The organism is Amycolatopsis speibonae (genome assembly GCF_042647925.1).
Classification (GTDB): domain Bacteria; phylum Actinomycetota; class Actinomycetes; order Mycobacteriales; family Pseudonocardiaceae; genus Amycolatopsis; species Amycolatopsis speibonae.
In genome coordinates this window covers 1-53,832 of record NZ_JBHRWK010000059.1, presented here as the reverse complement: position 1 = coordinate 53,832, position 53,832 = coordinate 1, and the positions used below count along the sequence as shown (strand labels likewise).

General features: G+C 66.8%; 66 protein-coding genes and 1 tRNA gene. 44 read left to right on the top strand and 23 right to left on the bottom strand.

The annotated features are described in order from the left end of the window. Positions 1–769: 769 nt before the first annotated feature. Positions 770–916 (top strand): hypothetical protein, encoded by a 147-nt coding sequence (locus ACFOSH_RS31670; protein ID WP_378243158.1) that lies wholly within the window; start codon positions 770–772, stop codon positions 914–916. Between the two features lie 397 nt (positions 917–1,313). Here ACFOSH_RS31670 and ACFOSH_RS31665 read toward each other — a convergent pair whose 3' ends face one another. Next, positions 1,314–1,538, bottom strand: coding sequence for an endonuclease VII domain-containing protein (locus ACFOSH_RS31665; protein ID WP_378243585.1), 225 nt, complete (start codon positions 1,536–1,538; stop codon positions 1,314–1,316). Positions 1,539–1,972: 434 nt separating this feature from the next. Between ACFOSH_RS31665 and ACFOSH_RS31660 the strand changes: the two genes are divergently transcribed. The 31 genes from ACFOSH_RS31660 (at position 1,973) to ACFOSH_RS31510 (ending at position 25,717) form a co-directional block, all read left to right on the top strand. Further along, positions 1,973–2,449: an AAA family ATPase gene (locus tag ACFOSH_RS31660; protein WP_378243156.1), complete on the top strand. Its 477-nt coding sequence runs from the start codon at positions 1,973–1,975 to the stop codon at positions 2,447–2,449. Positions 2,450–2,740: 291 nt separating this feature from the next. After that, positions 2,741–3,151 (top strand): hypothetical protein, encoded by a 411-nt coding sequence (locus ACFOSH_RS31655; protein ID WP_378243154.1) that lies wholly within the window; start codon positions 2,741–2,743, stop codon positions 3,149–3,151. A gap of 46 nt (positions 3,152–3,197) precedes the next feature. Continuing rightward, positions 3,198–4,634 carry a hypothetical protein gene (locus tag ACFOSH_RS31650; protein WP_378243152.1) on the top strand — a complete coding sequence of 479 codons (1,437 nt, stop codon included), beginning with the start codon at positions 3,198–3,200 and terminating at the stop codon, positions 4,632–4,634. An 18-nt stretch (positions 4,635–4,652) separates the two neighbouring features. Further along, positions 4,653–4,826, top strand: a complete 174-nt coding sequence (locus ACFOSH_RS31645; RefSeq protein WP_378243150.1) for a hypothetical protein — start codon at positions 4,653–4,655, stop codon at positions 4,824–4,826. 47 nt (positions 4,827–4,873) lie between these two features. Beyond that, positions 4,874–6,022, top strand: coding sequence for a phage portal protein (locus ACFOSH_RS31640; RefSeq protein WP_378243148.1), 1,149 nt, complete (start codon positions 4,874–4,876; stop codon positions 6,020–6,022). Between the two features lie 17 nt (positions 6,023–6,039). Beyond that, positions 6,040–6,804 carry an HK97 family phage prohead protease gene (locus tag ACFOSH_RS31635; RefSeq protein WP_378243146.1) on the top strand — a complete coding sequence of 255 codons (765 nt, stop codon included), beginning with the start codon at positions 6,040–6,042 and terminating at the stop codon, positions 6,802–6,804. 160 nt (positions 6,805–6,964) lie between these two features. Continuing rightward, positions 6,965–8,377 (top strand): hypothetical protein, encoded by a 1,413-nt coding sequence (locus ACFOSH_RS31630; RefSeq protein WP_378243144.1) that lies wholly within the window; start codon positions 6,965–6,967, stop codon positions 8,375–8,377. A gap of 12 nt (positions 8,378–8,389) precedes the next feature. Continuing rightward, entirely contained in the window at positions 8,390–8,770 is a 381-nt protein-coding gene (locus tag ACFOSH_RS31625) for a hypothetical protein (protein WP_378243142.1), read from the top strand. Beyond that, positions 8,758–9,282 (top strand): hypothetical protein, encoded by a 525-nt coding sequence (locus ACFOSH_RS31620; protein ID WP_378243141.1) that lies wholly within the window; start codon positions 8,758–8,760, stop codon positions 9,280–9,282. Before ACFOSH_RS31625 ends, ACFOSH_RS31620 begins: the two co-directional genes overlap by 13 nt. Continuing rightward, positions 9,272–9,514 carry a hypothetical protein gene (locus ACFOSH_RS31615; RefSeq protein ID WP_378243139.1) on the top strand — a complete coding sequence of 81 codons (243 nt, stop codon included), beginning with the start codon at positions 9,272–9,274 and terminating at the stop codon, positions 9,512–9,514. Before ACFOSH_RS31620 ends, ACFOSH_RS31615 begins: the two co-directional genes overlap by 11 nt. Then, entirely contained in the window at positions 9,511–9,648 is a 138-nt protein-coding gene (locus tag ACFOSH_RS31610; RefSeq protein ID WP_378243137.1) for a hypothetical protein, read from the top strand. The genes ACFOSH_RS31615 and ACFOSH_RS31610 overlap by 4 nt, the downstream gene beginning before the upstream one ends. Before the next feature lie 22 nt (positions 9,649–9,670). Continuing rightward, entirely contained in the window at positions 9,671–10,555 is an 885-nt protein-coding gene (locus ACFOSH_RS31605) for a LamG domain-containing protein (protein WP_378243135.1), read from the top strand. 18 nt (positions 10,556–10,573) lie between these two features. Continuing rightward, a complete protein-coding gene (locus tag ACFOSH_RS31600) occupies positions 10,574–10,720 on the top strand; it encodes a hypothetical protein (RefSeq protein ID WP_378243133.1) in 147 nt (48 codons plus the stop codon). A 54-nt stretch (positions 10,721–10,774) separates the two neighbouring features. Then, positions 10,775–11,386, top strand: a complete 612-nt coding sequence (locus tag ACFOSH_RS31595) for a hypothetical protein (RefSeq protein ID WP_378243131.1) — start codon at positions 10,775–10,777, stop codon at positions 11,384–11,386. A 15-nt stretch (positions 11,387–11,401) separates the two neighbouring features. After that, on the top strand, positions 11,402–11,869 hold the full coding sequence (locus ACFOSH_RS31590; protein ID WP_378243129.1) for a hypothetical protein: 468 nt from the start codon (positions 11,402–11,404) through the stop codon (positions 11,867–11,869). A gap of 622 nt (positions 11,870–12,491) precedes the next feature. Then, positions 12,492–12,749: a hypothetical protein gene (locus ACFOSH_RS31585; RefSeq protein WP_378243127.1), complete on the top strand. Its 258-nt coding sequence runs from the start codon at positions 12,492–12,494 to the stop codon at positions 12,747–12,749. Position 12,750: 1 nt separating this feature from the next. After that, positions 12,751–13,098 (top strand): hypothetical protein, encoded by a 348-nt coding sequence (locus tag ACFOSH_RS31580; RefSeq protein ID WP_378243125.1) that lies wholly within the window; start codon positions 12,751–12,753, stop codon positions 13,096–13,098. Beyond that, the gene (locus tag ACFOSH_RS31575; protein ID WP_378243123.1) at positions 13,098–13,919 is read left to right on the top strand and encodes a hypothetical protein; all 822 of its coding nucleotides are present in this window, start codon (positions 13,098–13,100) and stop codon (positions 13,917–13,919) included. The genes ACFOSH_RS31580 and ACFOSH_RS31575 overlap by 1 nt, the downstream gene beginning before the upstream one ends. Then, a complete protein-coding gene (locus ACFOSH_RS31570; protein ID WP_378243121.1) occupies positions 13,916–14,377 on the top strand; it encodes a hypothetical protein in 462 nt (153 codons plus the stop codon). The genes ACFOSH_RS31575 and ACFOSH_RS31570 overlap by 4 nt, the downstream gene beginning before the upstream one ends. Before the next feature lie 11 nt (positions 14,378–14,388). Beyond that, the gene (locus ACFOSH_RS31565; protein WP_378243120.1) at positions 14,389–14,637 is read left to right on the top strand and encodes a hypothetical protein; all 249 of its coding nucleotides are present in this window, start codon (positions 14,389–14,391) and stop codon (positions 14,635–14,637) included. A 1-nt stretch (position 14,638) separates the two neighbouring features. Next, on the top strand, positions 14,639–15,667 hold the full coding sequence (locus ACFOSH_RS31560) for a phage tail tube protein (RefSeq protein WP_378243118.1): 1,029 nt from the start codon (positions 14,639–14,641) through the stop codon (positions 15,665–15,667). Continuing rightward, a complete protein-coding gene (locus tag ACFOSH_RS31555; protein WP_378243116.1) occupies positions 15,667–16,218 on the top strand; it encodes a hypothetical protein in 552 nt (183 codons plus the stop codon). The genes ACFOSH_RS31560 and ACFOSH_RS31555 overlap by 1 nt, the downstream gene beginning before the upstream one ends. Continuing rightward, positions 16,151–16,603 carry a hypothetical protein gene (locus ACFOSH_RS31550; protein ID WP_378243114.1) on the top strand — a complete coding sequence of 151 codons (453 nt, stop codon included), beginning with the start codon at positions 16,151–16,153 and terminating at the stop codon, positions 16,601–16,603. The genes ACFOSH_RS31555 and ACFOSH_RS31550 overlap by 68 nt, the downstream gene beginning before the upstream one ends. Positions 16,604–16,709: 106 nt before the next feature. Next, the gene (locus tag ACFOSH_RS31545; RefSeq protein ID WP_378243112.1) at positions 16,710–20,699 is read left to right on the top strand and encodes an aggregation-promoting factor C-terminal-like domain-containing protein; all 3,990 of its coding nucleotides are present in this window, start codon (positions 16,710–16,712) and stop codon (positions 20,697–20,699) included. Continuing rightward, on the top strand, positions 20,696–21,550 hold the full coding sequence (locus ACFOSH_RS31540; RefSeq protein WP_378243110.1) for a phage distal tail protein: 855 nt from the start codon (positions 20,696–20,698) through the stop codon (positions 21,548–21,550). The genes ACFOSH_RS31545 and ACFOSH_RS31540 overlap by 4 nt, the downstream gene beginning before the upstream one ends. Continuing rightward, the gene (locus ACFOSH_RS31535; RefSeq protein WP_378243108.1) at positions 21,547–22,710 is read left to right on the top strand and encodes a siphovirus ReqiPepy6 Gp37-like family protein; all 1,164 of its coding nucleotides are present in this window, start codon (positions 21,547–21,549) and stop codon (positions 22,708–22,710) included. The genes ACFOSH_RS31540 and ACFOSH_RS31535 overlap by 4 nt, the downstream gene beginning before the upstream one ends. A gap of 1 nt (position 22,711) precedes the next feature. After that, complete coding sequence (locus ACFOSH_RS31530; protein WP_378243106.1) at positions 22,712–23,626, top strand: hypothetical protein; 915 nt, start codon at positions 22,712–22,714, stop codon at positions 23,624–23,626. A 41-nt stretch (positions 23,627–23,667) separates the two neighbouring features. Continuing rightward, on the top strand, positions 23,668–24,081 hold the full coding sequence (locus ACFOSH_RS31525) for a hypothetical protein (RefSeq protein ID WP_378243104.1): 414 nt from the start codon (positions 23,668–23,670) through the stop codon (positions 24,079–24,081). Next, positions 24,078–24,422 carry a hypothetical protein gene (locus ACFOSH_RS31520; protein ID WP_378243102.1) on the top strand — a complete coding sequence of 115 codons (345 nt, stop codon included), beginning with the start codon at positions 24,078–24,080 and terminating at the stop codon, positions 24,420–24,422. The genes ACFOSH_RS31525 and ACFOSH_RS31520 overlap by 4 nt, the downstream gene beginning before the upstream one ends. After that, complete coding sequence (locus ACFOSH_RS31515) at positions 24,422–25,363, top strand: glycoside hydrolase family 25 protein (RefSeq protein WP_378243100.1); 942 nt, start codon at positions 24,422–24,424, stop codon at positions 25,361–25,363. Before ACFOSH_RS31520 ends, ACFOSH_RS31515 begins: the two co-directional genes overlap by 1 nt. Positions 25,364–25,375: 12 nt before the next feature. After that, positions 25,376–25,717 carry a hypothetical protein gene (locus ACFOSH_RS31510; RefSeq protein WP_378243098.1) on the top strand — a complete coding sequence of 114 codons (342 nt, stop codon included), beginning with the start codon at positions 25,376–25,378 and terminating at the stop codon, positions 25,715–25,717. Positions 25,718–25,820: 103 nt separating this feature from the next. Here the strand turns inward: ACFOSH_RS31510 and ACFOSH_RS31505 are convergent, their stop codons facing one another. From ACFOSH_RS31505 to orn, 11 genes are all read right to left on the bottom strand, one after another. After that, entirely contained in the window at positions 25,821–26,291 is a 471-nt protein-coding gene (locus ACFOSH_RS31505) for a hypothetical protein (RefSeq protein WP_378243096.1), read from the bottom strand. An 89-nt stretch (positions 26,292–26,380) separates the two neighbouring features. Further along, entirely contained in the window at positions 26,381–26,623 is a 243-nt protein-coding gene (locus ACFOSH_RS31500; RefSeq protein WP_378243094.1) for a hypothetical protein, read from the bottom strand. Between the two features lie 240 nt (positions 26,624–26,863). Further along, entirely contained in the window at positions 26,864–27,070 is a 207-nt protein-coding gene (locus ACFOSH_RS31495; protein ID WP_378243092.1) for a hypothetical protein, read from the bottom strand. After that, positions 27,067–27,306 carry a hypothetical protein gene (locus tag ACFOSH_RS31490; RefSeq protein ID WP_378243090.1) on the bottom strand — a complete coding sequence of 80 codons (240 nt, stop codon included), beginning with the start codon at positions 27,304–27,306 and terminating at the stop codon, positions 27,067–27,069. Before ACFOSH_RS31490 ends, ACFOSH_RS31495 begins: the two co-directional genes overlap by 4 nt. A gap of 73 nt (positions 27,307–27,379) precedes the next feature. Then, a complete protein-coding gene (locus tag ACFOSH_RS31485) occupies positions 27,380–28,372 on the bottom strand; it encodes a helix-turn-helix transcriptional regulator (protein ID WP_378243088.1) in 993 nt (330 codons plus the stop codon). Between the two features lie 98 nt (positions 28,373–28,470). Further along, positions 28,471–29,658 (bottom strand): tyrosine-type recombinase/integrase, encoded by a 1,188-nt coding sequence (locus tag ACFOSH_RS31480; RefSeq protein WP_378243085.1) that lies wholly within the window; start codon positions 29,656–29,658, stop codon positions 28,471–28,473. Continuing rightward, positions 29,658–29,969 (bottom strand): helix-turn-helix domain-containing protein, encoded by a 312-nt coding sequence (locus ACFOSH_RS31475; protein WP_378243083.1) that lies wholly within the window; start codon positions 29,967–29,969, stop codon positions 29,658–29,660. Before ACFOSH_RS31475 ends, ACFOSH_RS31480 begins: the two co-directional genes overlap by 1 nt. Beyond that, complete coding sequence (locus tag ACFOSH_RS31470) at positions 29,966–30,367, bottom strand: hypothetical protein (RefSeq protein ID WP_378243081.1); 402 nt, start codon at positions 30,365–30,367, stop codon at positions 29,966–29,968. The genes ACFOSH_RS31475 and ACFOSH_RS31470 overlap by 4 nt, the downstream gene beginning before the upstream one ends. Beyond that, positions 30,364–31,047 (bottom strand): helix-turn-helix domain-containing protein, encoded by a 684-nt coding sequence (locus ACFOSH_RS31465; RefSeq protein WP_378243079.1) that lies wholly within the window; start codon positions 31,045–31,047, stop codon positions 30,364–30,366. Before ACFOSH_RS31465 ends, ACFOSH_RS31470 begins: the two co-directional genes overlap by 4 nt. Positions 31,048–31,142: 95 nt before the next feature. Next, positions 31,143–31,218: transfer RNA gene (locus ACFOSH_RS31460), tRNA-His, on the bottom strand. 77 nt (positions 31,219–31,295) lie between these two features. Then, on the bottom strand, positions 31,296–31,904 hold the full coding sequence (orn, locus tag ACFOSH_RS31455) for an oligoribonuclease (RefSeq protein WP_378243077.1): 609 nt from the start codon (positions 31,902–31,904) through the stop codon (positions 31,296–31,298). A 112-nt stretch (positions 31,905–32,016) separates the two neighbouring features. On the opposite strand from orn, the gene ACFOSH_RS31450 reads away from it, so the two are divergent. Continuing rightward, positions 32,017–33,543 (top strand): helicase HerA-like domain-containing protein, encoded by a 1,527-nt coding sequence (locus ACFOSH_RS31450; protein ID WP_378243075.1) that lies wholly within the window; start codon positions 32,017–32,019, stop codon positions 33,541–33,543. A gap of 47 nt (positions 33,544–33,590) precedes the next feature. After that, positions 33,591–33,968, top strand: coding sequence for a DUF3224 domain-containing protein (locus ACFOSH_RS31445; protein ID WP_378243073.1), 378 nt, complete (start codon positions 33,591–33,593; stop codon positions 33,966–33,968). A 100-nt stretch (positions 33,969–34,068) separates the two neighbouring features. On the opposite strand, the gene ACFOSH_RS31440 is transcribed toward ACFOSH_RS31445, so the two are convergent. From ACFOSH_RS31440 to ACFOSH_RS31430, 3 genes are all read right to left on the bottom strand, one after another. Further along, positions 34,069–35,034, bottom strand: a complete 966-nt coding sequence (locus ACFOSH_RS31440; protein ID WP_378243071.1) for a S1C family serine protease — start codon at positions 35,032–35,034, stop codon at positions 34,069–34,071. Positions 35,035–35,125: 91 nt separating this feature from the next. Next, positions 35,126–36,454, bottom strand: a complete 1,329-nt coding sequence (locus tag ACFOSH_RS31435) for a M20 family metallopeptidase (protein WP_378243069.1) — start codon at positions 36,452–36,454, stop codon at positions 35,126–35,128. Then, the gene (locus ACFOSH_RS31430; protein WP_378243067.1) at positions 36,451–37,221 is read right to left on the bottom strand and encodes a class I SAM-dependent methyltransferase; all 771 of its coding nucleotides are present in this window, start codon (positions 37,219–37,221) and stop codon (positions 36,451–36,453) included. Before ACFOSH_RS31430 ends, ACFOSH_RS31435 begins: the two co-directional genes overlap by 4 nt. A gap of 141 nt (positions 37,222–37,362) precedes the next feature. On the opposite strand from ACFOSH_RS31430, the gene ACFOSH_RS31425 reads away from it, so the two are divergent. The 3 genes from ACFOSH_RS31425 to ACFOSH_RS31415 are packed head-to-tail and all read left to right on the top strand — an operon-like array spanning position 37,363 to position 40,336. Next, positions 37,363–38,295: a DNA-3-methyladenine glycosylase family protein gene (locus tag ACFOSH_RS31425; RefSeq protein ID WP_378243065.1), complete on the top strand. Its 933-nt coding sequence runs from the start codon at positions 37,363–37,365 to the stop codon at positions 38,293–38,295. Positions 38,296–38,338: 43 nt separating this feature from the next. Continuing rightward, a complete protein-coding gene (locus ACFOSH_RS31420; RefSeq protein WP_378243063.1) occupies positions 38,339–39,052 on the top strand; it encodes a M50 family metallopeptidase in 714 nt (237 codons plus the stop codon). Positions 39,053–39,103: 51 nt separating this feature from the next. Then, a complete protein-coding gene (locus tag ACFOSH_RS31415) occupies positions 39,104–40,336 on the top strand; it encodes an aldehyde dehydrogenase family protein (RefSeq protein ID WP_378243061.1) in 1,233 nt (410 codons plus the stop codon). 282 nt (positions 40,337–40,618) lie between these two features. Here ACFOSH_RS31415 and ACFOSH_RS31410 read toward each other — a convergent pair whose 3' ends face one another. From ACFOSH_RS31410 to ccrA, 4 genes are all read right to left on the bottom strand, one after another. After that, entirely contained in the window at positions 40,619–41,761 is a 1,143-nt protein-coding gene (locus tag ACFOSH_RS31410; RefSeq protein WP_378243059.1) for an adenylate/guanylate cyclase domain-containing protein, read from the bottom strand. Then, entirely contained in the window at positions 41,761–42,210 is a 450-nt protein-coding gene (locus tag ACFOSH_RS31405) for a universal stress protein (RefSeq protein WP_378243057.1), read from the bottom strand. Before ACFOSH_RS31405 ends, ACFOSH_RS31410 begins: the two co-directional genes overlap by 1 nt. A 107-nt stretch (positions 42,211–42,317) precedes the next feature. After that, a complete protein-coding gene (locus tag ACFOSH_RS31400) occupies positions 42,318–43,427 on the bottom strand; it encodes a chromosome segregation protein (RefSeq protein ID WP_378243584.1) in 1,110 nt (369 codons plus the stop codon). A gap of 104 nt (positions 43,428–43,531) precedes the next feature. Next, positions 43,532–44,872 (bottom strand): crotonyl-CoA carboxylase/reductase, encoded by a 1,341-nt coding sequence (gene ccrA / locus ACFOSH_RS31395; RefSeq protein ID WP_378243055.1) that lies wholly within the window; start codon positions 44,870–44,872, stop codon positions 43,532–43,534. 243 nt (positions 44,873–45,115) lie between these two features. On the opposite strand from ccrA, the gene ACFOSH_RS31390 reads away from it, so the two are divergent. Further along, complete coding sequence (locus tag ACFOSH_RS31390; protein ID WP_378243053.1) at positions 45,116–45,484, top strand: SPW repeat protein; 369 nt, start codon at positions 45,116–45,118, stop codon at positions 45,482–45,484. 16 nt (positions 45,485–45,500) lie between these two features. Further along, positions 45,501–46,115, top strand: a complete 615-nt coding sequence (locus tag ACFOSH_RS31385; RefSeq protein WP_378243052.1) for a TetR/AcrR family transcriptional regulator — start codon at positions 45,501–45,503, stop codon at positions 46,113–46,115. A gap of 115 nt (positions 46,116–46,230) precedes the next feature. Here the strand turns inward: ACFOSH_RS31385 and mce are convergent, their stop codons facing one another. Continuing rightward, positions 46,231–46,671 carry a methylmalonyl-CoA epimerase gene (mce, locus tag ACFOSH_RS31380; RefSeq protein ID WP_378243050.1) on the bottom strand — a complete coding sequence of 147 codons (441 nt, stop codon included), beginning with the start codon at positions 46,669–46,671 and terminating at the stop codon, positions 46,231–46,233. Between the two features lie 131 nt (positions 46,672–46,802). On the opposite strand from mce, the gene ACFOSH_RS31375 reads away from it, so the two are divergent. Next, entirely contained in the window at positions 46,803–47,984 is a 1,182-nt protein-coding gene (locus ACFOSH_RS31375; RefSeq protein ID WP_378243048.1) for an acetyl-CoA C-acetyltransferase, read from the top strand. A 5-nt stretch (positions 47,985–47,989) separates the two neighbouring features. After that, on the top strand, positions 47,990–48,958 hold the full coding sequence (meaB, locus tag ACFOSH_RS31370) for a methylmalonyl Co-A mutase-associated GTPase MeaB (protein WP_378243046.1): 969 nt from the start codon (positions 47,990–47,992) through the stop codon (positions 48,956–48,958). 156 nt (positions 48,959–49,114) lie between these two features. Here meaB and ACFOSH_RS31365 read toward each other — a convergent pair whose 3' ends face one another. Together ACFOSH_RS31365 and ACFOSH_RS31360 are read right to left on the bottom strand one after the other, a co-directional pair. Beyond that, positions 49,115–49,468, bottom strand: a complete 354-nt coding sequence (locus ACFOSH_RS31365) for a beta/gamma crystallin domain-containing protein (protein WP_378243044.1) — start codon at positions 49,466–49,468, stop codon at positions 49,115–49,117. A gap of 136 nt (positions 49,469–49,604) precedes the next feature. Beyond that, a complete protein-coding gene (locus ACFOSH_RS31360) occupies positions 49,605–50,192 on the bottom strand; it encodes a hypothetical protein (RefSeq protein ID WP_378243042.1) in 588 nt (195 codons plus the stop codon). A gap of 146 nt (positions 50,193–50,338) precedes the next feature. Here ACFOSH_RS31360 and ACFOSH_RS31355 point away from each other — a divergent pair, with 146 nt between their 5' ends. Then, positions 50,339–51,019 (top strand): peptidylprolyl isomerase, encoded by a 681-nt coding sequence (locus tag ACFOSH_RS31355; protein ID WP_378243582.1) that lies wholly within the window; start codon positions 50,339–50,341, stop codon positions 51,017–51,019. Here ACFOSH_RS31355 and pdxR read toward each other — a convergent pair. Then, positions 51,016–52,395 carry a MocR-like pyridoxine biosynthesis transcription factor PdxR gene (pdxR, locus tag ACFOSH_RS31350; RefSeq protein WP_378243040.1) on the bottom strand — a complete coding sequence of 460 codons (1,380 nt, stop codon included), beginning with the start codon at positions 52,393–52,395 and terminating at the stop codon, positions 51,016–51,018. The two genes, ACFOSH_RS31355 and pdxR, sit on opposite strands and share 4 nt — an antisense overlap. 46 nt (positions 52,396–52,441) lie before the next feature. On the opposite strand from pdxR, the gene ACFOSH_RS31345 reads away from it, so the two are divergent. Together ACFOSH_RS31345 and ACFOSH_RS31340 are read left to right on the top strand one after the other, a co-directional pair. After that, on the top strand, positions 52,442–52,906 hold the full coding sequence (locus ACFOSH_RS31345) for a carboxymuconolactone decarboxylase family protein (RefSeq protein ID WP_378243038.1): 465 nt from the start codon (positions 52,442–52,444) through the stop codon (positions 52,904–52,906). Next, the gene (locus ACFOSH_RS31340; RefSeq protein WP_378243036.1) at positions 52,903–53,646 is read left to right on the top strand and encodes an isocitrate lyase/PEP mutase family protein; all 744 of its coding nucleotides are present in this window, start codon (positions 52,903–52,905) and stop codon (positions 53,644–53,646) included. The genes ACFOSH_RS31345 and ACFOSH_RS31340 overlap by 4 nt, the downstream gene beginning before the upstream one ends. Positions 53,647–53,832 lie beyond the last annotated feature (186 nt).

Below are 53,832 nucleotides of genomic sequence, written 5' to 3'. Positions count from 1 at the left end.
CCTCAACCCCAAGCAGCCCCGCGGCCACATCCAACTCGACCCCAGCGAGGTGTAACCCCGATGCCCGCCTCGAAACCGCTGACGCCAATCCTGGACAAGCCAGCGAGCCGGTGGCCCTGCCACTGCTGCACCTGCCGCTCCGTCCCCGCCGACGGGTTCGACCCCAAGTGCCACATCCACGGCGACGGCCACGGGCGACGCGGCTGCGGCAAGCACGACGTCACACCCCAGCCCTGCCCCCAAAGCAGGTCGGGGTCATCGTCGGTGTTGATCTCGATGACGATGGAGTCCGAACAGGACCGGCAGTTCCAGCAGGCCGTCAACGCCGCTGTCGACCGCGCTCTCGCCGAGCGAGGTGAGTCATGAGCCGGGACCAGATCACCTCGACCAAGCAGCGGCTCGCATTCGGCGGCTTGATAGGGCCGAGGCGAACACCTGACCGGCTTCGCCTCACACGTGAACAGGTCATGGACTCCCGTGGCCGTGTCAGGTGCGTGACCTACTGGGAGTGGCCCGATGACGCCATGCCCTACACGCCGCCCGGCACGCTTGCCGAAGGAGCGTGACATGAGCCGGGACTTCTGATGCCCAACCGGGGACTCGTCATGGTGCGCCGTGTTCGATGGGAGGCCGGTGAGTTGCTCACTTGGCTACGGTACGGAGTCGCACCTCTGTGGATCCGGGACCGTGAACGGTACTGCTACTGCTGCCGGGCCCGCCGCGACCGCCTGTTCATGCACCGACACCCGTCCGTCTCAGCGGAGTGGGTATGCCGGTTCTGCTGGCGCTTCAACAACGGGATCTTCTGATGCCCAACCGGGACGCCTGGCTCCTCGCCGCCGGCGTCACCGCCGTCATCCTCGCCATCGCAGCCCTCGGGGTCGCGACGGTGTTCGTGTTCAGCTGGCTCACCTGAGCCACCAACCCACCGAAGTGCCCCGGGTGCGGCGGAACGGGGAAAGCGTGACCGCGCCAGTCCTCGAAGCCCCTGTCGAAACCGCACCCCGTCCGCTCCCGCCCTGCGTCAGCGGTGACGACTGGGAAGGCCTGCCCCCGTGTCCCATGACGGGGAAAAACGAGTGTCCGAAGGACGAGAGCAAGCAGGCCCAGTGCCCGTCCTGTTGAAGCTGAGCCTGCCCGGCTGAGGCCGTGGTAGCGCCTCTCGGCCCCACAGTCAGTCCACTGGCACGGGACGCGGAGAGGCGGTCCCAGCGTCCCGTGCGCGGCGGGATGCTGGGACCACCGACCCTTGATACCCGAACACAGCACGATCGAACACGCGAGGCTGCGACCTGGGGGGAAATCTCTGTTGTTCACCGGCGGAGGTATGTTGCGGCAGCTTCCAGCCGGTCTGGATCATCGCCAAGAATGCCCATCCCCCAGTTGCAAGCTCGACAGAGAAGACCACGTACGCGGCCGGTCTTGTGGCAGTGGTCGATGTTGTGGGACCGCATTCCGGTGCGTTGCAATTCGGTGCGGCAGATGGCGCACAAGCCCTCTTGTTCTTGCCAGAGGGTCTCAAACTGCTCGTTCGTCAGCCCATACTTCGCGGGACCTCGGTCAGGCTTGGTTGCTTCCCATACGGTGGCTCGCTGCTGGACAGCTGCGTTGGGGTCACCGTGTCGTACCCAGCGTTGATAATGCCGACCGCACCAGCCGCGCGATGTGGCAACCTCGACACATCACTGGCTCGCTCGGTGTTCGACTCAAGTGGGCAGGCTGACCCCGCTGTGCACCTGGTGTTCCTCTGTGGCCCACCAGACAAGGCGTCATCCAGCGTCTACACTGGGCAATGGCAGGGGACGCGCAAGCGTGTCGGAGCGGGACTGTGAACGCCTCGAGCAACGGGCACAGTCAGCGCAGGCTCGGCGCCGTCGAAGCTTCTGAGGCAAGCCCGGTAGCGCCGGGAAGCAGGGGAAGCCAAGGCTCAGTGCTGCATCCCCTGCCGCACAACTCCAAGGTGTAGAGCCCCATGCGCATCGTCGTACTGTGCGGCCCACCATGCAGTGGCAAGACCACTCTCGCCCACACCCTGGCCACCGACCACGACGTGGTCCTCGACTACGACGACATCGCCCGCAACCTCGGCTCACCAACCCCATGGCTGCACCCCGAACCTTGGCGCACAGCAGCAGAGCACGACATGCAAGCAGCCATCCACCAGGCAGCAGCACACCCTGGTGACGGCACAGCATGGGTCATCCGCACAGCACCACGACCACACCAACGCGCACGCCTCGCCGAGCAGTGGCACGCCAAGGTGTACGTCCTCAGCCCAGGCAGAGCAGAGTGCACCCGCCGGGCCAAGGCAGACGGCAGACCATCGGGTACCTCACGGTCCATCGGTGAGTGGTACCACTGGTACACCCCATGGGTCGGTGACCTCAACCCCGATGACCCATTTCCGCAGGTCAGAGGGTCGATACAGCTCGAACCGGGGGATGTGTAGACCGCCATCTGTGGGTCATGACGGAGATCGTTGGTTACCAACCAACCAGATCCACATGATCAACCAACGGGACAGAAGTGGATCACTGAAGATCTTTTAAAGATCGACACCGGTGACCCCACTCCACCCCTCCCGCAAAATCTCCCCCCGACGCTCTGAAGGGGCTTCGTCATGCGTGACTCGAAGGCCGCTGAGCGCGCTCGCAGGTACCGAAGGCACAGGCAGGGAGACCATTCGCTCTGCCTGATCGGTAACTGTACGGCCGTCACACCCGTGACCGTGACGGAGGCCGTGACGGATTCCCTGGAAGAGGGCCGTCACGCCCCCTCGGAGGAGATCCCGAGCCTGGGAGACCGCGGACAGAAGCTCTGGGATGCGATGACCGCGTCGTGGTCGCCGTCACCGATCCATCGGGAGCAGCTTGTTGAGCTGTGCCGCATGGCGGACCGGCTGGAGAAGCTGGACCGGCAGCTGAAGGGCGAGGACTGGTTGCGGTTCTGGTCCCGTAACGACGACGGCACCGAGGTCACGGTGTACGTCGACAAGGTCCTGTCGGAGGCGCGGGAACTCGCGAACGCGTTCCGGACGCTCGGCGCGGACCTCGTGAAGGCCGCCGGCGTGAAGAAGGATCCGACCGCGAAGGGTGGTGGCAAGCTTGCCTCCGTCACCGCCCTTATCCCGAGTGCCCCGGCCGCGCGTTGAGGTAGCTCCGGCATATTCGGCGTCGTACGGCCCGGCCGCAGTGCAGTTGGCGCGGGTCGCTGGTCTTGAGCTGGATCAGTGGCAGCAGGACGCGCTCGAGTTGATGCTTTCGATCCGCGCGGATCGAAAGTGGGCGTGTCGTGAGTACGCCGAGATTGTGTCTCGGCAAAACGGCAAGGGTGCGATCCTTGAGGCACGTGCCCTGGCCGGGCTGTTTGTCCTGAACGAGCAACTGATCATGTGGTCGGCACATGAGGTGAAGACCGCGCTCGAGGCGTTCCGTCGTTTGAAGGCGTTGCTCGTGGGCCTTGGCGAGATGCTGAACGAGAACCTCATTGAGATCGACGGACTGCACATCAAGGTCAACAACACCAACGGGTCCGAAGGGTTCGAACTGTTCGACCCGAGCGACCCGAAGAGACCGTCGCAGCGAGTAAAGTTCATCGCGCGCAGCAAGGGCTCAGGGCGGGGCTTCAGCGGTGACGTAAACATCATCGATGAGGCGTTCGCGTACACCGACGAACAGCACTCGGCGTTGAAGTTCACCATGGCGGCGAGACCGAACCCGCAGATGATCTACACGTCCTCGCCTCCTTTGACGGGCGACACCGGGCCGATCCTGTTCCGGCTGCGGACCCGCGCCGAGTCGAGCACAACCGGCAATCTGGGTTTCCGGGACTGGGGTGCGGAAGGAAACGCTTCGGAGTTGGGGCACCTGGATCTCGACAGTCGAGATCTGTGGGCTCGCACCAACCCCGGTTACGGGATCCGGATTGACGAAGAGACCGTTCAGGACGAACGAGACTCGGTTCGAGAAGAAAACTTCGCGATCGAACGCATCGGTGTATGGCCGAAGCAGATCAGCGGCGGCGGCGCGATCGACATGGGTGTGTGGCGCGGGAAGCTTCTTGACCCCGGGTCCAAACGTCATGGGGACGTCGCGCTCGCGGTGGATATCGCCCCGAAGCGGGACTACGCGGCGATCGGGATTTACGGGAATCGCGAAGATGGTCTAGGCCACGGGCAGATCGTGGAGTACCAACCGGGTACGGACTGGCTTGTGGATGCTGTCGTGAAGTGGCGATCCGCTTTGGATCCGCTGGCGGTGGTGATGGGCCGGGGTACTGCAGCGTCGATCGAAGTGGAGCTCAAGAAGCAGGGGATCGCGCGGCCAGAGGATCTCGAGAAGCCGAAGCGCGGCGAACTGCATGTTCTGACTGCGACGCAGATGTCTGGCGCGGTTGGGCAACTCCTCGACGCGGTGAAACAGGGATCCTTCCGGCACACCGGACAGCGAGAGTTGGACAACTCCGCCGAGGGTGCGCGGGCGAAGCAGAACGGTGACTCGCTCGTGTGGGAGCTGAAGAACTCGGCGGCGGACACCTCCCCGATCGTTACTGTCACCGGTGCTAGGTGGGGGTTCACCTCGCTGGGTCATTTAGTGCAGGACGCCAACTATGACGTGCTCGAGTCTGTCTACTAGGGAGTCGGTGTTTTGAGGATGCTCATCGTCGACTCGCTCGAGCTGCTGGCCCTTGTCCTGTTCGCTATCGCTGCCGCCTGTGCGCTGTGGTCTATCCATCCAGCGCTGGGTTTCGCCGGCGCGGCTGCGGTGGTCGCGGCTGCGGCGTGGTGGCTTGGTCGTCCCCGGAAGTCACAGGATCCGAATCAGTGAGGCGGTGAAGCGTGTCGTTATTTCGTCGCTCCGCCAACCTCTTCGGTGTGACGCCTGAACAGATGGTCAACGCGCGGCCGGCGATGAGCAAACCGGGTGCCGCGGTGGTCACGAGCGACACGGCGATGCGGCACTCGGCGGTGTGGGCATGCCTGCGGCTTCGGGGGAACCTGGTGTCGACGATGCCGGTGGACGTGTACCGACGGGTGAACGGCGAGCAGATCGAGGTTCCGAAGCCTCCCGTCTTGGTCAACCCCGGCGGCGAGCGTGTTGACCTGCAGGAGTGGCTCTACTCGTCCCAGGTGGACTTGGATCGGGGCGGGAACGTCTTCGGTCTGATCACCGAGCGGGACGGTGGGGGGCTGCCGCGGCGGATCGACCTGCAGCCGCTGGGTGAATGCGCCTTCGTAAGGCAGGGCGGCAAGGAGTGGTACCGGATCGCGGGGAAGCTGTACGACCCGAAGGACGTGTGGCACGAGCGCCAGTACACCGTTGCCGGCCTGCCCGTGGGGTTGTCACCGGTGGCGTACGCGGCGTGGTCGATTTCGGAGTACCTGTCGATTCAGGACTTCGCGTTGGACTGGTTCGGCAACGGCGGTGTCCCGCTTGCACACCTGAAGAACACCGCGAAGACGTTGACCAGTGAGCAGTCGAGCGTCATCAAGGAGCGGTACACGGCTTCAGTTCGTGCTGGCGAAATCCTGGTTACCGGTTCGGACTGGGAGTACGACATGATCCAGGCGGAATCGGCTGGATCTGCCTGGCTGGAGGCGAAGCAGTTCGGGATCTCGGACATCGCAAGGTTCTTCGACTGCCCGGGTGACCTGATCGACGCTGCGGTGCAATCCGGGAACATCACCTACGCGTCGATCTCGCAGCGGAACCTTCAGTTCCTGATCATGCATTTGGGGCCGACGATCCTCCGGCGGGAGAACGCGCTGGGGAAGCTGCTCTCGAATCCGCGCTACGTGAAGTTGAACACGAACGCGCTGCTGCGGATGGACCCGAAGTCTGCCGCCGAAATGATCAAGGTCAAGATCGATTCTCGGACGATGACGCCGGATGAGGCGCGTGAACTCGACAACCTGCCGGCGCTGACGCAGGACCAGATCGATCAGTTCCTGACGTTCTGGCCGCCGAAGGGGACCTCAGACTCTGCTTCTCCGAGTCCTGTTTCGTCGGCGACAGCGCCGTGATGCGAAGGAGTAACCAGGTGGACCCGAATGTGCTCCAGCGCCGCGCCGCCGCGGCCGGCGAGAACCCCGGTGAGATCCCGAACGGGGCGTGGCACCGACAGCCGTTCGCGGCGCAGATGCGTGCCGAGACGGTGATCTGGAACGGCTCCGAGAAGGTCAAGCTGACCGGTAACGCTTCGGTGGTGGAGAAGGCGTACCGGATGTACGACATGTTCGGCGAGTACGACGAGGTCGTCGACCAAGGAGCGTTCGCGAAGACCCTTGCTCGGAAACCAGACGTGGCGTACCTGGTGAACCACTCCGGCGTCACCATGGCGCGGACCAAGTCCGGTTCGCTGCTGCTGTCCGCGGATTCCCAGGGATTGCAGACGGAGGGTTACGTCAACCCGAAGCGGTCCGACGTGAACGACTTGGTGATCGCGATCGAGGACGGCGACATCACCGAGATGTCGTTCGCGTTCCGGATCATCGACGGCCAGTGGAACGAGGACTACTCCGAGTTCCGGATCCTCGAGGTCGACCTCGACCGGGGCGACGTGTCGGCCGTGAACTACGGCGCGAACCCGTACACGTCGGTCGCCGCTCGACAGACAGAGATCCTGAACGACCTGCAGCGGCTTCCGTCGGGTGCACAGCGTGCCGCGGTGGAGATGCTGCAGGAAACCCGCGCCGAGCGTGCCGCCGAGCCGCAAGCGGAATCGGGAGAGTGTGCCGGGCCGCCCGTCGTCGCCGAGCCACAGGGGCGTTCGATCAAGCTGATCGAGGCGCTGCTCGATCTCTGAAGACTTCCCGTGCTACGCCGGCACTCAGACCGGCAAGCGTGGAGATGGCTGTACCAGTAAGCCGACCCTCAGATCGGTAACTGTCCCTCGCATGGACGGCACTCAGACCGGGATCGCGAGCCACCAAGTCAACTACCCCACTCGAAAGGGAGGTTTCGTCATGGTCATCGACGAGATCATCACCAAGATCGAGGTGGAGCAGGACATGGCGACGAAGGCCCGTGACAAGGCCATCGCCGAGGTCCAGGCCATCGTGGCGTCCGCCACGCAGGAAGGCCGCTCCACCCTCACCAAGGACGAAGACGAGCGCGTCAAGGAACTCTTCCAGATCAAGGAGCGCAAGGCCGCCGACCTCGTCGGCATCGCCGCGAAGCTCGACAACGCGAAGCGTGCCAAGACCGCCGAGCTCGAGATCTCCACTCAGAGCGAAGAGCGCCACCCCACCGGCGCCGAGACCCGCAAGTACGATCAGGTCGCTCGGGTCGGCTCGGAGGAGCGCACCTACCACCGCGGCAACGACCGCAAGGGCGCCCAGTTCGTCCGTGACGTCGCGAAGCAGTTCCTGTTCCGCGACCTCGAGGCCGAACAGCGTCTCGTCCGGCACATGCAGGAAGAGCGCGTCGAGCGTGCCCAGTATCTGCAGCGCGCTGCCGGCACCGGTGCGTTCTCCGGCCTGGTGGTTCCGCAGTACCTGACGGACATGTACGCGCCGGCAGTGGCGAACCTGCGGCCGTTCGCGGACATCTGCAACCACCACGACCTGCCCCCCGAGGGCATGACGGTCAACATCTCCCGCATCACCACCGCCTCGTCGGTGGCGCTGCAGGCCTCGGAGAACACCGGGGTGTCGGAGACGGACATGGACGACACGCTCCTCACGGAGAACGTCCAGACCGCGGCCGGTCAGCAGACCCTGTCCCGGCAGGCACTCGAGCGCGGCACCGGCATCGAAGAGGTCGCCTTGGGTGACCTCTTCAAGCGCTACGCCACCACCCTGGACAACACGCTGATCAACCAGGCCACGACCGGCCTGGCCGCGGTCGCGACGACCACGACCTACACCGACGCGTCGCCGACGGTCCCCGAGCTGTACCCGAAGCTCCTCGGTGCCGCCGCGGGCGTGGAAGCGGCCCTGCTCGGCCAGGCAGTCCCCAGCCACGTGATCATGCACTCGCGTCGCTGGTACTGGATGCAGTCCCAGGTCGGCCCGAACTGGCCGACGATCCAGCAGCCCGGCATCGACCCGCAAGCCGCCGGTGCGAACAACGCCGTCAAGTACGGCACGGGCTCGCGCGGTGTCCTCCCGAACGGCATGCAGGCGGTGGTTGACAACAACGTCTCCACCGCGGGCGGCACTGGCACCAACGAAGACGCCATCTTCGTGGTCCCGCAGGACGAGTGTCACCTGTGGGAAGACCCGCAGGCCCCGGTGTTCATCCGCGCGGAGCAGGCGAAGGCCGCGAGCCTCGGCGTGCTGCTGGTGCTCTACGGGTACTTCGCGTACTCGCTGCGCCGGTACGCCAACGGCATGCAGTCCATCACCGGCACCGGCCTGTCGACGCCGGCGTTCTGATCGGAGCTGACCATGGGAACGATCGTCACCGGCGCGGGTGCGTACGCGAACTCCGCGAGCCTGTCTGCGGCACAAACCGGGAACGGGCAGTCCACGAACATCGTGGACCGCGGCGGATCCACCGGGCCCGCGCTGGTGACGATCGTGACCACGGTCGGGTCCACTCCAACCTGTACCTACCTGCTCGAGGTGTCGGCGGACGGGGTGGACTGGTTCCCAGGCGCCTACGCTGACGTGGCGGCGCCAACCACCACGTCGGTGGCGACGTTCGCAATCACCTCGGCGACGACAACCAGGAAGGTCATGGTTGCTGGGCAGCCGTGGCGGTTCCTGCGCGTGACGTTCAGTGCCAACACGAACGTCACCAGCACCGTGACCGTGTGGGCGTACTGAAGCTCGTCAGGTCGTGGCCGGCGCGGATCCCCGCGGGCCGGTCCTACGTGGTCGACCAGGTCGAGCGGATCGTCATCAAAAATCACGATTACCACGCACTCCGCGGACTCGGTGACGTGCTCCTGCTGGAGTGGGACATCGCGGTCAGCAAGGAGGACCTCGAAAGGTTCGCCGCGGTCGCTGCTGAAGGTTCAAGCGATGTCTTGGTGGCGCCGTACACGCTGTATGTCCCGGATCCCGTGTGGGCACACCGTTCATGGCCGGGCGGGATCACCCCAGAGGGCGCTGCCCCGGTGGAAACAGGCGCGGCGTTCTGCAACCTGTTCGGCCTAGGCATGACCTACTTGCCCGGCGAGTTAGTCGAGGGTTTCTGTGAGTCGGGGTGGGCGAGCCATTTCGGGGACGTGGAGTTCTCGTTGTGGCACTACCACAACGTGAAGAAGCAAGTTCCGATCGCATGGGATGTCCGTCCTGTGCATCTCAACCATCCTGGAGTTCACCGTGTCGGATGACACCAACGACAAGACCATCGCCGCGCTGCTGCGTGAACGAGCGGCGCTCCAGCAGCAGGGCAAGACCGACCGGATCGAGCAGGTCGACGCGGAGCTGAAAGCCCGCGGCCACGAAACACCGAAGGACGAGAAGTCGGCCGACGCCGCGAAGTCCTCGGAGGACCCGAAGCGGCAGGCCCCCCAGGGCCGTTCGGCGAACCGGCAGCAGACCACCGAGCAGAAGAACTCGTGATGGACCTGCTGTACCAGGTCGCTCCGCAGGTCAGGCAGCTGCTCAACGAGCGCGAGAACGCCGAGATCTACGGGCAGGATGAGCGCAAGAGGGCAGTCGACAAGCAGCTCGCCGAGCTCGGCTACAAGGACTGATCTCTACGATTCGGGGGAAGTCATGCAGCTTGCCGCCTACAGCTTCGACGAGTCCGGTGATACAGCGATCGATGCGGTGGGCGGTCATGATTTCGCGTTGACCGCCAACGCCGCCCGGGTCCCTGGACATGTGTCGGGTGGTGCTCTTCAGCCGTCGGGGGCGACCGCTGTACCTCTTCCGGATATCGGTCGGACCGTGGAGCGCACGGTCTGCATGTGGATCAAGGGGGATGTGCCGGACGGGTGGGCCATCGAATGGCATGACCCGGTCGAGGATTCCGGGGCATGGGGGATCCTGTTCAACATGGATGACGTCGTCATCCAGGGCCGGAACGGTGGGACGTTCGTTCAGGCGAAAGCCCTGTGGCCGGACACCACGAACTGGCATCACGTGTCTGGCACGTTCGGCGGGAACAGTGTGAAGCTGTACCTGGATGGGGTGCTGGCGGATCAAGTTTCGTTGACTGGCCCCATCACCGCGCCCACGAACGCGCCGACCATGTTCGGTGGGTGGACGAGTGCGGGGAGTTTCGACGACCTCCGGATCTACGACACCGCGTTGGGGCAGTCGTCGATCACGGCGGCGATGGCTCCGATCACGTCCACGGATCTGGCGTCGGCTGCTGATTTGTCGGTGGATGAGGCGTTTCTGGCGCGGGTGAAGGCCGCGATGCAGCAGTACGGGGTCGCGAAAGCGAAAACTATCTACGCGACGGGGTCCCCGACCGAGGCGTTGAAGGCGGAGTTCAACCTGGCGCGCAACGCGTTGCGGGATCCGGTTTCGTATGCGGAGCAGTTCGCGTGGGCGATCGGCACCGACACCACTGTGGATTCCACTGTGGATGACGACACGATCCGCACGAAAGTCCAGGACGCGTGGCCCATTATCGCCGGATCACCGTTCTAACCATTCTGGGAGGAAGCTGTGCCTGTCCGTCCGCCGTCCACCATTCACCTGCACTGCACCCTGTGCACGGAAACCGTGTTCGACTCGAACAACTGGACCGAGGCCTGGAACCACCAGCTCGACGTCCACCCGGAGGCCACGGTCACCTGGACGCTGGTCGAGTAGCCCATGGCCGTCGGCTATGTCTCCTCATCGTCCACGGGGGCAGGGGACGCGTTCGTGTCCACCATCAACGTTCCAGTACCGACGGGTGCGGCAGCGGGCCACGTTGCAGTGCAGGGGATCGAGCGGTGGGAGTCGACCAACCCGGCGATTACGTGGGCGTCAGGGTTCACTCAGATCGTCAGTTTGGTGTCTGGCTCCTCGAAGCTGAACATCGCGTGGAAGCGTCTTACCGCCGCCGACACGGGAAACTACACGTCGTCTTGGACGGGATCACAGTGGTCGCTGGGGCACTGCATCCTCATCTCCGGCGCGCTGTCCTCCGGGGATCCGATCGAGGCCAGTAACACCGCCACCTCCGCCTCCGGTACCTCGGTTCCGACCACGTCGGTGACCACGGCGACTCTGGCGTTCCTGACGCATTTCGTGTCCAACGAGAACAGCGCCACCACCACACCGCCCACCTCGTTCACTGAAGTGCAGGACTCGAACTACCTGCACACCAACTACTGGATCCCAGGTTCCACAGGGAGTCTCAGCGCCTCCGGTAGCACCTTGTCCGCCTCCACCTTGTCGCTGGCGGCGCTGATCGCGGTGAAACCCGACACCGGCGGTGCTGCTCCATCCGTACCGATCTACACCATCTCGTCCTACGGCAGTTTCCACTGAAATGAGGGTTGACCCATGGCGCGTTACTCGGCGCAGGCAAAGTCGTCGGCGGCGCTGGCCGTTGACACCGGATTCGCGTGGCTACAGTCGTCGGCGAACAACGGGTTCAAACTCCGCCGCGTCACCATCGGTGTCGTGGCCGGAACCTCCACCCCCACCAGCCAGCAGCTGACGGTCGGTATCAACCGCGTCACCACCGCAGGCACCACGCCCGGCGGCGGCATGACCCCGAACAAACTGGACCCATCTTCGGCGGCTGCCGGGTCGACGTTCAAAACCACCTACGCGACCCCGCCCACCTTGACCGCGGACGACGCGTTCCGCGTGTCGTTCAACTCGCAGTCCGGTGTGGACCTGCCGTGGGAGATGCTCGAAGAGTTCGCTGTGGCCTCGGGGACCGCGAACGGCCTGGTGTTCATCAACCGGGACAACGCGCTGCCCTCCACGCACAGCTACGTGATCTCGGTCGAGTTCGAGGAGTGACCTACTTCTAGCCTGGAGGTAGATCATGTCCCGTCGTTGGCGGATTCCATTCGCGCGCCGCCAGCGGCGGTTCGACCCACCCTGGCCGGTCCCCGGACCGGTTCCCGGGCGGCCTCTGGAGTTCCTGGCCCGCAAACGACGTCCGGCACCGGTTCAGCGGCGCGGACGGTTCCAGACCGTTCCAGGAACGCTTTCCGTTGTCCCGCCGGAGTTCGTGGCTCGCTCAACGCGGACATGGCCTTCGCGCCGGCGCGGTCAGGTGTTCACCGTCCCGCCCAGTGTTGCGACTGCCGTGCCCGATCCACTGGCACCGGGCAGGCTGACGACTCGCCGACGACCGGTACCGTCGGTACGCCGCGGCGAGTTCCAGGCGGTGCCTCCGACACCAGTTCAAGCTGGAACCGGGCCGCTGGTTCCCGACCGGATCGAACCGCGCCGCCGCCCAGTCGTCCACGTCAGGCGAGGCGAGTTCCAACCCGTACCGCCCGCGCAGTCTCCAGGAACATCGGGGTCGTTGGTTCCGCCGTTCCGGCGCGGGCGAGTAGCGCGGTCGACGTTGATCCGGCGTGGCGAGTTCCTGCTCGTCCCGTCACGCCCAGCGGTTGCGGGCACGGCACCGTTAGTGCCGAAGATGCTGCGACAGCCCACGCGACGCCTGGTCATCACCCGCCGCGGCGAATACCTCACCGTCCCACCCGCGACCGTGGCAGTGCTCGATCCGGGATTCGTGTGCCAGGACTTCGCAACCACCGCGACGGTCAATGCATACGCGGCCACATCCGCAGTGGACGCGTTGTCGGCTGCTGCAGTGGTCGACGCCTACAGCGCCACGGTCGGGATCGACCTGTACGGCGGAACAGCAACGAACTGCGGGAGGTGACATGGCCACGAACCAGCCGATCACGCTGAACGAGAACAACGACGAGAACGTTAAGGTCACGATCACCACCAACGTCCCCACGGACGGCACGACCCTCGACCTCACAGGGAAGACCGTCGAGGCATACCTGAAGCCCACCAAAGCCTCCGCGGACAACGACGCCGCGGCGTGGAAGGGCTCCACCGCCACCACCGGTGTCACGATCACTGACGCGGCGAACGGGAAAGCCACGGTATCGATCCCCGCGGCGAACATCACCACCACGCAGGGGTGGTGGCGGGTTGATGTGCTGTCCAGTGGTCTGCGGAAGACCGCGGTCTACGGCACAGTGACGGTGGTGGATCTCTGATGGCGATCGACGTCGGGGACCGGTATCGCCTGTCGTGGACCAACACGGCACCCGGATCGGGTGGCCTGGTGAACGCGGACACCGTCGTTTTGACGATCACCTTGCCGGACGGCTCTACGGTGGCCCCGGGCGTGACGAACCCGCCGTCCCCCACCGGAAAGTACGTCTACGACTACCAAACCGTGCAGTCGGGGCGCCACTCGGCGCGCTGGGTCGGGACAGGGACCGGGGCGGGCGCGCACGTCGAGGTGTTCGACGTCCGTCCGGCCGACGTGCCGTACCTGGTGTCCTTGCAAGACATCAAGGACCAGACCAACATCACCAACGACGTCTCCGACGAGGAACTCCGCACCTACCTGGAGTCCGCGACCGGTGTGATCGAACGCCACCTCGGTCAGGCCGTGGTGAAACGCACCTACAGCGAGGAACACCAGATCGGCCATGGCCTACTGGTGCTGAACTGGACCCCGGTGATCGCGGTGACCGCCCTGTCGCTGGTGGACGGCACCCACACGTGGAACGTCAACGATCTGCACGTCACACCCGCCGGTGTGGTCACCACCCCGCACGGTGTCAACCCGTACGGGCACGTCGCCGCCATCTACACCGCGGGCATGACCATCGTTCCCGAGGAATACGGGCTAGCCGCGCGGATCATCGTGCAGCACCTGTGGGAAACCCAACGCGGCAACGCCGGCGGGCCACGGGTCGGCCTCCCCGACTCCATGATGTCCAACGCGGGCGGATATAGCGGTAAGGGCTATGCCATCCCCAATCGCGCGCTGGAGTTGCTCGGCGGCGGACTTCCGGGGATCGCATGACTGAGTCCCGGATACCTGAAGCGATCGACGCGATCATCGCCGCTCTCACGACCGCGCAGCCGGACCTGCAGGTGTGGGACGGTCCCATCATCTCCGGCGACTACACCAACGCCGTCTACATCGGATTCGACGGCCAGTACGAGGATTCTGAGGAGCTGGCGGTCTCCGCGCAACAGGAATGGGCAGGGATCGGCAGGAACGCACGCAACGAGGACCTGCAGATCACTTGCTCGGTGGTTGTCCTGACCGGAAACGCCGACACGGCGTGGAAACCCACCCGGGACGCGGCGTACTCGATTATCGAGGCCGTGGGGCAAGTTCTCAGGGCGGACCCCTCGGTCGGGCTTCCGCCCCCGGTGGTCGCCGAACTGGTGCCGGGCGACTTCTACCAGGAAACCGGGCCTGCCGGAATGCAGGCCCGTGTCTTGTTCTCGATCCACCTCAAGACCCGCGTTTAAGGGAGAACTCCATGCCCAGGTTCCAGTTGCGTGAAGGCCACGATCCGATCGACCTCTTCTCGCGGAAGGAGGGGGACGAGCAGTTCCACGTCGACCCCGGCCAGAAGATCCTCGTTCCCGGGGAACTCGCCAAGGAGCAGCCGGCGGAGGACGCCTGGATCGTCGGAGAAGGGGACGACGCCCGCGCGTGGGCGAAGTCCCAGTGGGAGCTCGTCGAAGACACCAAGCCGGCCAAGGCCGCGCCTGTGAAGGAGAACTGACATGGCCACTGGTTCCGGTCTTGACGGACAGATCGGTTTCGCGCAGGAAACCACGTGGGGCACCGCGGTCACCGTGACGAGGTTCCCGGAGTTCAACTCCGAGGGTGTCTCTCTGGACACGACGTGGCTGGAGCCGACGGCGCTCCGCCCCGGCGTCTACCACAAGCGTGGCGGGCGGGCGCAGCCATCGCGGTACTCGGTCCAGGGGGATTTCGAACTGGACCTGGTGACGCTCGGCATGGGAATGTTCATGAGGAACGCGCTCGGTTCCACCACGGCGACCACCACGCTGATCGCGGGCTCGGCGTACAAACAGATCCACGTCCCGGGTGGCTTCGTGGGTCTCGGTCTCACCGCGCAGGTCGGACGTCCGCAGCCCAACGGGACGGTCATCCCGTTCACCTACGCGGGCTGCAAGATCCCGAAGTGGGAACTGTCCCTCAAGGACAACGCCACCCCGAAGCTGAAGTTCACCATCGACGGCAAGTCCGAGTCCACCGCCACCGCCCTGGCCACCCCGAGCTACCTGACGGGCGCGACGGTGTTCACGTTCCGGCAGGCATCGCTGAAGCTCGGCGGTACCGCGGCCACCGCGTCGGGGGAAACCACGATCACCGGCGGTGTCGCGCCCACCACGATCATCAAGGACATCTCCATCGCCGGCGCGAACCCGATGGCAGACGACCGGTACGGCATCGGCAACGCCGGGCTGAAGGCCGAGCAGTTGCAGAACGCGACCCCCACGATCACCGGGAAGCTGGGCGCTGAGTTCAACAAGACCGAGTTCTACGACGTGTACTCGGCTGGCACCCCGACGTGTCTGCAGTTCGACCTCACCGGTGCGGTGATCGGCGGCGCCAACTCGTACCTGTTCTCGGTGATCCTGCCAATGGTGAAGTTCAAGAAGGCCACCCCGCAGGTGACCGGCCCGGACATCGTGCAGATGTCCACGGATTTCGAGGCCTACTCGGACGAGGTCAACCCGGTCATCCAGGTCAAGATCGTGTCCACTGAGGCCACGGCGGTCTGATGAGGATCTCGCTCTCTGTCGAGGGCGTCGATCAGTACCGGGACCTGGCGAAGCGCCTGAAGGCAAACGGGCCAAAGGGCAAGCAACTGCGGAAGCGGTTGCGCGGGAAGATCGCCGACGCGGGGCGCCCGGTGGTGGATGAGGTGCGGACCGCTGTGCGGGGATTGACCGTGACTTCGCACGGCGGCGGTGCTGCCCAGCGCCGGAACTTCAACGTGTCCCGCGCATCGACGGAACGCGCGAAGCGATCCGCGGCACGTCGCTCGGCAGGCCTTCGGGACTCGATCGCTGCCGCGACCCGCCTGCAGATCACCGCCAAGGGCGTGCGGATCGTCATCAACAGCGCCCGCCTCCCGCCGGATCAGAAGAACCTCCCTCGCCACCTGGACTCGGCGAAGGGCTGGCGGCACCCGGTGTTCGGTGACACCTCACATTGGGTGTCTCAGAAGGGTGGCCCGTACTTCGGGCGCACGATCATGCGGCGTGCGCCGAAGTTCCGGCAAGCCGTGTTGGAAGCAATGGACGAAACAGCGCGAGAAATCGAAGGCTGAACAAAAAGGGGACATCATGCCGGACCGTAAACCGATGAGGTTCAAGATCGACGACGTCGAGTACGTCTACGACTGGGCGCTGAAGGCCAAGGACGCGATCTTCATCCAGGAGAAGGCCCACGTCGCACCTGTCGATCTGTGGCCAGCAATCGACAGGCTCGACCCACTGGCCATCGCTGCGTTCATGTTCGTCATCCGCAAGCAGGCCGGGGAAGCGGTCCAGTGGAAAGACGTGCTGGAGCACGACGTGATGTCGTTCGAGGTCATCCAGGAGGTCGATCCTGGCGATGTGGGCGAGCCCGGTTCGACCGAGGAGGGTAGCGGCGCGGACCCTACCTCGAGGTCTGGAAAGACCCGAAAGGCCGGTACGAAAAGTACTGGCTAGCGATTTCTCTGCGGCAGCGTTGGACGCCTGAGCAGATCCAAAACCTCACCCTTTATGAATTTGACTGTTTCGCGATGGTCATCGAAAAACTGAATGAGGGGTGACGATGTCGGATCTGTCGTTCAACATCGTCGCGATGGATCGCGCGGGCACTACATTCGTCAAGCTCGCCGAACAGGCTGAACGACTCGCGGACAAACTCGACAAGATCGACGGCAAGCAGGTCACCGCTGACGTCAATGTCCGCACCGACGAGTCCCGTAAAGCTCTGGACTCGTTCACGACCCGTTTCCAGCTCATGGCCGCGGGGATCGTCGCTGCCTCGCCGCTGGCGGGCGCGGCGATCGTCGGCGGTGTCGGCGCCGGGTTCATCGGCATGGCTGCGCTGGCACAGAAGTCGAACGAGCAGGTGAAGAGCACCTTCACCACAATGTGGCAGAACGTGGTCGCCGACACGGGGCGCGCCACCGCCCAGCTCGTGCCGCAGATCGTCGGCGCCGGACGGCAGATCGGCGCCACGTTCGACCGGCTCGGCCCGCAAATGCAGGCCGGCTTCGCCGCAACTGGTCCGGCGATCGTCGCACTGACGCGCGGCCTCACGGACTTCGCGCAGAACGCCATGCCCGGCGTCACCTCCGCGATGCAGAACAGTCTGCCGATCTTCTCTGGGATCGCGAATGCGGCTGGAACCCTCGGTACCGCGATTGGATCCGCGGTGTCATCGGTGGGCCAGCACTCCCAGGCCTACGGCACCTACGTCCAATCGCTCGGGAACATCACCTCCTCTGTCCTCGGCGCGGTCGTCACGATCGTCAACGATGTCGCCGAGGCATGGGCCGAGAACGCCGGCCAGATCGACTCCGCCGTGGACGGGGTCGCCGACACCGTCGCAGGGCTCGCCGACGGGGCGCTGCCGGTGTTCGCGAGCGCACTCGACGCCGCCGCTACCGCGATCACCACCATCACCGACATCCTTGGACCGGTTGCCCCCCTGCTCGGCACGGTCGGCGCCGCGGCACTCGCCATGTGGGGTGCGTTCAAGGTCGCCGAGGCAGTCTCCGCCGGGATCCGTGCGGTCGCCGCTGGTGCGCTCTCCATGGGTGTCGCGATGGAAACCGGGTCGGCACGCGCTGCCGGGATGATGGCGTCGATGCAGGGCGTCGCGGTGACGTCTTCGACTGCGGCTACCGCAGTCAAGGCTGCTGGCGCATCGGCGGCATCCGCATCCTTGGGTTTTGCGTCGACCGCGTCTTCTATCGCGGGCCCGCTCGGGATCGCGTTGGTAGCCGGTACGGCCTTGTGGGCGATGTTTGCCGGCTCTCAGGATGGAGCGTCTAGCTCGTCGGCGAACCTCGCCCGGAATCTGGACGGAGTCACGTCGGCGCTCGAAACGTCGAATGGGGCGATCAACTCCAGCGTCATCAAGTCGTTGGAGGCCGAAGAGGGCTACAAGAAGGTCGTCGAGGCCACAAAGGACTTCGGAATCTCGCAGTCCGACATCACAGCGGCGGTGACTAAGGGCGGTCCCGCGCTCGATGGGCTGCGCACGAAGCTTCAAGGGATCATCAAGGCCAACCAGGACATTGTCACTGTTGCTGGTGGCGAGCAGGTAACCACAGGCAACTCCACGAGCGAGGCGGCAGATCGTGCGCTGTTGTCTCTGAACAAGCTCGTTGAAGGTTTCGAGAAGTCACGGAAGTCGTCGGAGGAGAACAAGAAGGCCCTTCAGGAGCACGCAACTGAGCTCACCGCATCGAATGAAGGGCAGCAGGCCGCTGGCCGGATCGCGCGCAGTCTCGGCATCAGTCTGGACGCCGTGTCGGCTGGGTTCCACGGGGTCGCACGTGCCTCTGGTGACGCGTCGGTCAGTGTTCAGGACGTGGCAGCGAAGTTTCTCACTGCACAGTTGAACATCGCGAAAGCGACGCTCACCATCTCGGATGGATTCGCGCAGGCCGACAAGCAGGTCGCCACCGCGCAGCAGGGTGTCGCGGACGCGTCGGCGGCCTATCAGCAGTCGCTTCGCGGTGTGGCGGACGCGCAGCATTCGGCGGCGCAGGCGTCCCGCGCGGTGGCGCAGGCCCAGCAGGGTGTTGTGGACGCCCAGCGAGGTGTGGTGACCGCACAGCGGGCGGTGAAGGACGCCGTCGAGGGTGTCGCGTCGGCCCAGCAGGCATACGCCCGATCGCAGGAACAAGCCCGGGATGCGGAACGGTCGCTGCACGACGCCAGGCAGCAGGCGATCCAGGACCTCAAGGAACTCCGTCTCCAGATGGAGGACCAGACCGTATCGGAGCAGTCTGCGCGGGTCCGCCTGTTCGAGGCACAGCAGAAGGCCGCCGGGTTCGGTATCACCACCGCCAACGTAGGGCGGATCGCGGCCGGCCCGGTAACGGCGGAGAACCTCGACGAGGTTAAGGCCGCGATCGATCTGCGGTCGGCGCAGAACAGCTTGAACAACACCCTCAACAGCGGTGCGAAGGTCCGGCAGCAGCTCACCGAAGCCGAACGCGTCGGCGTGAACGGCTCCCGCGGTGTGATCGCGGCGGAGCGGCAGGTGCGGGACGCACACCAGGCGGTGCAGAACGCCGCGAAAGGTGTCGAGAAGGCTCAGCAGGCCGTCAGCGACGCCAACTACGGTGTGATCACGGCGAACCGGAACCTGGTTCGGGCGAAGCAGGCCGTGTCGGACGCCTCGTATGCGGAGGCCCGCGCCCACCAGGGTGTGGCGGACGCGCAACGCCAGTCGGAACGAGCAGCAGGCAATCTCACGCGTGCGAAGGACGCACTGAAAGAAGCCACCGACAACGCGTCCCGCTCGCTGGACCTGAACACCGCGGCCGGGCAGCGGAACATCGGGAACCTGCTGAACCTGTGGAACCAGATCAACGGGCAGAACATCCCCATCCAGGACAGGTACAACCAGCTGATCGAGAAGACCGCTGGCGCGTTTGGGATCTCGAAGGATAAGGCTGAGGAGTATCTGAGGCAGTTGGGGTTGATCCCACCGGACTTCAAGTTCGGTGTCACCGCCGTGCCGTCGATCGACGCGCAGGGATTGTGGGACGACATCAAGGCCCCCACGAGCCTGACGGGTCGGAAGCAAGCGTTCGCGGCTGGTGGACAAGTCTTCGGACCCGGCGGTCCCACCGACGACAGGATCCCCGCCTGGCTGTCCAACCGGGAGTACGTGCACCCGGTCGACGCAGTAGAACACTACGGCGTCGGATTTATGGAAGCGGTGCGGAGAAAGCAATTCCCGAAGGGTTGGGACGGTGCTGCAACCCCACGGCTCGCCGGCGGCGGTATGGTCGGGCTGGCGACGGCGAACTTGGGCTTGGCGGATGTCGGTAGCCGCTACCAGGCCACAGTGCATGCCCTCGACGTGCTCGGCTGGGAACACCCACCTCTACTACCGAAGTATGTTCCGCCGCCAGTGGCCGCTGTAGGCAGTTCGATCGCAGGGTCGGGGTTGGCGGGCGATCGGGCGGCGAATCGGGAAATTGTGCGCCGGATCTTCGCGGAGATGTTCGGCTGGGGTGACCAGTGGCCAGCCACGGATAGCCTCCTCATGGGCGAGTCCGGTTATCAGAACACGGTGAAGAACAAGGTCTCGACCGCGTACGGCATGTTCCAGTTCCTCGACAAGACGTGGGGCGGGTACGGGATCCCGAAAACGTCGGACCCTGTTCAGCAGACCGTCGCCGGTGGCCGGTACATCAAGGCCCGATACGGGTCGCCGAACGCGGCCTATGCGGCATGGCTGTCCCGGAAGCCGCACTGGTACGCGGACGGCGGGCTGGTGGATGCGGCGAAGCGCACAATGTACGGCTCCTATGACAACGGCGGCACTCTTCAGCCGGGCTACACCATGGTCCATAACGGCACCGGCAAACCGGAGAACGTTCGTACCTCCGCACAGGAGGACGGGATCGTCACCGCGATCCGCGACTTGCGGAAGGACCTGAAAGCCGCCGTGTACGAGGCCCGGCAAGGCTCCATCGACGGGGTCGTCCGGTTTGAGGACGGTGCGCTCGCGGGCAAGATCGAGGCCACGTTCAAGCAGATGGAGACGATGTCGGGGGTTTTGCCGTGACCGCCGAGATCACCAGATGGATCGATCCCAACGGTGTCGAAACACTGCTGGATGTGGACTGGGAAGCCACTGGCCGGTTCATGCCGGAACCCCAGCATGACGAAGACGAAGTCCCGGAGCAGGACGGATCCCATCACCGCGAAACCCGGTTCAAGCCGAAGGACTTCACCATCCGGGTCACGACGGTGGAGAACGGGGAACCCGCCCTCCGGCAGTCCCTTCGGGACCTCATGAAAGCGATGAACCCGAAGAAAGGTGAGGGGATCATCCGGGTTACCTCACCGATCGGTGACACCCGCGAAATCGGGTGCCGCTACCTCTCCGGTCTCGGCCTTGAGGAGAAACCCGAAGTGTCGGGGCCGACGATGCAGCAGGCTGTGATCACGCTGCACGCCAACGACCCCTTCTGGCTGGACCAGAGCGACACCACCACCACCTACGCCATCGGCAACCCGCCCGCGTTCTTCCCGATCCCGCCGCTCCGTCTCACCGCGTCGGAGATCGCCGTCGACACCACGGTGAACAACGACGGTGACGACGACGCATGGCCTGTGTGGACCATCTACGGACCCGGAAGTGGGGCTACCTTGCGGAACCTCACCACCGGGAAAGTGTTGTCGCTGCCGTCGTCGAGTCTCGGGTTGGGGGAGTCCATCAGCATCGACACCCGGAAGGGCAGGAAAACCGTCACCAAGAACGACGGCACAAACCTGTTCACCGGGCTCACCACTACTTCGGCGCTGTGGCCACTGGTCGAGGGAACGAACGCGGTGAGACTGGAAATGACTGGTGTCACCACAGGCGTGTCTTCGCTGCAGCTGTCGTATCGGCGAAGGTACCTGTCGCCGTGACGTGGAAAATCTATGTCCGCGACAAGGACAACAGCCGCGTCGGCGAATTGGACGACTACACCGAAGCGAAACTCGCCCCGGTCTACAACGACGTCGGCTCGTGGTCGCTGACGCTGTCCCGCAAATCCCTGCAGGCCGCGAACCTCACCACCCCCGGCGCGGGGATCATCGTCACCCGCGACGACGAAGGCCCCGAACAGGTCGTGTTCTCCGGACCCGCCCTGTCGTGGGAACACCGATGGGACCTCGCCGTCAACCACGTCGCCATCTCCGGCTCCACCGACGACGTGTGTCTCCTGTCCCGATTGGTGTCCCCATCCCCAGGGCAGTCGACCCCGCCCTACGACACGCAAGCCGTCGATGTCCGGACCGGTGTCGCGTCCACCGTGATCCGTCAGTACGTGAACGTCAACCTCGGCCCCGGCGCCGTTCCGGCGAGACGGAAATCCGACCTCACGTTGAGTGGTGACCCGGTGATCGGGGCGAGTGTCCGCGGTGAAGGACGATGGGACTCGGACCTTCTCGCGTTCATCCAACCCCTGGCCATCACCGGCGGTGTCGGGTTCCGTGTCGTGCAGAACGGCACCGGGCTGCTGTTCGAGGTGTACGCGCCCACCAACCGATCCGGCGAGATCAAGTTCTCTCGTGACCTCGGGAACCTTCTTGCGTTCCAGTACTCCAACCGTGCACCCACCACGAACTACATCTACGTCGGAGCCAGTGGTACCGGAACCACCAGGATCATCAAAGAGTTCCAGGACCCCGGGTCGATCGCGACCTGGGGACGCCAGGAAGGCCCGCTGGCGAACGAGAGCTCCACCTCGGACACCACCGCCATCACCCAGGTCGGCACCGAAGCTCTCGAGCAAGGCCAGGAACAAGCCGCCCTGTCCTTCACCCCCATCGAAATCCCGGGGATGCGATACGGCCTGGACTACTTCCTCGGCGACACCGTCACCGTCCAACTCGAGGACACCGTGACCCCTTACGAGGAGTCCGGGCAGATCGTCGATCAGATCCGGAACGTCGAGATCTCCCTCACCCCGGACAAGACGACCATCACGCCCTCGGTGGGAACCGGGCAACGCGGCGACATCCCCCGTCTTTTCCGCGCTTACCGGCAACTCCACCGGCGCGTCAACAACATCGAAAGGGTGTGAGATGGCCACCTCCCTCGAGTCCTACATGCCGTACGACGCTGGCCCCGGATCGAACGTCACCGAAGACGGCTGGCGCCGGTTCGCCCGGCACTTCCGTGGCGACGGCGTGATCCGGTCCGTGGGCGGGGAGTTCCGGCCGTTCGGCGACTCCTCCGGAATGCAGGTGAAAGTCCCCACGGGGGAGTGCTGGATCCGTGGCCAGTGGGGTGAATCCACCACCCAGAAGACCGTGGCGATCACCGCCGCACACGCCACCCTCATCCGTCGTGACTTGGTGATCCTGCGGAACGACTACGTCAACAACCGCATCGAAGTCGACGTCCTCACCAACGGAACCCCCGGATCCTCCACCTTTCCCACCCTGACGCAGAACTCGTCGATGTGGGAAATCCAGCTCGCCCAAGTCACCGTCCCAGCCGCAGCCTCCACCATCACCTCTGGGGCTGTGCGGGCAATCCCGGACTACACCGACGGGTCCTGCTCCTACACCGTCGACTCCAGCTACCAGACCATCACCACCGGCGGCAGCGGTGCACGCATCGACTTCGACGTCGAACAGTTCCCCTCGTCCGTTGTCGGGCGGCCGTCCATCCGGGAGTGGCAGCTCAACCGGGCAGGCACGTGGATGATGGTTCTCAACTGCTACTGGGACAACCCCTCCACCGCTGGGTCTCGGAGGATCTGGCTGCAGCGCGCCAACGGCGGCGCGGCGAACTCGGTGAAGCTCGCCTACATTTCCCAGCCCGCGGCACCGGACTCCGGGACCGGGCAGAACATCGTCGCGATCGACCGGTTCACCGCCGGCGAGATCGTCGAGGCGTGGGCGCAGCAAACCTCCGGTTCGAGCATCACGCTGCTCGGGACAAGCTCGTTCAACGAAGGCACCCGGATCCAGCTCTTCTGGCTGGGCCCCTGAGATTGAAACCGTCTACGCAAGAGGGCGCGGAAGAGGAGACAATGATCATTCTTCGCAGCACTCCAGGGCCGTTCGAAGTTATGTTCATGCTCGCAGCGATCGTTGGCGGCGTCACCATCCTGTTCACCTCGTACATGACCGTAGTCGGGCGCACAATTCCTGTGTGGATGGTGCTATACATCGGCATCGGGCTGGTGGTCGGTGGGGCGATGAGCCTGTACGGAATCCTCACCAAGCGTGGAGTTGGCCCGCTTATCGAGCGCGCCGGATTAGCGCTGCTGGTGATCCTGTTCGTCACCTACACGGGTCTGATATTCATGGCCGTCGGTGTGCGTGGCGCAACCAGTGCCGTGTTCTTTCTAGCCTTCGCTGCAGCGTCTATCGCGCGCATGCACCAGATCAACAAAGCGTTCCGCGAGGCCGCTGAAGAACTGAGAGAGCGGGGGGCGGAATGAACCAGCTCGTTCTTTCACTTATCAGTCTTCTGGGGGGCGCGGGCTGGATCGTGTCGCTGATCCAGGTCCGGGCGAAGAACCGACGGCTTAATACCGACTCCGTGAAGGTGCTGACGGAAACAGCAACAGGTCTGGTGAAAGCAGTCAAGGAAGAGCTGGAAGAGGCCGAGGGTGACGCGAAAAAACTTCGCTCCGAGGTCAAGGAGCTTACCCGGCAACTTGCCGAGGCCCACCTCCTGGCTGACGACCTGAACCAGAAGCTCGTCGACACGCAACGGCGTGCGGACTACTACGAGGCTGAGTACAGGCGCGTCACCGGCTTCGGGAACAAGGGGACGTAGTGATCACATTCGGGCTGGACATCAGCCACCACCAAGACCTCGCCCTGGATCTCGCCCAGTGCCGTCGTGACGGCTGCGAGTTCGTGTTCCTCAAAGCCACCGAGGGAGCGACGTTCACCGACAGCGAGTTCGCGGCGAACCTCGCCGAGGCACGCGCGGCCGGTCTCCTGGTCGCCGCCTACATCTACCAGCGCGCCGGAGTGTCCGCCGCGGCCCACGTCGAACGAGTCAAGGCTGTCGTCCCCCGCGACGTCCCGGTCATCCCCGATGTCGAGGCCGGATCGGGCAGCCTCGCACTGACCCGGGACCTGATCAACGGTCTCCGCGCGGCGGGATACCGGGTGCCCCTGCTGTACCTGCCGGTCTGGTACTGGCGAGAACTTGGGTCCCCGTCTCTCGGCGGCTTACCGCCACTGTGGTCGAGCCGCTACCCCGACAACATCGTCGGCACCCTCGCCGATGAGTGGGCCAACGTACCCGCGCACTACTGGAACGGCTACGGCGGCCTGCCGGTCGCAGTCCTCCAGTTCACCAGCTCGTCCCGCATCGCGGGGCACCAGCCACTCGACGCGAACGCATTCCGCGGGACACGCGCAGAACTCGCCGCCCTCCTCGGCGGCCAAGGACAGGAGGACGACATGACCCCACAGGAATTCCTGGACACGAAGGTCAAATGGTGGGACGGGCGCGAAGTGCCTGTGAAGGACATCCTCGCCGAGGTCTACATGTCCGCGCGCGGGCTTGCGGGCAAGCCCGGGTTCGAGGGCGAGAAGGCCGTCGTGAACCTGCCCCCGTTGACGGACATCAAGGCGGCAATCGGTGCCCCCGTGCCCGTCACGCTCGACTACGACCAGCTTGCCGCCAAGGTCGTCGAGAAACTCGACGGCGCCAAGCTCGCCAAGGCCATCAACGACGACGCCGCCCGCCGGATGGCGGAGTAAGGACACTCCCCAATGAAGATCTTCGGTCGTGAGCCCGCCGTCGTGCTGGCCCTTTTCTCCGCCGTCCTGCAGGTCCTCGCCACGTTCGGCCTCAACCTCACCCCCGAACTCCAGGGCGCCGCCACCGCCGTCATCGCAGCCGTGTTCGGTGTGTGGACCGCGTTCCAGGTCGCGCAGGACAAGATCCTTCCCGCGCTCCTCGGGTTCGCGCAGGCCGGGTTCTCGCTCCTGATGGCCCTCGGCCTGGACGTCGGCACCAACACCCAGCTTGCGGTGTCGACGCTCGTCACCGCGGTCGTGGCGGCGTTCGTCCGCACCCAGGTCGTCGCACCCGTGCCACCCAACGCCACCTGACCTACATCCCCCAAGCGGCCACCACCGTCCCCGGTGGCCAACAGGCCCCGTCGTCCTCGGTACGTCCACCGAGGACGACGGGGCCCTTTTCGTATGCCCAGAATCAGGGGCCGTCAGAGAAGAACACCCACGACCGCGCCAGCTCAGACGTGACTGGCTTCGCCCCGTGACCGCCGATCGCGACCCCGTACTTCAACGGGCCCTCCGGCACACCGGCAACGGAGAACTCAAACTTGCAGGCCGTTGCCCCTTGAGGAGCGACGAACACCCCGCGGCGCAGGCTGCCGGTCGCGAGCAGCCCGCCGGCGTCGTTGAACACCTTCACCGCGGTGCCTTCTTGCATGTCGTCGTACATGCCGGTGCCTTTGCACGGTGTTCCCTCAGCCAGCTTCGCGCCGGCCACAAACAAGGTGAAGGCGCCTCGCATGGTGAACGTCGATACGGTCGAACCCGAAGCGACGGGGGCGGGCGGCTGTGGATCGTTGCGGCCTGCGATGAACCAGCCCGCGGTGATGCCTGCCGCGGCGATCACCACAGCTGCGGCGATCATGAGTGTTCGGGTTCTGGTGGGCATCGGGGCTCTCCCTTGGAGGAGGGGAAGTTGTCCCTATCTGGTCGTATGGATCACGGTTCCCGTTGCCCCTGTGACCGGACTGTGACCGATCAGCCCGCGGACTGCGGAACCTGCGTGCGGTTGTTCTGCTGCCACTCGACGACGGCACTGGTCGCGGCGTCGATACCGTCGAGGTGCTTCGAAGGGCTGCCCGCCACGACGCACAGCCGCCGGTATTCCGCGAGCACTTCCGGCGCCAGTGCGTCCTGGCCGCGGAGAACGAATACTGGCTCGTCTTCGCCGATCGTGCCGTTCTCCAGGGTGACCCTGCCGTACTTGGTGTCGATAGCCATGATCAGCCTTTCGTTTGGGTGGATATCCCGCCCGCCGCTCGGGGTGGGCCGTTCACCGAGGGGCGGTGAACGACACGGCGGGCGGGAGATCAGGCAGGAGCTGGGCTTCGGTCGTGTCTGCGTCACGGCTGGAGCCCACCTCCTCGGGCGGCGGTTCTGGTTCCTGGCGGCGCCGTAGCGGGGGCCGTCGCACGCCAGGAACGCGTGGGGGATCGTCGTCGGGACCGCTGTTACGGAACATCAGGTCAGGCCCTCGTGCCAGTGTTCGCAGATGTGCGCGCCACCGCTTCCCGGCTTGTACGCCGTGTGGCAGTGCATGCACTCGTACACCTTGCGTTGCTCTTCGGTCCATCCTGCTTGTTCTTCATCGCTGGCCCGCCGACGCTCCAAGCCTGGGGCGACGGTAGTCCGCACGACCGGTGGTTTCCGCTCCTTCACGATGGTCATGACTGCTCGCCACGCACGTTCTCTTCGTACGTCTTCAGCGCGGTCTGGCGGATCGCGGCTAGCAGATCACCGACAACCTGGTTGACGGGGATCAACGCGGTGGGGCCACCGTCAATCCGGACAGCGGTTTCGAGCTTGCCCTCATACTCGACCTGGCCGACGTACACGCGAGTCGGCTCACCGTCGGTGTTGATCGTCGGGATGGCCCACACCACCCGCATTTTCTCGTCAGCCATGCTCCGAGGATCGACCCGTGACTACCGGGCGTGAAGGGGTTGAGCTGTGCGCACAGGTTTGCGCACAGGTTATTCAGCTGGCGGCTTTAGCCTGCTCAAGACCGTCGCGGTACTCCTGCGCCCACTCCGCGCCCTGCTGATCCTCAGGTAAGTTCCCCAGCCCGGTCTCAAGATGATCGATAGCCGCCGGGTAGTCGCCTAGGGCGAGATGTGCGAGACCGGAGTTGAGCCGGTGGAACGTGGGCGTCAGCCAATACGCGGTGGCGGGAGGCTCGTCGCGCCCCGCCTCGTCGATCATGTCGTCCGCAGTGTCCAAGAGTCGTAGCGCGGCGTCGTTCTCGGCGATCTGTGCGTAACCCTGCGCGGCTTGGATCGCGTCCCCGATCCGCTGCGACACGTGCGCGCCAGGGGTGTTGTAGGCGGTGAGGAAGCCCCGGATCATGGCACGAGGCCGCCCCTGTTGGCGGGCCAGGTAGCCCCGGAAATTCAGGGCCTGCGCCGCGAGGGTCCCATCCGCCGCGTCGTCGGCGAGCTCTTCGGCCTCGTCCAGTAGCCGCACGGCGCGGACGTCCTGGCGAGCCTCGGCGTGTAGCCAGCCAGCGAACTGGACGTGCTCGGAGGCGACGCTGGCAAGCTTCTGCCGGTGGGGGCCGTTCACTTCCTTCAGGAGCCTGGTGACCATCTCGGCTTGCGCGAGCGAGGCCGGGATGAGTGGGGCCGGGCCGAGGATGTCGTCGAGTCGGCGTTGCGCGGTGAGGCTCTCGGCTAGGGCGTGGATGGCGGCGGCGTCGATCCGGCCGGGGAAGCGGATGCTGTAGGCGATGCGGTCCCGCTGGTCGGCGTTCAGTGACCCGGGGTCGAGCGGTGTCCAGCAGGCGAGGAGTTCCCCGTCTGCACGGAGGAGGGTGTCGAGCCGGGCGGCGATGGATTCCTCGGGGTGCTGCTGCCCGGATTCGTAGCGGGAGATGTTCGACGTGTGCACGGGGACGTCTCGTGCGAGTCGGCTTTGCGACAGACCTGCTGCCGTGCGGAGACGGCGCAGCGCGTCGCCGAAGGTTTCGGCCATGGCTACCTCAGTTCGCGGAGTGCTCCCCGCGGTGCCCCCGGGAGCTACCCGGGGGCCATGCCTCCGCGAAGAGGGTGCACAAGAGTGTAGCGGCTGTCCTACTCCGAGTACTGAACCTGCTTTCTGGGCATGACCGCCTGAAGTGATGCCTCGGCGGCGTCAGCGGAGCGCTCCAGCTGCCTCGGGTCCAGATGTCCGTAGACATCCACAGTGGTGCTGTACGACTCGTGCCCCAAGCGCTTCTGAAGAGTTGGCAGGTCGACGTCGGCGGCGATCTGCCACGAGGCGTGAGTGTGTCGGAGGTCGTGGATCCTCGGTTCCTTGTTCAGCCGGAGTGCGATCGGGATGTACTTGCCGTCGACGTCGCGTTCGGCGTTTGCGCGCGCGACCGCGAGAGACCAGACACGATCGCGGAAGTTGTTCTCGCGGAGCCGTGCGCCTCGGGGGCCGGTGAACAGTGGCGCGTCCTGTTCGCGGTTGAAGGTGAGCGACGCCAGTTGCGGGATGAGGGACGGCGGGATGGAGACGGTGCGGCGGCCCTTGCGGGTTTTGGTGGTGCCGACGTAGTGGCCGTTGTCGGCGCGCTTGATGGCCTTGGTAACCCGCACGGATGAGGTGGATGCGAGTAGGTCGAGGTCGCCGACGTTGAGGGCGACCAGTTCGCCCCATCGGAGTCCGGTGGAGACGAGGAACGTCACGACCAGCTTGTAGAACTCGGGGATTTGGGAGAGCAGGAGGGAGAACTCGCCGTGGGTGAGGAAGCACATCTCTTCCTGCACATATTCGGGGAGCCGTTGACCGTGGAAGGGATTGTCGGGTCGGTACTTGGGGACTGCTGATCCGATCGCGGAGGACAGGAACGCATGCACGTTGCGGAGGGTCTTGCCGCCCATTCCTTCGCCTTCGTCCCACCGGTCGTTGACCCACCTGGCGGCGAGTTTGTCGAGGTCGTCGTGGTCGATGGGGAAGGCGCCGATGTAGGGGTTGATGTGGTTGCGGGCGTAACCCCTGTAGTCCTTCTTGGTGCGGGTTTCGATGCCGGTGAGGTGCTCGACGTAGTCCTCGATGATGTCCGCGATGGTCGGGACCTTCTTGCGGATCGCGTCCATGGCCTTGGTGGCGTCAGTCAACCGGCCCCCGGTGGCGTCGAGGAGCTTCTTCGCGCGCTCAGCCTCGGTCTCGTCGTCGAAGGTCATGCTGTCGCGTTTCTTGGCGTCCGGGCACCACCACACCACCCGGTAGGCGCAGGTGCCGTTCGAGCGGGGCCGGGTCTCGATGCTGGCCATCAGTCCTCCTCGACAGTCAGTGCGGCGAGTTCTGCCCGGAGCGCGGCTATGCGACGGGCGCGCCAGGTGGACCCGAGGTGGCACATTTGGTCGACCGTCGTGCCGAGGACTTCGGCGATGGCTACTGCTTCGCCGAGTCGGATCGTGCGAGCGTCGGTACGGCCGTCGGCGTGGTGCTCCATGCGCGTGATGGCGGTGCTGTCGATGCTGTATCCGTGCGGGACGAGTGCTGTAGCGAGTGCAACTTGCGAGACACCCTTCTTGGCACGCAAGTCCCGCATCCCGATCGCGAAGTTCTTCTCGGCGGTCACAGGTTCTCCTCGATGAGCTCGGCGATCTCGGCGAACGGTGCGCCGCTGTCGTTCAGGTTCGCTATGGCCCACGTCGCCCCCGGCGCGGCCAAACCGCATCGGCTCGCTCTAGATCCGGCCCATTTGAGGATCGCTGGCGTCAGATCGCCGCCAGCGGCGTACTGATTTCGTGCGTCGCGGAAGACCCAACCATCGTCTCGTGGTGCCCAATTACCACCCTGATCGCGGCGGTACAGTTCGCACAAGATTCCTAGAGGGTCCATGAAGCCGTCCGACAGTCTCATCGCACCACGGGCCTGCCGAAACTCGCCCGATCGGAGAGCATCAAGCCAGATCCTCTTCACGCCTGGAAAGATGCGGCCGATCGATATGATCTGAGCTGGGTCCAGTTCGGTCACTGGCCCCCCTCGGTTCTGATGGCGAGAGCAGTGTCGACCACATCGCGGAGGCGTCGGAGATCAGCGATGGATGCAGTCCTGACCGACCAGATGAGCGAGTCGATGGCGCCTTCTGGAGGAGATTTTTGCGCCTCACCAGAGCCTTGGCCAGCCCCCCGTACCGCCTCCGGGTCAACCCCCTCGATGCCAGCAGCATGAAGTGCCTCGTCCGCATCAACGGCGACCGCACCTGCTGCCTGCACCACCGTTGAGGCGGTCGTGTTCACGGGGACTTGCACGCCTGATCGAACCTCGTAACCAGCTTCCAACTGGCGCCACCGCCCCTCGGAGAATCCCGCCGAACGAGCGGCCGCGCGAATCGATAGCCCGGCTGCCTTCCGACCTTCGCGAAGCAACGAACCTAGCGAACTGGAGGGAACCTCGACGGATTCCAAGGCCACTAGCTCGCCTCTCAGAAGCTTGCTCGATGTACCTGGCTTCCAGCGCAGGACTCGGTCGATCGACTGAAGTGTCTTCGACTGATAGCTCGCGGCGTGAGCGTTCTCGATGCTTCGCTGCGTGCCAAGCGACGGGCCGTCAAGGTCGACCACGTCGTCTTGCGTGAGGTTCAATTCAAGACGACGGGCTCTGACGGCGTCACCGAACCGCGCTTGGGTTTCGTTCGATGATGCTGCTGTCATGACCCCATGATGAACCCCGAATCGTGGTCCGTGGGGACACAATTCGGGGTCTACGGGGACACTGATCAGAAACGAGTCTCTGACCTGCATCTATGTGGGGTGAGCGACGGGTTTCGAACCCGCGACCTCCTGGACCACAACCAGGTGCTCTACCAGCTGAGCTACGCCCACCATCGCCGGGCTTGGGAAGCTTCCCATCACCTCGGCCGCACTATATTAGCGTGCCCGTTCCCGGGGCTCGCAACGGGTTACCGTTCGTGGCGTTCCTGCACTTCAGCGGCCGCGGCCTTGGCCTGTTCGGTGGTCGGGCCGGGCTGCGGGACGAAGGCGACGCGACGGTAGTAGTCGAGCTCGCCGATGGACTCTTTGATGTCGGCGAGGGCGCGGTGCGCGAGGCCCTTTTCGGGCTTGGCGTAGTAGATCCGCGGGTACCAGCGCCGGACGAGTTCCTTCACCGACGAGACGTCGACCATGCGGTAGTGCAGGTGTCCGTCGAGGGCGGGCATGTCGCGGGTGATGAAGCCGCGGTCGGTGGCGATGGAGTTGCCGGCGAGCGGGGCGACGTTGGCCTCGGGCACGTGCGCGCGGATGTACTCGAGCACGCGCTGTTCGGCTTCTTCCATGGTGACCGTGGAGCGCCGGACCTCTTCGGTGAGGCCGGAGCGGGCGTGCATTTCGCGGACGACCTCCGGCATGCCTTCGAGGGTTTCGTCGTCGGTGTGGATGACGATGTCGACGCCCTCACCGAGGACGTTGAGCTCGGCGTCGGTCACCAGCGCGGCTATTTCGATCAACGCGTCCTTGCCGAGGTCGAGCCCCGTCATCTCGCAGTCGATCCAGACTAGGCGGTCGTTCACCCCGAAACCCTAACCCGACCCGGGGATTCGCGACGCGCGACGTGCGGGTTCGGCGCGTTGCTGGCAGCGTGTGCACCCTCAGGTGAGCCATATCACAGACCAGGGAGCGACAGTGGCCGAACAGGGTCCAGCCCAGGAGATCGCACAGGGTTACGTGAGCGAGGGGGCGGCGGTGGAGCTCGGCGCCGTCGTGATCGACGGCAAGGCCGACGCCGGTGCGGCGGTCCGCCTGCCGTTGGCGACGCTGAACCGGCACGGGCTGGTCGCGGGCGCGACCGGTACCGGTAAGACGAAGACCTTGCAGCTGATCGCCGAGCAGCTGTCGGCCGCGGGCGTGCCGGTGGTGCTGGCGGACGTGAAGGGCGACTTGTCGGGGCTCGCCGCGCAGGGCGAGAGCAACGACAAGATCGCCAAACGCGCGGAGGAGCTGGGTGACGCGTGGGAGCCCGCCGCGTTCCCCGTGCAGTTCCTGTCGCTGGGCACGGGCGGCAAGGGCGCGCCGATCCGGGCGACGATCACGAGTTTCGGCCCGATCCTGCTGTCGAAGGTGCTGGGGCTCAACGAAACCCAGGAGTCGACGCTCGGCCTGATCTTCCACTGGGCCGATCAGCGCGGCTTGGCCCTGCTGGACACGAAGGACCTCCGCTCGGTCATCACGCATCTGACCAGTGACGAGGGCAAGGAGGACCTCAAGGGCATCGGCGGCGTCTCGGCCGCGACGGCCGGGGTGATCCTCCGGTCGCTGTCCAATCTGGAGGCTCAGGGCGGCGAGGACTTCTTCGGCGAGCCCGAGCTGGACGTCCACGACCTGATGCGCCAGGTCGACGGCAAGGCGATGGTGACCTTGCTGGAGCTGGACAACCTCCAGTCGAAGCCCGCGCTGTTCTCGACGTTCCTCATGTGGCTGCTGGCCGAGTTGTTCGAGGAGCTGCCCGAGGAGGGCGACCTCGACAAGCCGAAGCTGGTGTTCTTCTTCGACGAGGCGCACCTGCTGTTCAGTGGCGCGTCGAAGGCGTTCCTGGAGCGTATCGAGCAGACCGTGAAGCTGATCCGCTCGAAGGGCGTCGGCGTGTTCTTCTGCACGCAGCTTCCGACGGACATCCCGAACAACGTCCTCTCGCAACTGGGCGCGCGGGTGCAGCACGCGTTGCGCGCGTTCACGCCCGAGGACCAGGCCGCGCTGACGAAGACGGTGAAGACGTACCCGAAGACGAAGCACTACGAACTCGACTCGGCGCTGACGTCGCTCGGTATCGGCGAAGCGATCGTCACCGTGCTTTCCGAACGGGGCGCGCCGACGCCGGTCGCGTGGACCCGCCTGCGCGCGCCGCGCTCGAAGATGGGCTCCATCGGCGCCGAAGCCATCTCCGCGGCGACGGCGTCTTCGGATCTGCACGCGAAGTACGCCGAGACGATCGACCGTGAGTCGGCCTACGAGAAGCTCGCCGCGAAGGTGGCCGCGCCGTCTGCCGGTGAGGCTCCGCCGGAGGCGCCCCCGGCTGCGAAACAGGAGAAGGAGGCACCGGGGATGGTCGAGCAGGCGATGAAGAACCCGGCGGTGAAGTCGTTCCTCCGGTCGGCGGCGAGCGCGCTCGGGCGGGAGATCACGCGAGGCTTGTTCGGGAACCGGAGGCGGTGAGGAATACCTGACGCATTCTGTCAGGTATGTCCGGCAGGCTCGGTGCCATGACCAACACCGCGACAGCGTCGTTCACCGTGGACGGCTGGGATCCGCAAGCCACCGAGAAGCCCGAAGGCACCGAGTTCTCACGGGTGCTCCTGACCAAGACGTTCACCGGGGACGTCGAGGGGACCAGCGCCGTCGAGATGCTCACGGCGGTGAACGAGACGTCGTCGGCGTACGTCGCCTTCGAGCGGCTGTCCGTGTCCGTCGACGGGCGCAAGGGCGGCTTCGTCCTGCATCACTCGGCGGGGGAGAACGGGCATCACCTGATCGTCCTGCCGGGCTCCGGTCACGGTGACCTGGCGGGTATCACCGGAACGGCGGAGATCGTCCAGGACGACGAGGGCAACCACACCTTCACCCTCACCTACGAACTCTGAAATCCGTGAAGGCCTCCTTCCCTACCCTGAAGGTAGGGAAGGAGGCCTTCACGGACATCGCCTGCTGGGCCGCCCCCTGACAGCGGTCCAGACGGCCGGGTCAGCCGACGATCTGTTCGACGATCTTCTTCGCGTCGTTGATGGGGATCGCGAAGCCGATGCCGATGCTGCCGGTCGAGGACGGGTTGTACAGCGCCGAGTTGATGCCGATGACGTTCCCCTGCGCGTCCACCAGCGCCCCGCCCGAGTTGCCCTGGTTGATCGGGGCGTCGGTCTGGATCGCGGTGTAGCTCGGCCCGGCTTCGTTCGTGGTCCGGCTGTACGGCGAACGCCGTTCCTGGCCGCTGCTGAGCTCGTCGAGCTTGCGGTTCAGCGCGCTCACGATGCCGGTGGTCACCGTGTTCTGCAGGCCGCCCGGCGAGCCGATCGCCACGACCTGCTGACCGGCGGCGAGCTTGCTCGAATCGCCGAGCGAAGCCGGTGTCAGCCCGCTTGCGTCCTTCGCCTGCAGGACGGCGATGTCGGCCTTCGTGTCGGCGCCGACCACGCTCGCCTTGTACTGCTTGCCGTTCGAGAGCGTGACGGTGACGTCGCCCTGGGCGTCGGCGACCACGTGGGCGTTGGTGAGGATGCGTCCGTCCGCCGTCAGGATGACGCCGGAACCGACGGCCTCACCCTGCGCGGTGGTCACGTTCACCTGGACGACGCTCGGCGTCACCTTCGCGGCGACCCCGCTGACGTCACCCGAAGTGGTGTTCCCGACCGGTTGCCCGGTGGCGACCGCGGACGAACCCGTGCCGGACGCCGACGACGCCGAGCCGAACCCGACGAGCGCCGCTCCGCCGACCCCGCCGACGAGCGCGGCACCGAGCGCCGTCGCGCTGACGAGGACGGCGATCCTGCCGCCTTTCTTGCGCGGCGGCGGGACCGGTGCCGGGGCCTGCTGCGGCGTGAAGAGCGGATTCGGCGCGGCCTGCCAAGGGGTGTAACCGGGGTACTGCTGCTGGTGCGGCGGCTGGTGCCCACCGGTGGAGGCGGGGCCGGGCCGACTCTCGTTCTCGGTCATGGAACAAGATTCGCGCTCTTACTTGTGAACCTCCTGTGGAAAACCCCTGTGCTTTCCTGAGAAGAATCACCTGAGAAATCTCAGCGTTTCCTCAGTCGAAGAACGTCGGGACGTCCAAGGCCCCGCCCGACGCCTCGAATTCCTCGTGCACCGCGGCGCGGAGTTTCGCGTCGGCCAGATAGTCGACGGCGGTCATGGCCAGCCCCAGCGCGCCGTCGACGACCGCGCGATCGCCGTCCGGCGAACCGGCCGCGGCCGCGAACTCCTTGGTGTGCAAGGCGGTCGTCGGCCCGGCGATGGCGATCATCGGGTGGATCGCGGGCATCCGGTAGGAAAGGTTGCCGAGATCGGTCGAGCCGGTGAGGAATTCGGGCACGATCCCCGGCGGGAGCGGTTTGCGGCCGGCGTCCACCTGATGCACCGACCAGCGTCCGGCGAGCGTGGTGTTGAACCGGATCGGCAGGTACGCGGGCTGGGCGTCCCATTTCAGTTCGACTCCGCAGCCGGTCAGCTCCGCCGCGCCGCGCGCGACCGCCGAAACCCGCTCGGCGAGGTCGCGCAACGTGTCCGGCTGCGCGGACCGGAGGTAGAACAGCAGCGCCGCGCGTTCCGGGACGACGTTCGGCCGTGCGCCGCCGTCGGTGAAGACGCCGTGGACGCGGTCGCTGGAGGGCAAATGCTGCCGGAGCGCCGCGACACCCTGATAGGCGGCGACGGCGGCGTCGAGCGCGTTGCGTCCCATGAACGGCTGAGCCGAAGCGTGCGCGCCGACACCGTGGAACACCATTTCCAGCTGCCGCCTGCCGAGGAACGGGTGCATGGCGATGTCGTGGCTGAACGGGTGCAGCATGACCACCGCGTCGACGTCGTCGAAAACACCCGCGCGGGCCATGGTTTCCTTACCGCCACCGCCCTCCTCCGCCGGCGTGCCGATCAGCGAGACCCGGCCGCCCAGCCGTTCGGCGACCGCCGCCGCGCCGAGGAAACCGCCCGCGCCCGCGGTGCAGATGACGTTGTGCCCGCAGCCGTGGCCGAGGCCGGGGAGAGCGTCGTACTCGGAGAGGACCGCGATGTGCGGGCCGCTGCCGGGAGTGGTCGCGACCAGGGCGGTGTCCAGTCCGCCCGCGCCGATCGTCACCTCGTGCCCGTGCCGTTCGAGCAGGTCTCCGAGCGCGCGGACCGAGCGGTGCTCGGCGAAGCCCTCTTCGGGGTGGGCGTGCAGGTCTTGGCTCAGCTCCACCAATTCAGCCGTCAGCGCGCGGATCCCGGCGCTGACGGCGTCCCGGGTGGCGGGGTCCGCGCCGTCGTGCGGCGAGCCGAGGGGTTCGGCCGCGGCGACGGCGTCCGCGGTCGCGTCGACCAGCGAGCGGAGGTAGCTGTCGTCGGGCGGAATCGGCGAAGCGTGCTCAGAGCGGATCATTTCCGGATGTTAACCGGTAGCTCTCCCGTGACGATCTGCGTGACGCCGGAGTACCGCTCGCCGACGCGGTCGAATCCGCGCCGGAACAGTTTCAGCGCGATCTCGCCGCGGTCGAACATCCGCTGTCCGCTCAGCCTGCCGAGGAAGGTGTCCGCCAGCCGCATCGGCTGGTCGCTGTGCCGGGCGCTGGTCAGCAGCACCAGCGAGCCGCCGGGCTTGAGCACGCGGGCGAACGAATCCAGCGCCGCGCCCGGGTCGGCGAACATGTGCAGTGCGGCGAAACAGCAGACGGCGTCCACAGTGGAATCGCCGAGCGGCAGGTCGACGGCGTCGGCACGCAGGAAGGCCACCGAAGCCGGGTTCGGAGCGGCGAGCGCCTTCTCCAGCATGGTGACCGAACCGTCGAGCCCGATGGACAGCCCGTCCGGGCCGACCGCTTCGCCGAACGCGCGGGTGAACCGGCCCGTGCCGCAGGCGACGTCCAGCGAGATTTGGCCGGGGCGCAGGCCGAGCGCTTCGACCGCGATCCGGATCTCGTCCGCCATGCTCGGGCCGGTCAGTCCTTTCGCGACCCTGCCCAGCGTCGGCCGCCAATACCGCTCGTAGATCATCGGCACGGCGGAGGTGCGCATCAGCCGCTGCGCGAGCCCCGTCGGCGGCCCCGCCTGCGGGATTTCGCCCAGCAGATCGAGAAAACCCTTGTCCGGTCCGGTGGTCGTGGTGCCCGGCCGCAGCAGGCCCAAGAGACGTTCGCGGTTGTCCGGCATCGCTGCTCCCTTCACGGTGTTCACCCGAGAATCTGCCATGACCGGCCCGTTCGCGACATTCCCGCCGCCGCGACCCGAAACTGTCGGTGGCCGTCTCTAACGTCGGAGGGAGTCGCCGTTCCCCAGCCGAAGGAGCCCGAAATGACCGGCTCGATCCTGCAGCCCGCAGCCACGACCACGCTTCGCATCCCGGTGCGCGGCCCGTTCGACCTCGACAAGTCCATCCGGTTCCTGACCGATTTCCCGCCCGCGTGCCGCGCCGACGCCGCCGCCGAACCCGGCACCCTGCGCCTCGCCTTTCCCTCCGAAGCGGGCTGGGAGCACGTCGGTGCGGCCGTCAGACAGAGATCGCCCGGCTCGATCGAAGTGGAGGTCTTCGCCGAAGAGGGGCTCGCCGTCGAGGTCGGCGCCCAGGTGCGGCGGATCCTTTCGGTGGACGTCGACGGTGTCGGCTTCGCCAAGGTCGGCACCGCGGATCCCGTGGTGCGCCGTCTTCAGCTGGCGTTCCCCGGGCTGCGGCCCGTTCTGTTCCACTCGCCGTACGAAGCGGCCTGCTGGGTGATCCTGGGCCACCAGACGCGGATGGCGCAGGCCGCCGGGGTGAAACGGCGGCTCGCCGAGGAGTTCGGCAGGCCGGTGGACGTCGGCGGGAAGATCCTCATGTCGTTCCCGGCGCCGGACGTCCTGGCCGGGCCGGAGGCCGGGCGCGGACTGCCGGAGGTGAAGGCCGAGCGGCTGCGCGCGGTGGCCAACGCCGCCAAGGACGGTCTGCTCGACGCCGCGTATCTGCGCGCGATGCCGGTCACGGACGCGTTGAGCCGGTTGCAGCGCTTGCCGGGGATCGGCCCGTTCTCGGCGCAGCTGATCCTGATCCGGGGCGCCGGGCATCCGGACGTCTTCCCGGCGGACGAGCCTCGGGTGCAGGAGGCCATGCGAGTCGCGTACGACCTGCCGGAAGCGCCGGCAGAGGAGTTGGAGGAGCTGTCCACGGTGTGGCGGCCATTCCGCAGCTGGGTGGCCTTCGCCCTGCGAAACGACCGGAGTCTCGCACGTGCGGGAACGGAGGTTCGATGACCGCCTGACACCGGGCATATCCGGCTTGTGGTGAGCTGGTGAGGTGAGCTCGTCTCCCGCCGAAACGGTTTCCGACATCGCCCAGTCCACCCCGCCCGGCACGATCACCCTGGTCACCGGTGGTCTCGCACTGCTCGTGGTGCTGTCGGGCAGGCCGTGGCGGATCGCCCGCAACCTGATCACGCTCGTCCACGAGGCGGGCCACGCGCTCGCCGCGGTGCTGGTCGGCCGCCGATTGCAGGGCATCAAGCTGCACTCGGACACCTCAGGCGTCACAGTCTCCCGCGGCAAGCCGGAGGGGCCGGGGATGGCGTTCACCGCGCTGGCCGGGTACCCGGCGGCCGCGGTGCTCGGACTGGTGTTCGCCGGGCTGCTCTCGTCGGACCTGATCACCGTCGTGCTGATCGTGATGGCGCTGATGCTGCTGGGTGTCCTGGTGATGGTGCGCAACACCTACGGCGTGTTCGCCGTGGTCACCAGCTCGGTGGTGCTCGGCTTGGTCGCGCTGGTGGCGCCGTCGTGGTTCCAGGCGATCTTCGTCTACCTGCTGACCTGGTTCCTGCTGTTCGGCGGTGTCCGGCCGGTGGTCGAGCTGCAGATCAAGCGGCGCCGGGGAGGGGCGAGGGATTCCGACGCCGATCAGCTCGGCAGGCTCACCGGGATGCCCGCGGTGCTGTGGGTGCTGGTGATGGCCGTGCTGACGGCGAGCTGTCTCTTCGCGGGCGGGTTGTGGCTGCTGGAGCCGACCGTCGCCTGACCGGGGCGGTACGGCAGACTGATGGCTCGTTCCGCGCGGAAGGAGTCGGGGATGGACGAGGTCGCCAAGGCCGTCGAGGAATGCGCTCGATCGGCGAAACGGGCCGCGCCGTCACTGGCCGCCGCCTCGGCGGAGGCGATCGACGCCGCGCTGAACGCCATGGCGGACAAGCTGGTCGAGCACGCCGACGTCGTGCTCGAAGCGAACCAGGCCGACATCGCCAAGGCGCGCGAGGACGGCATGAGCGCGGGTCTGCTCGACAGGCTCACCATCACCCCCGAGCGCCTGACCGGCATGGCCGAACAGCTCCGTCTCCTGGCCGGTGCGCCGCACCAGGAGCGGTCCGTCGACGTGTCCACTTTGGATGGTGGACTGCGGCTGGTGGAACGCCGCCGCCCGGTCGGCGTGATCGGCGCGAACTACGAAGCGCGTCCGAACGTCACGGTCGACGTCGCCTCGCAGCTGGTGAAGTCGCGCAACGGTGGCGTGCTCCGCACGGGCTCCGCCGCGCTCGGCTCGGCCCAGCGCCTGCGCGAGACCGTGATCGCCCCCGCGCTCGCCGAGGCGGGTATCGACGCGGACGTCATCCAGCTGGTGCCGCGCGCCGAGCGCGAAGCGGCTTCCGCGCTGGTCCGGTTCCCCGCGCTCGTACCGCTGGTCATCCTGCGCGGCAGCGGTGACAGCACCCGTGCGCTGGCCACCGAGGCGGCCGTCCACGGCGTCCGCACGCTGGCCCACGCCGACGGCGGCGGCGTGCTGTACGTCGACGAAGCGGCCGACACCGACAAGGTGCGTGACCTCGTCTTCAACAGCCTCGACAGGCTCGGCGTCTGCAACCGGCTGAACCTGCTGCTGATCCACGAGGCCGCCCACGACCGCGTCTGGCCCGGCATCTCCGGTGCGCTGGCCGAACGCGGCGTCACGCCGTCGCTCGCCCCGCACGAGCACGCCATCGGCTACGAATGGGCGCTCGATTCAGACCGCGAAGCGACCGTCACAGTCGCGAAGGTCGCCAGCCTGTCCGAAGCGGCTGAGATCGCCAACGAGCGAACCTCGGGCCTGGCCGCCGGCATCGCCACCGAAAGCAGCGAAGCCGCCGACGCGTTCTTCGACGCGTACACCGGCACCGGTGTCTTCTGGAACGCGCCCACCCGGCTGCTCGACGGCTTCAAACTCCTCGCCGTGCCCGAGACCGGCATCAACCTGGACAGGGTCCCCGGCCCGCGCGGCCCGGTCACCTACACCGATCTCTACGTGCGCCAGTACGCCGTGCTGCCCGCCTGACCTACCTCGCACGCTTTACTTGAGTGTCCCGAGCGCCACACTCGGGACACTCAAGGTCTCAAGCGTGGCGCTCGCGACCCTGCCCGCTCAGGAACCTACTGCCGAGTGGTTTCGTGTGGCTGGACGGACGACTCGCGTGATCCGACGGACGACAGGGCGGAGTGAGGCGTCGGTCCAGGTGGTCGTGAGCGGCAAGTGTCGTTAGAACGCGACTTACCACTCACGACCAGCCCGGACCGCCGAGGCGATAGCAAAGGTCCCTTGCTCTCTCCCGGCCGGAGGTCAGCGGCGACGGCGCCGTTTGGGCCGGGGCGGCAAGGAGGTCGCGACGGCGTCCTCGACCTCGTCCACGACGGGGTCAGGAACAGGAGCGGAGTCGCCCAGCCCCAGCATCTCCGCGGCAAGCTGCTGCGAAGAGGCGAACATGCCCGAAGGCCTGTCCCGCGCCCGACGCAGCGAAGAGGGCCGAAGGCGGTTGTACCCGCGCACCGAAACCGGCCGCCGCGTGCGGACCTCGTACTGCGGGAGTTCCAGGAGTTCGGTGGCGAGTTCCTTGTCCACCAGGATGGTGCCCGGCCGCGCGATCGAGGTGAGGCGGGCGGCGAGGTTCACGACCGAGCCGTAGACGTCGCCGAACCGGCTGAGGATCCGGCCCGACGCCAGACCAGCGCGCACGGCGGGCAGGGTCTCGTCGGCGTCGGCGCGTTCGGACAGCGCGAGGGCGATCTCGGCGCCGTCGACGGCGGAATCGGCGACGAACAGGACCTCGTCGCCGATCATCTTCACGATCCGCCCGTGGTGATCGGCGACCACCTCGGTGGCGACGGATTCGAACCGGTCGAGGATGGCTGTCAGCTCGTCTTCGCCGACCTGCCTGGTCAGCCGGGTGTAGCCGACCATGTCGACGAACCCGACCACCTCGGTCCGCGTCTCGAGGTCTTCGTCCGGCATGGCCATCGCCCGGCCGGCGTAGGCCGCGAGATGGCGGCGCCAGACGAAGTCCTGCACCTTCTCCAGTTCGGGCAGCAGCCGTTCGACGAGCCGCCCGATCTGGCGTTCGCTGCTGCCGATCTCCTTGTTCTCGGTGATCATCGTCCACAGCATGTGGACCTGCCATTCCGCGAGCCGCGAAAGGTGCTGGCCCAGCGCGCGCGTCACCGCCAGCTCGATGCTCGGGTCGATCATCCCCGAGCTCATTAGCTGGTCCGCCGTGCGGATCGCGTCGATGTCGGCGTCGGTGAAGACGACCTCGTCGTCCTCGACCGTCGCGAAGCCCAGCGCACGCCAAAGCCGCCGAGAGCGTTCCTCGGGAACGCCTGCCTTCTCGGCGACTTCGAGCCGGGTGTACTTGCGCTTTCCGCCGAGCAGGATCCGTTCGAGGCGCTGTTGCAGCGCGTCGGACGAGATCTCGCCGGGTTCGGGCATCAGGTGGTGTGGACGATGAGCACGTCCACCCCGGACTTTCGTGCGACCTCGGACGGTACGGAGCCCAGGATGCGGCCGGCGAGCGTGTTCAGTCCGCGGTTGCCGACCACCAGCAGATCCGCGGAACGGTCGGCGACGACCTTGCGCAGCGAGTCGACCGGGTCGCCGACGACAGCGGCGGTCTCGATGCTCTGCGCGCCTGCCTTCGCGGCCCTGTCACGGGCGGAGAGCAGCGTGTCCTCGGCCGGAGCCGAGCCCACGACCTGGTACGCCTCGTCACCGAGGGCGTCCTGCGCCTTCTCCACGTCGCCCTTGTTGGCGGGGTAGTAGGCGCACACGATGACCAGGGTCGCGCCGGCGTCCCCGGCGACGCCCGCGGCCTTGTCGACCGCGGCGAACGAGGAATCCGATCCGTCCGTGCCCACGACCACGGTCCGATATGCAGCCATCCGCAACCTCCACCGATCTCCTCCGGCTCGCACACGCGCGCGAGCAGCGACGATAACCGCTGGACGATCGGCGCGCAGGCCGTCGTGAAGGCGGTCGGGTGAGAAGGTTACTCGCCAGTCGGTTTCTGTGCCGCCGCAGGCCGAGGTGAAGCCTTCGCGCCGGATGTGGCCTTCGGCACATCGGCCATCCGGAGCTGCACGGTGGCCTCCGAGTCGGGCGACGGCTTCGCCTTCAGATCCGCCGGGACGTGCGGTTCGTCGCCGAGGACGTGTGTCGCCTCGGCGAGCGCGGTCCGCGCGGTGCGGACCTGCTCGGCCAGGCTGGAGCGCACCTTGCGGAGCGCTTCCACCCGTTCGGTGGCCTGGGTGATCCGCCGGTTGGACTCCTCGGTGGCCTGCCGGACGCGGCGGCGTGCCTCGTCGGCCGCCTCGGCGAGCCGGGCGTTGGCCTCGGTGATCGAGTCCTGCTTGCGCTTGTTGGCGTCCGCGACCGACTCCCGCTGACGGCGCTCGATGTCGGCCTTGGCCGTCGTCTCCTCTTCGAGCACCTTCGCGCGGATTGCGGCGGCGTCATCGGTGGCCTCGCGGACCCGGCGGGCGGCCTCGGCCTTGCTCGCGGCCTCCTGCTCGGCCAGCGCGTGCATGGCCTCGGTGCGCCGCGACGCCATCGCGATCTCGAAGTCCTCTTCGACCTGCGTGCGGCGCTGCTGCGACTCGGCGTCGAGCTTGTCGCGCTCGGCCTTCGCCTTGTCGGTGATGTCCTTCGCCTCGGCGCGGGCCGTCTCCAGCACGCCGCGGTGCTCGGCCTCCATCTCCTTGCGGCGGAGGTCGAGCTCGTTGAGCAGCTGCTCGTAGCGGGCCCGCATGGCGCTCGCGTCGGTCTCCGCCTTGGCGCGGATGTGCCCGGCTTCGGCTTCCGCGCGCGCCTTGGTGTCGGCGGCCTCGTCCTGTGCCAGCCGCAGCATGCGCTGCAGCCGCTCGGACAGGCCTTCGACGCTCGTCGGCGGCTGGGCGAGCCTGTCGACCTGCCCGCGCAGGTCCGCGATCTCGCCGCGCGCGATCTCCAGCTGCCGTGCCAGGTCGCCCGCTTGCCCGATGGCGGCATCACGATCGGCGGTGAGCATCTTCAGATCGGCGTCCAGCCGCTCGAGATGCTCGTCGACCTGCGCACGGCTGTAACCGCGCTTCGCCACGTCGAAGCCGGCTCCCAGCGGCACTAGCTCCCGTTCCTCGCCAAGGCTCATCCTTCTACCGTAGTCGAGCTGGGGTCACGGAAGGGTGAGCACCCACGCAACGCGCGGCGAAAGTGCGTTCTGGCGCGCTAAACGTTCCGGAACGCGTTGATCCCGTCGATGTGCTTCTCACGCAACTCGTGGTTCCGGACACCCAGACCTTCTTCCGGTGCAAGGGCGAGCACGCCGACCTTGCCCTGGTGGGCGTTGCGGTGCACGTCCAGCGCGGCCTGGCCGGTGTCTTCCAGCGCATAGGTCTTCGACAGCGTCGGGTGGATCAGACCTTTCGAGATCAGCCGGTTCGCTTCCCACGATTCGCGGTAGTTGGCGAAGTGGCTGCCGATGATCCGCTTCAGGTTCATCCACAGGTAGCGGTTGTCGTACTGGTGCATGAATCCGGACGTCGACGCGCAGGTGACGATCGTCCCGCCCTTGCGCGCGGCGTAGACCGAAGCGCCGAAGGTCTCGCGGCCCGGGTGCTCGAAGACGATGTCCGGGTCCTCGCCGCCGGTCAGCTCGCGGATCTTCTTGCCGAACCGCTGCCACTCCTTCGGGTCCTGGTTGTTCTCGTCCTTCCAGAACTTGTAGCCCTCGGCGTTGCGGTCGATGATCAGCTCCGCGCCCAGCTTCCGGCAGATCTCGGCCTTCTCGGGGCTGGAGACCACGCACACCGGGATCGCGCCGCCGTTGAGCGCGTACTGCGTCGCGTAGGAGCCGAGGCCGCCCGAAGCGCCCCAGATCAGCACGACGTCGCCCTGCTTCATGTCCGCGCCGTTGCGCGAGACGAGCTGGCGGTACGCGGTGGAGTTCACCAGACCGGGGGAGGCGGCCTCTTCCCAGGTGAGGTGGTCCGGCTTCGGCATCAGCTGGTTCGACTTGACCAGCGCGATCTCGGCGAGTCCGCCGAAGTTCGTTTCGAAGCCCCAGATCCGCTGCTCGGTGTCGAGCATCGTGTCGTTGTGCCCGTCCGGGCCTTCGAGTTCGACGTTGAGGCAGTGCGCGACGACCTCGTCGCCCGCCTTCCAGTTGTGCACGCCGGGGCCGGTGCGCAGCACGACGCCGGACAGGTCCGAGCCGACGACGTGGTACGGCAGGTCGTGGCGCTTCGCCAGCGGCGAAAGCCGTCCGTAGCGCTCCAGGAACTTGAAGGTCGAGACCGGCTCGAAGATCGAGGTCCAGACGGTGTTGTAGTTGATCGCGCTCGCCATGACCGCGACCAGCGCCTCGCCGGGGCCGAGCTCCGGGGTCGGGACCTCGTCCACGTGCAGCGACTTGCGCGGGTCCTTGTCCCGGCTTTCGAGGCCTTCGAACATGCCCGCCTCGTCCGCGTGCACGGTCACCCCGCGATAGGCCTCCGGCACGTCGAGCGACGCCACGGCGCCGAGGTCATCGTTCAGAATGGCCTGCTGGATCTCGCCGAGCTGCGACATCGGAACCTCCGCGAATGGGGTGGTGGCGTGTGGCGGCACTGTGCCGATGTGGGCTCACCGGCAACGAGTGGTTCGCCCAAATTACTCACCGGTAACCAAGACCACAACTGTACGAGACGTGGAGCACGTACACATCCCGAAGTGTTATCGACCGGTCTTGACCGGCTGGCCAACCAAGCGGAGCATGGGCGGTGGAGATCTCTCCGACCTGCAGGTTCAGCCGAATTTCGGAGGTGAGCACGCATGAACGAACCCACGACGCGCCCTTGGACCCGCCCCCATGACTGGGCGGAGGTGGTCATCGGTGTCGTGGTCGCGCTTTCACCCCTCTGGATGACCACGGACAACATCGCCATGTGGTCACTCGTCGTCCTCGGCGCGCTGATCGCCCTCGACGGCCTCGCGTCGCTCGCGATGCCTGGCATGGTCTACGGCGAAGGCATTCAGATCGTCCTGGGCGCGCTGCTGTTCGTTTCGCCCTGGGTCATGGGATTCGCCACCTTCATGGGCGCGTCCTGGACGGCCTGGGTCGGTGGCGTCCTGACCGTGGTGGCCGGGGCGGCCGCGATGCCGATCGCCCAGGCGACGCACAAGACGGCGGGACAGCACTGACGCGAGAGGAGAAGGCGTGAAAGAGGACTCGGCGAAACAGCGCATCCTGCGAGCCGCGGAGGGGCTGTTCGCCGAGTCCGGTTTCGACGCCACCCCCACGTCCCGGATCGCCGAACAGGCCGGCGTGCCCAAGGGCCTGGTGCACTACTACTTCCGGCGCAAGTCGGATCTGCTGGCCGCACTGGTCGCCGAACTGCCGGACGCCCGCATCGAACCGGCCGTCGTGGTGGTCCCCGGCGACCTCGCGGGCAGCCTGCGCGGCCTCGTCGTGGAACTCGACAGGCGGTTCAACCGGTCCTTGGCGCTGTCACACCTGCTGTGGCGCGAGGCCGACACGCACCGCGCCGTCCGCGACGCGCTGGCCGAACGGTTCCAGCAGCTCGTCCGCCAGGTGAAGGCGGTGATCGTCGCCGCGACCGGCGGCAAACTCGCGATCGCCGACGTCGATTCGGCGTCGGGGCTGCTCGCGAGGGCCGTCAGCCATCGCCACGCGACAGCACGGCACAACGAAGACGGGGACCCCGCCGAGATCGATCGCGAGGTCGCCTTCATCGCCGATGCGCTGTCATCCAGGTCGCGCGCTGACGAGAACCTTTCGCAGGGCGCGGGGCCGCAGGAAACCGGCGGTTGACAGCGAAGGCGCCCTGCAAAACGTTCTCGTGGCCTTCGGCCGAAAGAGGGCGCGCGACGGTGAAGTCTCCCGTCGCGCTGACGCGCATCCGGGAGACATACTGCCGGTCACCTCGTCAGTGGGCGGGCTCGACCAGTTCCACCAGCACGCCACCGGCGTCCTTGGGGTGGACGAAGTTCACCCGGCTGTCGGACGTGCCGCGCTTCGCCTCGTCGTAGAGCAGCCGGAGTCCCTGCGCGCGCAGTGCCGCCGCGGCGGCGTCCACATCGGACACTCGGTACGCCAGCTGCTGCAGCCCGGGGCCGCTCTTCGCGAGGAACTTGCCGATCGCGGAATCGTCGCGCAGCGGCGCGAGGAGCTGGATCGCGGTCTCGGTCCCGGCGGTGCCCGGCGCGCGCAGCATCGCTTCGCGGACGCCCTGCTCCTCGTTGACCTCCTCGTGCGCGACCTCCAAGCCGAAGTGCTCGGTGTGGAAGGCGATCGCGGCGTCGAGGTCGGGCACCGCGATGCCGACGTGGTCGATGGCGGTCACGAACGGTTTCAGCGCCTGGTTCATGCAGAGCAGGATAGGTGCGGGGGCGGACGAACCGGCGTGCGCCGCCTCACACTGGCTCCATCAAGACGCCCGTGACCCGGGTATGGTCGCGAAGACCCCCTTTGCCCTTGCGCCGATGCTTGGAGGACGCCGTGTCCGGTTCCGTGATCCTGGGTGCCGCCCGTACACCGATCGGGCGATTGCTCGGTTCCCTGAAGGACTTCTCGGGCGCGCAACTCGGCGGCTTCGCCATCAAGGCGGCGCTGGAGCAGGCCGGTGTCTCACCGGACGCGGTCCAGTACACGATCATGGGCCAGGTGCTCACCGCCGGCGCGGGCCAGATCCCGGCCCGCCAGGCCGCGGTCGCCGGCGGCATCCCGATGACCGTCCCGGCGCTGACCATCAACAAGGTCTGCCTCTCCGGTCTCGACGCCATCGCGCTCGCCGACCAGCTCATCCGCGCGGGCGAGTTCGACCTGATCGTGGCCGGTGGCCAGGAGTCGATGACCCAGGCGCCGCATCTGCTGCCGAAGTCCCGCGCGGGCTTCAAGTACGGCGACACCACGCTCGTCGACCACATGGCCTACGACGGTCTGTTCTGCGCCTTCGACCAGGTCGCGATGGGCTCCTCGACGGAGAAGTACAACAACCGCTACGGGCTCACCCGCGAGCAGCAGGACGAGTTCTCCGCGCGCTCGCACCAGCGCGCCGCCGCCGCCATCGAGGCCGGTCGCTTCGACGCCGAGATCGCGCCGGTGTCGATCCCGCAGCGCAAGGGCGACCCCGTCGTCTTCTCCAAGGACGAAGGCGTCCGCGCCGACACCACCGCGGAAAGCCTCGCGAAGCTGCGCCCGGCGTTCGCCTCCGACGGCACCATCACCGCCGGTTCGGCCTCGCAGATCTCCGACGGCGCGGCCGCGGTCATCGTCGCGAGCAAGGCCAAGGCCGAGGAACTGGGCCTGACGCCGCTCGCCGAGATCGGCGCGCACGGCGTGGTCTCCGGTCCGGACGCCAGCCTGCACGAGCAGCCGTCGAACGCGATCCTGGCCGCGCTGGCCAAGGAGAAGCTGACCGCGGACGCGCTCGACCTCGTCGAGATCAACGAGGCGTTCGCCGCCGTCGGCCTGGTTTCGGCCGACAAGCTCGGGCTCGACCCGGAGAAGGTCAACGTCGACGGCGGTGCCATCGCGCTCGGTCACCCGATCGGCGCGTCCGGCGCGCGGCTCGCCGTGCACCTGATCCACGAACTCCGCCGTCGCGGTGGCGGCCTCGGCGCGGCCGCCCTCTGCGGCGGTGGCGGCCAGGGCGACGCGCTGCTGCTTCGCGTTCCGTAAAGCCCTTGCCGGTACAGCTGGACATCGACGAACTGGTCGGTCGCGCGCGGGACGGCGTCCCCCGCGCGATCGCCCGGTTGCTGTCGCTGGTCGAGGACGCCCATCCGCAGTTGCCCGAGGTCGCGGCGAAGCTGACGCCGCACACCGGCAGCGCGCGGGTCGTCGGGCTGACCGGTCCGCCCGGTGTCGGCAAGTCGACATCGACGTCCGCGCTGCTCACGGCGCTGCGGGCGCAGGGCCTGCGGGTCGGGGTGCTGGCGATCGACCCGTCGTCGCCGTTCTCCGGCGGGGCGTTGCTCGGCGACCGGATCCGGATGACCGAACACGCCACCGATCCCGGCGTGTTCATCCGCTCGATGGCCACGCGCGGGCACCTCGGCGGGCTTTCGTGGGCGACGCCGCAAGCGGTCCGGGTGCTCGACGCGGCCGGGTTCGACGTGGTGCTGATCGAGACCGTCGGGGTCGGGCAGTCCGAAGTGGACGTCGTGAAACTGGCCGACACCACGGTGGTCCTGCTCGCGCCCGGGATGGGCGACGGGATCCAGGCGGCGAAGGCGGGCGTGCTGGAGATCGCGGACGTGTTCGTGGTCAACAAGGCCGACCGGGAGGGCGCGGACGCGACCGTCCACGACCTCAAGCAGATGATCTCCTTGGTGCGCCGGGAGATCCGCGGTCCGAGCTGGCGTCAGCCGATCGTGCGGACGGTGGCTTCGCGCGGTGAAGGCGTCGACGACGTCGTTCGCGCGCTGGGTGACCACCACGACTGGCTGGTCCAGCGCGACGAACTGCCCCGGCGCCGCGCGGCGCGGGCTCGTGACGAGGTCGAGGCGATCGCCGTGCAGCGGTTGCGCGCGGAGATCGTCGACCTGCGCTCCGGCGACCGGCTCACCGAACTGGCCGAACGCGTGGTGGAGCGCAAGCTCGACCCCTTCGCGGCGGCCGAAGAACTGATCGCCGAGCTTAGGGACTCGTGAGTGCTGAGTGGAAGGTGTGACGGTGGAGGATTTGGGACGTTGAACGTCCCAAATCCTCCACCGTCGACTCCCGCGCCCGCGCGACCATCGCCCTTCGCGCAGATCAGGCGCAGGTAGGAAAATACGGGTCCGTCCTTACCACTCACGAGGTTTTGGTCAGAGGATTTCGATGACGCGCACCTTCGGCGGCCGATTCGGGAAGCTGATGTCGGTCCACCGGTTGATTCTGACGTCGGAGCCGTTGCTGTCGTAGTAGATCAGGTCGTTGTTGCCGGTGGAGATCCGGTCGATCCACCAGCCCCCGAAGCTGATCCTCCCTCGGTTGGCGTAGCAGTCGACGCTGGTGCCACCGCCGAGATGCGACCAGATCTTCAGGAAGTTCTCCCCGGCGCGGCAGGGGATGTGGTCGATGGCGAACGACGTCCCGGTCGGGACGACCATCGTGAACGTGGCGGCGACGGCGGCCGCCACGGCCATGACGCGGCCGGCTGTCTTCTTGCTCGAGATCACGGAATTCTCCTTTAGTGAAGGGAAAAGGAGGTGCATCGTGCGCTTTCGAGCATCTCGATCAAGTGTGGCCGGTGTCAATTTCCCGCCCGCTTCACGGGTGCTTTGGGACAGGCAAGTCTGGCCGACCGTGCAGCGGTCAGAATTCGACGTACATCTTGATGTCGCCGAAGTCGCTGTCGAGATTATCCAGGTGGCTGACCGCGTCCTCTTTCCAGACCTCGAGCTGGTTGGTCTCGCCGAACGTGAGCTGTTCGCCGTCGGCGACCTTGGCGGCGTAGTTCGTGATCGTGACCGTCTGCCCCCGGCAGAACTCGACGCGCTCCAGGAACCTGTCGGCCATGTCGGGGTCGAAGACGCGGCCCATCCGGACGTAGCCGTTGTTGATGTGCTCCTCGCAGTAGAAGTGCGCCGCGGCGGAGGCGACCCACTCGGTCAGCGACGGCTCCCGGGGCGGCCACTTCTCCCGGACGTGCGACTTGATCTCCCTGGCGAGCCGGATGACCCGGCGTCGTTCGAGATCGGTCAGCCCGTCCTCCCGGCGGAAGTCGAGGATCATGTCGTCGATGACCTTGGCGAGCCTGAGCATGCGCGGTTTGTCGAGTTCGGCCGGTTTCTCCGGCGGCAGTCCGGCCATGACCCTCTCGTGCACGAGGACATACTGCGTGTACGCGTAGAGGAAGGTCAGCGCGTTCAGCTGCCATTGGTGTCGTTCGGCGATCTCCACGGCTCCGACCCTAACCGCGCACCTACTTCCGGACCTGTGTGAGCGGCGGGGATTCACCCTATGCTCTCTTCTTCGTCCACGGCTGGGAGGCAGGAACCGTGCAGAGGATCGCGAAAGTCTTTGTGGCTGTGCTGGGCGCCGGGCTGATGCTCGCGGCCGGTACTGCAACGGCGTCCGCGGAGGGCGTCCCGCCGAAGGTCACGAAGGGGCCGTGCCAGTACACGCAGACACCGGACGACCCGGCCGTGCGCCCGGTCCCGCTGCCGCCGGACCCCCGTCGCACGCCGAGCCGGGGCAAGGTGCCGGTGCAGCTGAAGACGAACCAGGGCAAGATCGACCTGACCCTCGATCGGGCGAAGGCGCCGTGCACGGTGCAGAGCTTCCTGCACCTGGCGACGCACCGGTTCTACGACCGGACGACGTGCCACCGGCTGACCGCGTACCCGACGTTGAAGGTGCTGCAGTGCGGTGACCCGAGCGGGACCGGCGAGGGCGGCCCCGGCTACAAGTACAAGGACGAACTGCCCGTCGGCCTGCCGCCCGCGCCGACCGACCCGACCGGCGAGCGCAAGGTGTACTCGCGCGGCGTGCTCGCGATGGCCAACGCGGGTCCGGCGACGAACGGAAGTCAGTTCTTCGTCGTGTACGGCGACTCCGCGCTGCGGCCGAACTACACGATCTTCGGCACTGTCGGCCACGAAGGCCTCGAAACCCTCGACGACGTCGCCGCGGGTGGGATCAAGCCCACGCCGGAGGCCCCGGCCCCGGTCGACGGCGCCCCCGTCCTGAAGACCGACATCCTCCGGGCACGCCCCTGGTTCTGCTAGGTGACTTCGAAGATGGCCTCGCGCAAGGCCTGGGTGGCGCCGCCGAAAGCGTGCTTCGCGGCGGCGCCGTACCCGATGATGAGCCCTTCGCGCTGTGGCTCGCCGATCCAGTAGCCGCTGAGCCCTTCGAGCCCGATCGCGCGGCGGCGGCAGGCGGCGATCACCTCCATCTCCCGGGGGATCTCGCCGGGGAACTGGAGGACCAGGTGCAGCCCGGCGGAGATCCCCTGCGGCAGCACCGAATCCGGCAACGCCGCGAGCAGCCTGTCGCGCCGGGAGCGGTATTCGGTGCGCCAGCGGCGGATGTGCTGGTCGTAGGCGCCCGATTCGATCAGCTCGGCCATCGCCAGCTGGTCCAGCAACGCGGGCCGCGCGCCGCTCGCGGCCATCTCCGCGCGTACCGGTTCGACCAGGAACCGCGGCAGGACCATCCAACCCAGGCGCAAGGCCGGTGCGAGCGTCTTGCTCGTCGTCCCCACGTACACGACCCGTTCGGGTGCCAGCGCCTGGAGCGCGCCGACTTGCTGGTGGTCGAACCGGAACTCGCCGTCGTAGTCGTCCTCGACGACGACGGCGCCGGTCTCCTCCGCCCATCGGGTGAGTTCCGCGCGTCGCCGGGGAGCGAGGGTGACGCCCAGCGGGTACTGGTGCGCCGGGGTGACCACCACCGCCGGACTGGCCAAAGCGGACACCGTGATCCCGTGGTCGTCCACGGGGACGCCGACCACCCGGGGACCGTTGGCGGCGGCGATGTCCCGGTAGATGTGCAGCGACGGGTTCTCGAACGCGATCTCGTCCGCTCCGCGCGCGTGCAGGACCCGCGCCAGGATCGCGATCGCGTGCGAGAACCCGGAGCACACCAGGATGCGCTCGGGGTCGGCGACCACTCCGCGGCTCCTTGCCAGGTAGGCGGCGAGGGTCTCCCGCAACTCCGCCGCTCCGGACTCGGCCGTGTAGTCGAACGCCGACATCGGCGCCTGGTGCAGGGCCCGGCGGGTCGCCGCGAGCCACGCGGACCGGGGGAACGCGGACAGGTTCGGCCTGCCGGGGCGCAGGTCCCAGCGTGGAGCCGGGTCGTGGGGGACGGGCCTCGGCGGCGACGCGGGCAGCGCGCCCGCCGTCGCTACCCGGGTCGGGGCGCCCTGCGCTGTCCGCAAGTACCCCTCGGCGGCGAGATCGGCGTAGACGCGGGTGACCGTTCCTCTGGCCACCCCGAGGTCCTGCGCCAGCGCCCTGGTCGAGGGCACCGCCGCGCCCGGCTGCCAGCGTCCGGCCCGGATGGCCGCGCGGATCGCGGTGGCGAGCCCGGTCCGGCCGCTCTCGGGGCGCCAGTCCAGGTGGACGTCCATTCCCGAACTGGACCATGATTCTGCCATGTGACTGGACCATACTCGTGGGCCAGTTGCCACTAGATTCGAAGTCATGACAGAGCGAATCCACCTGGGCAAACGAGTGCCCGAGATCTACCAGGCCATGGCGAAACTGCAGGCCGAAGTCGAGAAGGCCGCCGCCAACGCCGGCGTCGAGCAGAAGCTCCTCGAACTGGTGAAGATGCGCGCGTCGCAGATCAACCACTGCGCCTTCTGTCTCGACATGCACTCCCACGACGCGGTGCAGCAGGGCGAGTCGCCGCGGCGGCTGTACGTGCTCGAAGGCTGGCGCGAGACCGAGCTCTTCACCGAGCAGGAGCGCGCCGCGCTGGCGCTGACCGAGGCGATGACCAACGTCGCCACCCTCCACGACGTCCCGGACGACGTCTACGAAGAGGCGACGCGAGTCTTCGACGAGGCCCAGTACCGCGCGGTCGCGTGGGAGATCATCGCGATCAACAGCTGGAACCGGATGTGCGTGACCAGCCACGCGCCGCTGCCCGAGCGCGCCGAATGACCGCGACGCGGCTGCGGGAACTGCACGTCGCGGGTACGCCGTTGCTCCTGCCGAACGCGTGGGACGCCGACAGCGCGCATCTCGTGGAAGCCGCCGGGTTCCCCGTCGTGGCGACGAGTTCCCATGCCGTCGCCAAGGCCCTCGGGTACGACGACGGGGAGAACGCGCCCGTCGACGAGATGTTCGCGGCGGCCGCGAGGATCGCGCGCGCGGTCTCGGTCCCGGTGACGGTCGACGCGGAAGGCGGGTACGGGCTCGATGCGGGAGAACTCGCGACGAGGCTGGCCGAAGCGGGCGCCGTCGGCTGCAACTACGAGGACACCGATCACACTTCCGGTGGACTTCGGTCACTGGAAGCGCAGGCGGACCGGATCGCAGAGCTGCGCAAGGCCGCCGGGGACGCACTGGTGATCAACACCCGCGTCGACGTCTTCCTCGGCGCGTCCGACGAGCAGGCCGTTCTTGAGGACGGGATCGCGCGGGCCAAGGCGTATTTCGAGGCCGGGGCGGACTGTGTCTACCCGATCCTGGTGAAGTCGCCGGACGTGCTCGGCGAGTTCGTGAAGGCTGTCGCGCCGGGTGCGGTCAACGCCGCTCCGATGCCGGGAGGCCCCGATCTCTCCGCGCTCGCCACTCTGGGGGTGGCGCGGATCTCGCTGGGCACCGGGCTGTGGCAGTCGGTCCGCGCCGATCTCCGGGCGAAACTGACCGGGCTCGCGGCGGGGAAGCTGCCGTACTAGGCGTACTCGGGGAATGGAACCGGGACGGTGCGGCCGGGGGCGTTGGATGCCGGCCGCACCGTCCCGGCGATCAGTGGGAGACCGCTTTTTCGGCGCCCGCGCCGGTGAGCGAGCGGACCTCCATCTCGGCGTACTTCTTCTGGTTGTGTTCCTTGGACAGCACGGTGCCGAGCCAGCCGAGGAAGA

Bases quoted from the DNA above. Each gene is read 5' to 3' on its own strand.
- ACFOSH_RS31560 (WP_378243118.1), top strand. From the start codon at position 14,639: ATGGCCACTGGTTCCGGTCTTGACGGACAGATCGGTTTCGCGCAGGAA.
- ACFOSH_RS31440 (WP_378243071.1), bottom strand. From the start codon at position 35,034: ATGACCGAGAACGAGAGTCGGCCCGGCCCCGCCTCCACCGGTGGGCAC.
- ACFOSH_RS31580 (WP_378243125.1), top strand. From the start codon at position 12,751: ATGGCCACGAACCAGCCGATCACGCTGAACGAGAACAACGACGAGAAC.
- ACFOSH_RS31630 (WP_378243144.1), top strand. From the start codon at position 6,965: ATGGTCATCGACGAGATCATCACCAAGATCGAGGTGGAGCAGGACATG.
- mce (WP_378243050.1), bottom strand. From the start codon at position 46,671: ATGAACCAGGCGCTGAAACCGTTCGTGACCGCCATCGACCACGTCGGC.
- pdxR (WP_378243040.1), bottom strand. From the start codon at position 52,395: ATGGCAGAATCATGGTCCAGTTCGGGAATGGACGTCCACCTGGACTGG.
- ACFOSH_RS31435 (WP_378243069.1), bottom strand. From the start codon at position 36,454: ATGATCCGCTCTGAGCACGCTTCGCCGATTCCGCCCGACGACAGCTAC.
- ACFOSH_RS31430 (WP_378243067.1), bottom strand. From the start codon at position 37,221: ATGCCGGACAACCGCGAACGTCTCTTGGGCCTGCTGCGGCCGGGCACC.
- ACFOSH_RS31480 (WP_378243085.1), bottom strand. From the start codon at position 29,658: ATGGCCAGCATCGAGACCCGGCCCCGCTCGAACGGCACCTGCGCCTAC.
- ACFOSH_RS31465 (WP_378243079.1), bottom strand. From the start codon at position 31,047: ATGACAGCAGCATCATCGAACGAAACCCAAGCGCGGTTCGGTGACGCC.
- ACFOSH_RS31340 (WP_378243036.1), top strand. From the start codon at position 52,903: ATGACCGCGACGCGGCTGCGGGAACTGCACGTCGCGGGTACGCCGTTG.
- ACFOSH_RS31495 (WP_378243092.1), bottom strand. From the start codon at position 27,070: ATGACCATCGTGAAGGAGCGGAAACCACCGGTCGTGCGGACTACCGTC.
- ACFOSH_RS31445 (WP_378243073.1), top strand. From the start codon at position 33,591: ATGACCAACACCGCGACAGCGTCGTTCACCGTGGACGGCTGGGATCCG.
- ACFOSH_RS31415 (WP_378243061.1), top strand. From the start codon at position 39,104: ATGGACGAGGTCGCCAAGGCCGTCGAGGAATGCGCTCGATCGGCGAAA.
- ACFOSH_RS31625 (WP_378243142.1), top strand. From the start codon at position 8,390: ATGGGAACGATCGTCACCGGCGCGGGTGCGTACGCGAACTCCGCGAGC.
- ACFOSH_RS31405 (WP_378243057.1), bottom strand. From the start codon at position 42,210: ATGGCTGCATATCGGACCGTGGTCGTGGGCACGGACGGATCGGATTCC.
- ACFOSH_RS31570 (WP_378243121.1), top strand. From the start codon at position 13,916: ATGACTGAGTCCCGGATACCTGAAGCGATCGACGCGATCATCGCCGCT.
- ACFOSH_RS31525 (WP_378243104.1), top strand. From the start codon at position 23,668: ATGATCATTCTTCGCAGCACTCCAGGGCCGTTCGAAGTTATGTTCATG.
- ACFOSH_RS31510 (WP_378243098.1), top strand. From the start codon at position 25,376: ATGAAGATCTTCGGTCGTGAGCCCGCCGTCGTGCTGGCCCTTTTCTCC.
- ccrA (WP_378243055.1), bottom strand. From the start codon at position 44,872: ATGTCGCAGCTCGGCGAGATCCAGCAGGCCATTCTGAACGATGACCTC.
- ACFOSH_RS31555 (WP_378243116.1), top strand. From the start codon at position 15,667: ATGAGGATCTCGCTCTCTGTCGAGGGCGTCGATCAGTACCGGGACCTG.
- ACFOSH_RS31505 (WP_378243096.1), bottom strand. From the start codon at position 26,291: ATGCCCACCAGAACCCGAACACTCATGATCGCCGCAGCTGTGGTGATC.
- ACFOSH_RS31545 (WP_378243112.1), top strand. From the start codon at position 16,710: ATGTCGGATCTGTCGTTCAACATCGTCGCGATGGATCGCGCGGGCACT.
- ACFOSH_RS31645 (WP_378243150.1), top strand. From the start codon at position 4,653: ATGCTCATCGTCGACTCGCTCGAGCTGCTGGCCCTTGTCCTGTTCGCT.
- ACFOSH_RS31605 (WP_378243135.1), top strand. From the start codon at position 9,671: ATGCAGCTTGCCGCCTACAGCTTCGACGAGTCCGGTGATACAGCGATC.
- ACFOSH_RS31565 (WP_378243120.1), top strand. From the start codon at position 14,389: ATGCCCAGGTTCCAGTTGCGTGAAGGCCACGATCCGATCGACCTCTTC.
- ACFOSH_RS31345 (WP_378243038.1), top strand. From the start codon at position 52,442: ATGACAGAGCGAATCCACCTGGGCAAACGAGTGCCCGAGATCTACCAG.
- ACFOSH_RS31530 (WP_378243106.1), top strand. From the start codon at position 22,712: ATGGCCACCTCCCTCGAGTCCTACATGCCGTACGACGCTGGCCCCGGA.
- ACFOSH_RS31410 (WP_378243059.1), bottom strand. From the start codon at position 41,761: ATGCCCGAACCCGGCGAGATCTCGTCCGACGCGCTGCAACAGCGCCTC.
- ACFOSH_RS31575 (WP_378243123.1), top strand. From the start codon at position 13,098: ATGGCGATCGACGTCGGGGACCGGTATCGCCTGTCGTGGACCAACACG.
- ACFOSH_RS31520 (WP_378243102.1), top strand. From the start codon at position 24,078: ATGAACCAGCTCGTTCTTTCACTTATCAGTCTTCTGGGGGGCGCGGGC.
- ACFOSH_RS31490 (WP_378243090.1), bottom strand. From the start codon at position 27,306: ATGGCTGACGAGAAAATGCGGGTGGTGTGGGCCATCCCGACGATCAAC.
- ACFOSH_RS31660 (WP_378243156.1), top strand. From the start codon at position 1,973: ATGCGCATCGTCGTACTGTGCGGCCCACCATGCAGTGGCAAGACCACT.
- ACFOSH_RS31485 (WP_378243088.1), bottom strand. From the start codon at position 28,372: ATGGCCGAAACCTTCGGCGACGCGCTGCGCCGTCTCCGCACGGCAGCA.
- ACFOSH_RS31670 (WP_378243158.1), top strand. From the start codon at position 770: ATGCCGGTTCTGCTGGCGCTTCAACAACGGGATCTTCTGATGCCCAAC.
- ACFOSH_RS31500 (WP_378243094.1), bottom strand. From the start codon at position 26,623: ATGGCTATCGACACCAAGTACGGCAGGGTCACCCTGGAGAACGGCACG.
- ACFOSH_RS31425 (WP_378243065.1), top strand. From the start codon at position 37,363: ATGACCGGCTCGATCCTGCAGCCCGCAGCCACGACCACGCTTCGCATC.
- ACFOSH_RS31390 (WP_378243053.1), top strand. From the start codon at position 45,116: ATGAACGAACCCACGACGCGCCCTTGGACCCGCCCCCATGACTGGGCG.
- ACFOSH_RS31355 (WP_378243582.1), top strand. From the start codon at position 50,339: ATGCTCGCGGCCGGTACTGCAACGGCGTCCGCGGAGGGCGTCCCGCCG.
- ACFOSH_RS31590 (WP_378243129.1), top strand. From the start codon at position 11,402: ATGGCGCGTTACTCGGCGCAGGCAAAGTCGTCGGCGGCGCTGGCCGTT.